Raw genomic sequence first — 56,499 nt, 5'->3', positions numbered from 1 at the left:
CGACGGGCGACCTGACGCTGGACCCCAAGGACGCCAAGACGGCATCCAGCACGGCCATCGATGCGCACGCCGGGGATTCCCGGATCCCGATCCTGCTGTGCGGGCCGCTGATCCACGCGATCGGTGAGGCGTTCATTCCGGACCTTGGCGGCTGCAAGATCGGCGACCGCCCCATCGATTACCACCTGAACGTGTTGCGCCAGTTCGGCGCAGTCGTGGAAAAGCGCCCTGGTGGCATCCACATCTCCGCCCCGCATGGCCTCCATGGCGCCAAGATCTCGCTGCCGTATCCTTCGGTTGGTGCCACGGAACAGGTGCTCCTCAGCGCCACCCGCGCGGAGGGCATCACCGAACTCTCCGGTGCGGCTACCGAACCGGAGGTCATCGACCTCATTGCCGTGCTGCAGAAGATGGGCGCCATCATCAGCGTCCAGACGGACCGCACCATCCGCATTGAGGGCGTCAAGGACCTTCGCGGCTACAACCACCGCGCCCTCGCGGACCGCAACGAATCGGCGTCGTGGGCTTCAGCCGCGCTGGTCACCCGTGGCGACATCTTCGTCGAAGGCGCCTCGCAGCGGGACATGATGACGTTCCTGAACACCTACCGCAAGGTGGGCGGCGGAATGGACATCGGCGACGACGGCATCCGCTTCTACCACCCCGGCGGAAAGCTCACGCCCTTGGTGCTGGAAACGGACGTCCACCCCGGCTTCATGACCGACTGGCAGCAGCCGCTCGTGGTGGCGCTGACGCAGGCCGAAGGCGTGTCCATCGTGCATGAGACCGTCTACGAGAACCGCTTTGGCTTCACCGACGCCCTGGCGCGCATGGGTGCCAACATCCAGGTGCACCGCGAGTGCTTGGGCAGCGTTCCGTGCCGTTTCGGCCAGCGCAACTTCCTCCATTCGGCCGTCATTTCCGGTCCCACGCCGCTGCGAGGAACCGAGATCGACATCCCTGACCTCCGCGGCGGCTTCAGCCACCTCATTGCTGCGTTGGCAGCCACGGGAACTTCCCGGGTCACGGGCATTGACATCATCAACCGCGGCTACGAGCGCTTCACCGAAAAGCTCGCCGGCCTGGGCGCCGATTTCGATATCACCACCACCAAGTAGCAGGGGACCCCTTTGAAGGAATCGGCCAAGAGCCGTGCCACGTTCGTGTTGCTGGCAAGCATCGCGCGTCCATTGATGAATATCCTGATGGCCAAGAAGTGGGAGGGCACGGAAAAACTTCCCGCGGGTGGCTTCATCGCAGCCCCGAACCACTGCACCGAGATCGACCCCATCGTGATCGGCCACATGCTCTACAACCAGAAACGTCCTCCGCACTTCCTGGCGAAGTCGGGGCTGTTCAAGGCGCCCGTGGTGGGTGCCCTCTTGAAGGCCACCCGGCAGATCCCCGTGGAGCGCTCGACGGCGGGTGCCAACCGCTCGCTGCAGGTGGCCAAAGAGGTGGTGGACGCCGGTGGCGCCATCATCATTTATCCGGAGGGCACGCTGACCAGGGATCCGGATCTGTGGCCCATGAAGGGCCACACCGGGGCGGCCCGCCTGGCCCTGCAAACAGGCGCTCCGGTGGTACCCATGGCCCACTGGGGTGCCCATGAAGTCTTTCCCCGGTACGCCAAGCGCTTCCACATCTTCCCTCGAAAAACGGTACGGGTCCTGATCGGGGAACCCGTTGACTTGAGTGCGTTCGCGGACCGGCCCATGGACCGGACCACCCTGACCGAGGCAACCGACGTCATCATGGATGCGGTGACGGAACTCCTGGCGACGCTGCGCGGTGAAGAGCCGCCGGCCCAGCGCTGGGATCCGGCTGTCCACCAACAGAGCAAGCACGGACGGTTTGTTGAACGCGGAACCGAGTCCGGCAAGGACAGGCCCGCTGAATCCGAGGGCGGCAAATGACCCTTCCTGAACCTGCCATCCCCGCTCCGGACAAGGTAGCTGTCCTGGGCGCAGGCTCATGGGGCACCACGTTTGCCAAGGTCCTCGCGGACGCGGCGGCCGCCGCAGGCGCCACCCGCACCGTCCAGGTGTGGGGCCGCCGCGCGGAAGTCGTCGCGGACATCAATGCATCGCACCGCAACGGACAGTACCTGAAGGACATCGGGCTACCGCACAGCGTTACGGCGTCCACCGACGTGGCAGAAGTCCTGCAGGGCGCGGGCCTGGTGGTCCTGGCAGTCCCGGCGCAGTCGCTCCGGCCCCAGTTGGGGGAGTGGAAGAAGCTGCTGGAACCCAACGCCGTTGTGGTGTCCCTCATGAAGGGACTGGAGCTTGGCAGCGATGCCCGCATGAGCGAGGTAATCGCCCAGGAGCTGGGGATCCCCGCTTCCCGCGTGGCCGTCGTGTCCGGACCCAACCTGGCCATGGAAATCGCCAGGGAACAGCCGACGGCTTCCGTGGTTGCCTGCAGCGACGCCGAAACGGCCGCAGCCATCGCGCTGTGCTGCACTGCTCCCTACTTCCGCCCGTACACCAGCACCGATGTTGTTGGTGTGGAGATCGGCGGCATCGTCAAGAACGTGATCGCCTTGGCGGTGGGCATTTGCGAGGGCAAGCAGATGGGGGACAACACCAAGGCCTCCGTTATCACGCGTGGCCTGGCGGAGACCTCCCGGCTGGCCCTGGCGCTCGGCGGCGAGGCACATACCATGGCCGGCCTTGCCGGGCTCGGCGACCTCGTGGCCACCTGCTCGTCAGCCTTGTCCAGGAACCACACCGCAGGGCGGCTCCTGGGCGAAGGATTGAGCCTCGAGCAGGTTTCGGAGCGCATGACCCAAACAGCCGAGGGCATCAAGTCGGGCCCCGCCGTGCACGAACTGGCCGGCAAATTGAATGTTGAGATGCCCATCACCGCAGCCGTTGTTGCGGTCCTTGAAGGCAAGATGTCCGTTGATGACCTGGGCCCGCGACTGCTGGCCCGGGCACTGAAGTCCGAAGGCGACTACTGATGGCCACTGAAGTAACCACTCCCGCAGCAGGCCGGCGACCCCGCGTTGCCATCCTTTTTGGCGGACGGTCCAGCGAGCACGCGGTCAGCTGCGTCACGGCTGCCGGCGTCATGGGGGCCATCGACACCACCAAGTACGAGGTTGTGCCGATCGGCATCGCCAAGTCCGGGCAATGGGTCCTCGCTTCCGGGGACACCAGCCAGTGGTCCCTGAGCTCGGCAGCACTGCCGGAGGTGGCAGCCTCGGACAAGACCGTCACCTTGGCCGAGATCGGCGGAGCGCACCAGCTTGTGGTGACCGAGCCCAACGCGGTCCCCCAGGAGCTTGGTTCCGTGGACGTTGTCTTTCCCCTGCTCCATGGACCGTGGGGCGAAGACGGGACCGTCCAGGGGCTCCTGGAACTTTCGGACACTCGTTACGTCGGCGCCGGAGTCCTGGCATCGGCCGTGGGCATGGACAAGCATTTCATGAAGGTGGTCTTCGAGGCCGCCGGCCTGACGGTTGGCCCCTACGTCGCCGTGACGGACCGTGAATGGCTCACCGATGCCGAGGCCGTACGCAAGCGCGTGGACAAACTAGGCTATCCGGTCTTCGTCAAGCCCGCCCGCGCGGGATCGTCCATGGGCATTTCCAAGGTCGATTCCCTGGAAGGGCTGGACGCAGCCATCGAAGAGGCCCGCCGCCATGACCTGAAGCTGGTCATCGAAGCGGGCATTGTGGGCCGCGAAATCGAATGTGCCGTGCTGCAGGGCCGCGGCACGGATGCTCCCAGGACCTCCATGCCCGGCGAGATCGCCGTGGCCGCGGGAGAACACCAGTTCTATGACTTCGCCGCGAAGTACGTCGATGATGGCGCAGCAGCCCTGAGCTGCCCGGCCGACATGCCTGAGGAAGCCATTGCACGGGTCCGGGAGCTGGCCGCCGTCGCCTTCGAAGCCGTAGGAGCCGAAGGACTCAGCCGGGTGGACTTCTTCTACACGCCTTCGGGCGGGTTGATCATCAACGAAATCAACACCATGCCCGGGTTTACGCCCAAGAGCATGTACCCGCAGATGTGGGCCGCCTCAGGCCTCGCCTACGGTGACCTGATCGACGAACTGATCCAGTTGGCGCTGACCCGCAAGACCGGACTCCGCTGATCCACACCAAGCTCTGCTGATACAAGGGAACCTGCCGGCCGCCCTACTTGGTGGACGGCAGGTCCTGCAGGTCTTCCTGGCCCACGCACTGTCGGGTGGCCTTGATTTTGCCTGCTGCGTTCGCAAGGTCTGCCAGGACCGTGGCCGAACTGATCTTGTCCGGATCCATGAGGATTTCGGTGGCTGGCTCCCGGCCGTACGTGGTCAGGGTGTAGTACGGATCGCCTTCCTTGATGACCCAATCAATGTCGTTGACACTGACGCAACGGTCGGTAGTGGGGCCCGGGACGTTCACCCCGCACCTCAGGATGACCTGCGAAGGATCCCCCCACGCCGCCGTTGCCTGGCTGTTGGTCTTGCGCAACGCCGCGTCGCCGATCTTGTCCGGAAGGGCCACCATCAGGGGCGCGCACGCGGGATTGGCGGCGTCGGCGGCCGGCGAGACATCCACGGCGGGGGAACAGGCAGACAAGGCAAGAGCGGCGATTCCGGACACGGCAAGTGCCGCCGATGTCCGGCGAAGGGTCTTTCGGTGCATCAGTCCAGCCTATCCCGCATTATTCTGTCGGTTGCCCGCGATAGCGTAGGAGCGTGCCCGCAGAACAGTTGCCAGCTGAACCATTGACAGTCGCCCACGTGAGCGAGTCCCAGCTCCTTTCCCGGATTTTTCCGCGCTTGAACACCAGCGCCAGCATCCTCCTGGGGCCGGGGGACGACGCCGCCATGGTGGCGGCTCCGGATGGCCGCACCCTCATCTCCATCGATACTCAGACCCAGGACCAGGATTTCCGCCTTGCCTGGAACAGCGGTTACCGGACAACAGGTTTCGACGTCGGCTGGAAGGCCGCCGCGCAGAACTTGAGCGACATCAACGCGATGGGCGGCCAAGCGACGTCCTTGGTGGTCAGCCTCACCATGCCACCAGCCACGCCGGTGACCTGGGTGGAGGATTTCGCCGACGGTCTCACCGCCGCCATCGTTGCCCTCGGAGCACCGGATTGTTCGGTATCCGGTGGCGACCTCGGCCGTGGCCGGGAGATCGCGGTGACAGTCGCCGTCGTGGGTTCACTGGGTGGCCTGGAGCCCGTGCTGCGTTCGGGCGCCCGCGCCGGGGATGTCGTGGCGGTGGCCGGGACGCTGGGGCGCGCGGCTGCCGGTCTGGCACTGCTGGAGAGCCACGTTCCCGTCACCGAGTGGACCGCGGAGCAGCGGTCCCTGGCGGACAGCCAGTGCAGGCCGACCCCGCCCCTGGCTGCCGGACCGCTGGCTGCCCGTGCCGGTGCCTCGGCCATGATGGACATTTCGGATGGGTTAATGCGCGACGCCGGCCGGCTCGCCGCTGCGAGTAACGCCGTCTTCGACTTTGATCCCGTGGCGTTGAAGGGCTATGCCGCTGCCTTGGAACCCGTCGCTGCGTTGCTTGACCAGGATCCCATGCCGTGGGTGGTGGGTGGAGGAGAAGACCATGGTTTGCTGGCCACCTTCCCAGCAGATATCCAGTTACCTGACGGCTTCACTGCGATAGGCTCAGTTCAGGCGGTTGCCGGGTCACAAGGCGACGGCGTCCGGATTGCCGGGCAGGCTGCTGACACCGTGGGATGGGATCACTTTGCAGACTAAGATCGCAGCGAATGCGCACGCCATGAAGCGTTGGCTCGGCAAGGCTGAGGTGGTCCTCGGCAACCACAGCGACCGCCTCAATGCGATCAACATCTTCCCTGTTGCGGACGGCGATACGGGAACCAACTTGTATCTCACGGTCCGCGCCGCGGCTGGCGCGCTGGGTAACGGCCCGGAGTCCCCTGACACCGGAAACGACGTTGGCGCCGTACTGGCCCGGGCCGGGCAGGCTGCCATGGAACAGGCAAGGGGCAATTCGGGGACACTCTTCGCCGTCTTCCTCTGCGCGGCGGCCGAGCCACTGGCGGGCAAGTCCAGGCTGAGCGCCCCGTTGCTTGCCACGGCCCTGAACCGGGCGCAGATCCGGGCCTGGTCCGCGTTGAGCGAACCGGTATCCGGCACCATGCTGTCCGTCCTGGAAGCGGCCGCGCATGCGGCACAGGCCGTGGACGCCACCCAGAACGGCGACGACAGCAACCACGCCCTCGGCCTGGCACTGGATGCCACCGTTGAGGCCGCCTACCAGGCTGTGGTGCGTACCGAGGACGAGCTCGCTCCGCTCCATGAAGCGCGGGTGGTGGATGCCGGGGGCGTAGGTATGCTCCTGGTGCTGGACTGCCTGCGTTCGGCCGTGCTCGGTGAAGAGTTGCAGGACGAACTCCTGGACGGCTTGCACGGCTACAAACTCCAGGATCCACATATCCACGAGCACATGCCTGCCGACGACGGCGTGGAGGTCATGTGCACCATTGAGCTTTCGCCTTTGAACGCTGCCATCCTGCGCCAGCGCCTGGACGAAATGGGCGACTCCGTCATCATGAGCCAGGTGGGCGGCGCCTCACGGAGCGATGATGACGACGACGATTCCCCGGTGGATGCCAGTTACCGGTGGCGGGTCCATGTCCACGTACCCGATCCTGAACCCGCCGTGGCCCTCATCCGTTCGTTGGGGGAGCCCACAGACATCGCGGTCAGCCAGTTGGCCCTGCCGCGTGACGCAATGGGCGGGCATGACGACTGAAGTGGAATTGCCGCTTGAACGCAGGATCGGAAAGCGCTCCGCGGCTGTCATTGAAAAGCACCTTGGACTGCGGACCACCGGCGCCCTGCTCAACTATTTTCCGCGGAGGTACCTCAACCGTGGGGAACTGACGCCCATCAGCAACCTTCCCCTCGATGAGGAAGTGACCCTGATTGCCCGGGTACTCTCCAACAGCACCCGGCAGATGCGTGCCCGCCGTGGTTCCATCACTGACATCGTGGTGACTGACGAGGCCGGCGGAAGCCATGTCCCCGGCACCTTGAAGGTCAGTTTCTTCAACGGGTTCCGCGCCAAGGCCGAGCTGTTGCAGGGCCGCCGTGCCATGTTCTCCGGAAAGGTCACACGGTACGCCGGCGCCTTGGGCCTGACCAACCCGGACTTCCTCCTGCTGGATGAAGATCCGGATGCCGAGGGCTCCATCGATCCCGGGAAGCTTGCAGCCATGCCCATCCCGGTCTACCCGGCCACTGCCAAGCTCACCAGCTGGTCCATCCATAAGGTCATCACTGCGCTGCTGGAAACCCTGGACCTCGATGCTTTGGCCGATCCGCTCCCCGGATCCGTCGTGGCGAGGGATGGCCTGCTGAGCGTGGCCGATGCCTACCGCTTGATCCACTCACCGGAGACTGCAAAGGACTGGCAGCGGGCCCAGGGCCGCTTCCGGTACCAGGAAGCGCTGGTCCTGCAAACGGCCCTGGCCCGGCGGCGGGCACAGTTGGCTGCCGAAGAAGCGACAGCCCGTCGTCCGGCTGCCGGGGGACTGCTGGCGGAGTTTGACCGGAACCTGCCCTTCACCCTGACTGCCGGCCAGTCCGCGGTGGGCAAGACGCTGTCGGAGGAGCTCGCGCGGGACACACCCATGAACCGCCTCCTGCAAGGAGAGGTGGGTTCCGGAAAGACGATCGTTGCCCTCCGGGCGATGCTCCAGGTGGTGGATGCCGGAGGCCAGGCGGCGCTGCTTGCTCCCACGGAAGTGCTGGCTGCCCAGCACTTCGATTCCATTCGAAGGACCCTGGGAGGGCTGGCACGCGATCAATTGTTCGGCGGTGCCGGAATGCTCGGAGGGGACTCCGGACAGCAGGGAGTCCAAGTCACACTCCTGACGGGCTCCATGTCCACCGCGGCACGGAAACAGGCCATGCTCGACGCCGCCTCCGGCAACGCCGGGATCGTCATCGGTACGCACGCCCTCTTGAGCGACAAGACGAGCTTCCAGGACCTCGGCCTGATCGTGGTGGACGAACAGCACCGTTTTGGCGTGGAACAGCGCGATGCGCTGCGGGCCAAGGCGCTGAGGCCACCCCATTTGTTGGTCATGACTGCCACGCCCATTCCCCGGACGGTCGCCATGACGGTCTTTGGCGATCTTGAGACATCCATCCTTGATGAATTGCCCGCGGGCCGCGCTCCCATTTCCACCCATGTGGTGGGCTTGGCGGAAAACCCCGGATGGGTGGACCGGATTTGGAAGCGGTCCCGGGAAGAAGTGGAAGCCGGCCACCAGGTCTACGTGGTCTGCCCCAAAATCGGTTCGGACGACGACGGTGACTTCAGCCCCGGAGAAAAGGAACCTACCGACGCCGAACTGTCGGAGGAAGGGCCGGGGCGCGAACTCGCCTCGGTGACAGCCGTCGTCGAAAGCCTCCTGGATGAGCCGTCGTTGGCAGGTGTGCCCCTGGCGCCACTGCATGGGCGGCAGGATCCGCAGCTGAAGTCGGAGACCATGGCTTCCTTCGCGGCCAATGAAACCAAAGTGCTGGTTTCCACCACCGTGATCGAGGTGGGCGTCGATGTCCACAATGCCACCCTCATGGTGATCCTCGACGCCGACCGCTTCGGCATCTCGCAGCTGCACCAGTTGCGTGGCCGGGTTGGCCGTGGCGGGCTGCCCGGGACGTGCCTCCTGGTCACCACCTTGGAACCCGGGCACCCCAGCCGTCGCCGGCTGGATGCCGTAGCGTCCACCACCGATGGCTTCGAGTTGTCCCAGGAGGACCTGAAGCTGCGGCGCGAGGGGGACATCCTCGGGGCTTCGCAGTCGGGCGGCCGTTCCACCCTGAAACTACTGCGCGTCCTGGAACACGAGGACCTGATTGCCCGCGCCCGTGCGGATGCACAGGCTGTGGTTTCCGGGGATCCGTCCCTGGATCGCCAGCCGGCACTGGCTGCAGCCATTGACGAGTACTTGAATCCCGAAAAGGAGGCGTTCCTTGAGCGCGGTTAGCAACAGCGGAACCCGGCCGGTGCCCGGAGGCCTGGCATGAGCCGGGTCATCGCCGGCGTCGCCGGAGGGAACCCGCTCACCAGCGTGCCCGGTACCGCAACCAGGCCCACGACGGACCGGGTCAAGGAAGCGCTCTTTTCGCGGCTGGAGTCGCTGGCCGTGATTGACGACGCCCGGGTGCTGGACCTCTACGCAGGCTCGGGCTCCTTGGGCATCGAAAGTGCCAGCCGCGGAGCGCGGAGCGTTGAACTGGTTGAATTCGATGGCCGTGCCAGCGACATCTGCCAGCGCAATGCGGATATGGTCAACCAGGTCCTGGGCGGCAAGAAGGTGTCCGTCCACCGTTCCAAGGTGGAGTCCTTCCTGGAACGCGCCGGCGAGGCTGCTTTGTGGGACTTGGTCTTCCTCGACCCGCCCTATCCCTTGGAGGAACCGGCGCTCAGTGCGGTCCTGGCCAAGCTGGCGCCCCACCTGGACGAAGGTGCCGTGGTGGTGGTGGAACGCTCATCGAGGAGTCCCGAACCGACGTGGCCTGAAACGCTGGAGTGTTTTGCCGACAAGAAGTACGGCGAAACCATGCTCTGGTTTGCCGAACCGGCCTGAGGATCCGGCAATGCCCCATCCGGAAGAACCCGCCTAGCCGGAGATCTTGTCCAGGTCCACGCCAGTCAGCACGGTGGCAGGGTGCGGGCCACGTGCCAGGAGCTCTGACGTCCAGGCCGGGGACCACCTTGTTTGCGTCCCCACCAGGATGATGTTTCCCGGATACCGGCCCTCGAACATCCCGGTTTCGGCGAAGGCCGCAACGTCAGCCATCGCTTCCCGCATGGCTTTCACCTGGCTGCGCACCAGGGTGAGCGCCGGTTCGTCGCCCACATTCACTATCAGCACTCCGTTCGGATTGAGCCGTCGGGCCGCCTCTTCATAGAAGCCGGTGCACGCAATGTGGGCCGGAGCGTCCGGGCCGGAGAAGATGTCAAGGATGACGACGTCGAAACGCAGTTCGGCAGGCAGCTCCGCCAGGGCGGCACGGGCATCCGCGATATGCGTCGTGAGCCGTGTCCCGTCAGGCATGGGCAACCGGTGGAGGACAAAGTCCAGCAGTTCCCGTTCAAGTTCCACGGCGTGCTGTCCGGAGCCCGGACGCGTTGCCTGGATGTAGCGGGCCAGCGTCAAAGCCCCCGCGCCGAGATGGAGGGCGGAAATGGGCGTTCCAGGGGCCGCTGCAAGATCCACCACATGGCCGATCCTCCGCAGGTACTCGTAGAAGATCTCCGCAGGGTTCGCGAGGTTGACGTGGGACTGTTCGGCGCCGCCCATGCTGAGGATGTAGCTGCCGGGTACCAGCGTGTCGGCCTCGATGCTGGCGTGGACGCCACTTGCACGGAGGAAGCGGGACGCCCCGTGGCTGCCGCCGGGGCGGTTCAGAGCCGGTCCTTCAACGTTGCGAGCCGTGACGCGGCTTCCTGCAGAACTTCGGTTTTCTTGCAGAAGGCGAAACGCAGGAGGCTCCGGGTACGTTCTGCTCCTTCCTCGTGGCAGAAAACCGGAACCGGAATGGCAGCGACGCCCACCAGGTCCGGGAGTCGTCGCGCCAGGTCTACTGAATCGCCGATTCCCAAGGGGGCCGTGTCCACGTTGATGAAATAGGTTCCGCTGGGGATGTAGACCCCAAAACCTGCGGCCCGGAGGCCGTCGGCAAGGATGTCGCGTTTGTGCTGCAACGTGTCCGCGATCTCCGCGTAGAAGCTGTCCGGCAGCGCAAGCCCCACCGCCACTGCGCTTTGGAAGGGTGTGCCGGAGCTGTAACTGAGGAACTGCTTGACCGTGCGGGCAGCCGCCACCAGCTCCGCGGGACCACTCAGCCAGCCAATTTTCCATCCCGTGAAAGAAAAGGTCTTTCCGGCGGAGGAGATGGTGATGGTCCGCATGGCGGCGCCGGGCAGCGAGGCAACCGGAAGATGGGCCACCCCGAAGGTCAAGTGCTCGTAGACTTCGTCGCTGACAATGATGGCGTCGTACTTCGTGGCGAGTTCCACCACCTTGGCCAGTGCCTCGCGGGTCAACACCGAACCCATGGGATTGTGGGGGTTGTTCAGGAGCACCACCTTGGTGCGGTGGCTGAAGGCGCGCTCCAGGGCGTCAAGGTCCGGTTGGAAGTCCGGGGCCAGCAGGGGAGCGGTGACGTGCTTGGCCCCTGTCAGGCCGATGATCGCGCCGTACGAGTCGTAGAACGGTTCGAAAGTCAGGACTTCATCGCCGGGCTGGACGAACGCCAGGAGCGAGGCGGCGATGGCCTCGGTGGCTCCGGTGGTAATGACCACCTCGGTGAGCGGGTCGGGGGCCAGCCCGTAGAAGCGCTCCTGGTGTTGGGCAACGGATTCGCGCAATTGCGGGATGCCCTTCCCTGGTGCATATTGGTTGGCGCCTGCGGTGATCGCGGCCTGCGCGGCGGCCTTCATTTCGGCGGGTCCGTCTTCGTCGGGGAAGCCTTGGCCCAGGTTGATGGCGCCCGTGGACATGGCCAAGGTGGTCATCTCCTCGAAGATCGTTACACCGAGCTTCCCATCCGGCGCCAGCAGGTTGGCGCCCGTCGCCGCCCGCTGCCATGGAGTACTTGTATGGACTGGTGCGCTGCTTCCTGCCGGTGACATGTCAGCCATGGTATCCCGGTGAAGCTTTGGGGTAGGTTCGACTCATGAGACGCGCGGTATGCCCAGGATCCTTTGACCCGATTCACAACGGCCATCTCGAAGTGATCGCCCGCGCCGCCGGGTTGTTCGATGAAGTCATCGTGGCCGTGTCCACCAACTACGCCAAGAAATACCGGTTCAGTCTTGAGGACCGGATGGAGATGGCCCGCGAAACCCTTGCGTCGTTGCGTGGAATCATCGTGGAGCCCATGGGCGAAGGGCTCCTGGCGGAGTATTGCCGCCGCCGTGGCGTCTCGGCCATCGTCAAGGGCCTCCGGTCGTCCTCGGACTTCGACTATGAATTGCCCATGGCCACCATGAACCGCCAACTTTCCGGCGTCGAAACCGTGTTCCTTCCGGCTGAAGCACATTACGTGCACCTGTCTTCCACCCTGATCAAGGAAATCAACGCCCTGGGTGGCGATATTTCCGATTTCGTTCCCAAATCCGTCCTGAGGCGGCTCCTTGCGGGCGAGCCTCCGGCAGAAGTGCCCCGCAACGGGTAGTCTGTAACCCGTGCCTTCACAGCGCCATGCTGGAGGATTCCCCACCGTAGCCGCGAGCCCTTGGCGTGCGCGGCGCCGGTTTGAGTCCTCAAGCGTGATCAGGCTAAGATGGTACGTCGGTCATATGTTCTACAGGAGTTCTCATTAAGCGAGATGCAAGTTCGCCCTTGGCATTGTTGGTCAAGGACCTGGGACGCAGTCCCGGGACCATGCGGACGCTCACGGAACATGTACCTGCACCGAGTGATCTTGGTGTGGCACTCATTGGCGTGGAGGAAGGCTCGGATGTCGAGCTGGATCTCAGGCTTGAGGCCGTGCACGAAGGAATCTTGGTATCTGGAACCGCAATCGTCGGCGTAACCGGTGAATGCGGTCGATGCCTGGATCCCCTTGCGTATGACCTTGAGGTCAATGTGCAAGAACTTTTCTTCTACGAAGGCGAAGAGCTTTCTGCCGAAGAAGACGATGAAGAGCAACGTCGAGTCGAGCACGATCTGATCGATCTTGAGCCGGTGTTGCGGGACGCAGTAGTCACCATGCTGCCGTTCCAGCCGGTGTGCCGGGAAGACTGCCAGGGCCTTTGCTCCGAATGCGGAGTGCGCCTGGAAGACGAGCCGGGGCACCACCACGAGGTCCTGGACCCTCGCTGGGCTGCCCTAGCTGATCTGGCTAAGACTGACCGGCAAACTGATTAGTAACTGTTGGACTAAGAGAGAAATGAGATAGCCGTGGCTGTTCCCAAGCGGAAAATGTCTCGCGCAAACACACGCGCACGTCGTGCCCAGTGGAAGGCAACTGCCCCCGCCCTGGTCAAGACCATCGAAAACGGTCAGGTCGTTTACAGCCTGCCGCACCAGGCAAAGGTCGTCACCGACTCCGCCGGCACCGCGCTGTTCCTTGAATACAAGGGCCGCAAGGTCGCAGACGCCTGATCTGCCGCACAGGCTGACAAAGGATGTCTTCAACTGAAGAGCTTCTGAAGCGTCTCGGTGTCTTCATTGACACCGAGACGCTTCGTCTTGCTCTGACACACCGCTCCTACGCGTACGAGAATGGGGGTATCCCCACCAATGAGCGCCTTGAGTTCCTCGGCGACTCCATCCTGGGATTCTCCGTTACCGATTCCTTGTACCGCGAGCACCCCGAACTCCCCGAAGGCGAACTCGCCAAGAGGCGTTCCGCCGTCGTCAGTACGCGCGCCCTGGCCGGCATTGGCCGGACACTTGGCGTTGGCGAGTTCATCTACCTCGGCCAAGGCGAAAAGCTGACCGACGGCAAGAACAAGGCGTCCATCCTCGCCGACACCATGGAAGCCCTGATCGGCGCCACCTATCTTTCCAATGACATGGAGACCGCCCGCCAGCTGGTCATGCGCCTGGTGGGTCCGCTGCTCCAGGACGCCGGTGCCCTCGGTGCCGGTACCGACTGGAAGACCAGCATCCAGGAACTGACGGCCAGCAGGCAGCTCGGCGCCATCCACTACGCTGTGGAAGGTTCCGGACCGGACCACGCCCGCACCTTCGAAGCCGTCCTGATCATCGGCGGTACCCCCTATGGCCGCGGGTCCGGCCACTCCAAGAAGGAAGCCGAGCAGGAGGCCGCCGCGGATGCGTGGCGTGCCCTGAACACGCCGGAACAGCCTCCAGCAGGCCAAGAAACTGCGGCCGGGCCGGCATCCGCCTGACCCATGCCTGAACTTCCCGAGGTAGAAGTGGTGCGTCGCGGGCTGGCCCGTTGGGTACGCGGCCGCCGCATCACCGGTGTGGACGTCATCGACGCCCGCTCCATCCGCCGGCATGCGTTGGGTGCCGAGGACTTCATTGGAAACCTGGAACACGCCACGGTGTTGGACGTGGTGCGCCGCGGCAAATTCCTGTGGATGCCGCTGGCCATGGACAGGGCAGACCTGACACTGCCCAGGGTGGCGCTCATGGCGCACTTGGGCATGAGCGGGCAACTGTTAATGCAGGATCCACACGTGCCGGACGAAAAACACCTCAAAGTCCGGCTTCGGCTCAGCGAAGCGGACGGAATGCCGGAGCAACTGCGGTTTGTGGATCAGCGGATCTTCGGGGGCCTGTTCGTTACCTCGCTTGTTCCCACCTCCGACGGCGGACCCGGCGGACTGGGGGAGACGCCCTTGCCGGAGATCGCGGAGGAAGCCGCACACATCGCCCGTGACCCGCTGGATCCGCATTTCTCGTTCGACACCTTCTACCGCAAGGTGAAATCGAAGAAAACCGGTCTCAAGCGAGCGCTCCTGGACCAGTCCCTGATCTCCGGTATTGGCAACATCTACGCCGATGAAGCCCTCTGGCTGGCGCAAATGCACTACGCCAGGCCAACGGACAAGTTGCGGCGCGGCGATGCGGAGCGCCTGGTGGACGCCGTCAGGGACGTCATGAATGCCGCACTCGATGCCGGCGGGACCAGCTTCGATTCGCTGTACGTCAACGTCAACGGTGACTCCGGCTACTTTGCGCGCTCCCTTAATGCGTACGGCCGGGAAGGCGAAACGTGCCGCCGCTGCGAGTCAGTTGGCCTGCACACCATGATCAAGCGCGAACAGTTCATGAACCGCTCTTCCTACACGTGTCCGGTGTGCCAGCCGCGCCCACGGAACGGGCGCTGGTAACCGGAGTTTCACAGGGGCAAAACTGTTCCGGATTCCGGGTGGCAATGGTTTACTGTCCCCATGAAAAGCTTGGCGGTAAAAATCGCCATCGCACTGGTTTTCAACGCCATCACGTTGTGGGTGGCGTCAGTTTTACCCGGGGTCCGTTTGGGAGCCGGGTTCCTCTGGGCCGTCATCGTGTTCACCGCGGCCACCATCCTGGTCAAGCCCCTGGTCCATGGGCTGTTCCGCCGGCGCACGCGAACTTCCAGCCGCCCCAGGACATGGCTGGTGACAAAAGGTGCCACCGTCCTTGCCGGGCTGGTGGCCACCGTGCTCATCCTCCTCTTGACCGGCATTTTTTCCCATGGATTCCTCATCAACGGCCCTGTTGGCTGGATATCTGCAACGGTGGTGATCTGGTTGGCATCGTTCATCTATGATTTCGTCGACGACGGCCTCGAAGCGAGGGCGCACCAGCTGCTGGGCGGCGCGGCAAGTACAGGAAAGCCATGAACGCGCGGCGGTTGGTGATTGCCGGACTGGGCCTCGCCCTGCTGATTGCCGTCATCGCTGTGGTCCTTGACCAGATGGCGGTGCGGCCTTCGGCCACCACAGCCCAGGGATCCTCATCCGCCAGCCCGGCGGCATCGTCGTCCGCCGCCCCGGTCCCGGGGAGCACCGCCGGCTCCGGTGCGGGTGAGCAGCCGTCCGGAAGTCCGACGTCGGGCAGTCCGGCGGGAGCGGAAGGTTCCGGGGAGCAGCCCAGCGCCAAACCGCTGGAGGTCCTTCCGCCCGTAACGTCCACTCCCACGGGGCTCCCTGCGCCGTCGGCGCCGGCTCCACTCCTCAAGGGAAGCCTGCCTCCTGCGGGCTCGGCGAGCGGCAAGGTAGTGGACGGCTGGCCCAGCGACATCCTGGCCCTCCCCGCAGGCACCACTGTGGGCTCAACCAGCATTTCGACGTCGGATGACGTCATGCAGCTTTCTGCGGACGGGATCGTTGGCAAGACCCAGCAGGCAGTCCTGGACTCCTTCCGTGCCTCCTTGGTTCCGCACGGATTTTGGTCGGAGGACGCTCCTGCCGGCGATGGCGCCGTCGCAGCGAGGTTCGTGCGGGGCACCGATACTGTGACGGTGTCTGTGTCGACGACGGGCACCGGCAACTCGAGGTTCCAACTTTTGGGCAGCTTGCACTCAACGGCGGACTAGGGGCACCATGTACATTTCTCTCTCCGATCGCAGCGGCGGCAAAAAGGAAAAGCCGGATGGCACGAAAACGGCACTTCCCCACGAGGTGCCGTTTCGTTTGTCGCCCATCATCATTTGGCTTGGCATCGTCAGCATGGTCACGGACGTCTCCTCGGAATCGGTCACGGCCATCCTCCCGCTGTATGTGACCGGGTTCCTGGGACTGTCCACCATTGCCTTTGGCTTCATTGACGGCATCAACCAAGGCGCCAGCGCGATCGTCCGGATTGCCGCGGGGTGGGCCGCAGACCGGAGCGGCCACCCGAAACGGATCGCGTTGGCCGGCTACGGCCTGTCCATGCTGGCCAGGATCGGGTTCCTGTTCGCAGGCGGGTTCTGGGCCATCGCCGCGATTGTGACGGGCGACCGCATCGGCAAGGGAATCCGCACGGCTCCACGCGATGCGCTCATCACGGTGTCCGCGCAACCCGAACACCTGGCACGCTCCTTCGGCATCCACCGGATGCTGGACAATATCGGTGCGGCGGCAGGCCCGCTGATCGCCTTCCTCGTGTTGCTGGTCATCCCCAACGGCTTCAGCACCGTCTTTGTGGTGTCTCTGGCGTTTGCCGTCATTGGCGTGACCGTCCTGGGGCTTGTGGTGCCGGACCTGCAAGCGGGCGGGCTGAAACAGGGACTCTCCAAGGAGCAACGCCGGATCTTCGCCTTCTCCTGGAAGCACTTGAAGGAACCGGGCCTCGGGCGGCTCCTGATTGCCGCCGGCTTGCTGGGATTGGTGACCATTGGTGACGGGTTCATCTACCTGGTCCTCCAGGACCGGGACTCGTTCGCGGTCCAGTGGTTCCCGCTCCTGTTCGTAGGGACCAACGTGGCCTTCCTGGCGCTGGCCGTTCCCTTGGGCCGGCTCGCTGACCGGTTCGGCAAAGTCCCGGTGTTCATCGCCGGACACCTCGCCCTGTTGGCGTGCTACCTGTTGGCGGCCGCACCCCTTGGCGGGCTCTGGGCCACCATCCTCTGCCTGGTCCTCCTCGGCGCCTTCTATGCCGCCACGGACGGCGTGCTGGCCGCGTTGGCTGCCCAATTGACGCCACAGGGAAAACTGGCCACCGGCATAGCCTCGGCCCAGACGGTGGTGGCCCTGACCAGGATGTCGGCGTCCGCAGGTTTCGGTGTGTTGTGGTACGCCGTGGGTGCCTCGACGGCTGTCCTGCTGGCGGGGATCCTGCTCGCCTGCGCCGTGGTGGCCGTCCTGTTCATCCTTCCCGGTGCCCGTCCCCGCGTGGGCCGTGCATGAGCGCGCTGCTGACCGGCGGGAGGCTGCGTTGGGGCATTCTCCTGGCGGTGACAGCCCTCGTGCTGGCAGGGGCCGGGGTCTACGCAGTGAACGCCTACCAGCGTTTCGAGGAAAGCCGGACGGCAGCTCCATCAGTCGGTGTCACTGCCGGCCAGGCGCTGCCTTCCGTGCCCTTCGTGCTGTTCAGGAATACGGCCGCCGGGCAAGGCTACGGCAACGCCGCGACCGTGCCGTTGTCAGCGCCGGGCGGCACCCGGGCCGTGAGTGAACAGGCGTGCGACCGCGTGTACGGTACATCCTCCGAGGTGGTGTGCCTCAAGGCCAACCGCGGCCTGGTGACGGCCTTTGAAGCAGACGTCCTGAACCGGGACTGGCAGCAACAGCGATCCTGGCCCCTGACGGGCATCCCCAGCCGTACGCGGATCAGTCCGGATGGCTCGCTGATTGCCACGACGGTCTTTGTTACCGGGCACTCCTATGCGACCGCGGGATTCTCCACGGCAACCGAAATCACGCAGAACTCCGGCAGCCTGGGCAACCTTGAGGACTTCGCCCTGATGGTCAACGGCGAGCGGCTGCTGGCTACCGACAGGAACATATGGGGAGTGACGTTCGTCCCGGGGCAGAGTGACACCTTCTACGCCACGGCAGCCTCGTCCGGGCGGATCTGGCTGGTCAAGGGCAGCCTCTCCGCGAGGACACTCACCGCCGTCCACGACAACGTGGAGTGTCCGTCCATCTCGCCGGACGGTACGCGCATCGCTTACAAGAAGAACGACGGCGGGCCGCTCACCGCCCATTGGCGGGTGGCCATCCTGGATCTTGCTTCGGGCAAGGAAACTGTCCTGTCGGAGAAGCGCAGCCTGGATGACCAGATTGAGTGGCTGGACAACAACACTGTCCTCTATGGATTGGCTGACGAGACCACCGAGGGGGACAGCAACATCTGGCAGCTGGGTACCGACCCCGCTGCGCAGCCGGGACTGTTCATCGCCCATGCGTGGTCACCCAGCGTGGTCAGGTAAAGGCCGCCGTCGGATAGCCGGATGGCAGCCTGCGCCCCCGGGGTGGTTGCACGTCCCGGCGGTGCCCGGCAAACTCCCGTGCACGGCATAATGCCGGTGCCCGGTCCTGGAGTTCAGGAAGGACCGGGCACCGGCAGCTTATGAGCCCTGCTGGCGGGGTGTCAGCAAATCCGCAACAGGCCGCAGAGCAGGCCACCGGACTGGGTTGGTGAGGGGGACGGGCTGGGTGAAGGCGTTGCCGTAGCCGTGGCAGTCGCCGTGGGGGTCGGCGTCGGGGTCGGTGTGGCCGTCTGCGTCTGGGCCGGAGCCTGCAACTGCGTCTGGCCGCCGGTGGAGTACACCACGTCCACAAAGTAGTTCGTGGCATTCCACGAGCTGTTCGGCATCACGCCGCCGGTTCCGTAACGGTACAGGCCGTTGTTGGGCCCCGAAGCGGTGAACGGACCGCTGGTCCAGGTGGTGTTAAAGAAGCCCTGCGTGTACGAGTAGCGGCCGGTGGGTGCCCTGTAGGACACCACATAGGTTTGGCCCGTGGACAACGCGACCGGAGTGGACAAGGTAGCGGTCTGCCAGCCCGTCGCTGACTCATTCGTGAACGTCACCTGCGCCAGGCGCGTTCCCGCCGAGTTCCACAGCGATCCCACGTGAGTCCCGGTGTTGCCAGTGCCCTTGTAGAAACGGATACCTGTCACGTTGCCGGCCGTGGAGACGGTGAAGGCGGTGCCCAGCTCCACCGACTTGGTGTCGGTGGACGCTGCCACCTGCGGGGCCAGTGTCCCGAAGATGGTGCTTTGCTGGACCGCCGCGCTCGCCGTCGTGAACTGCCAGGTGCTCGGTGGCAGGGTCTGTCCCTGTGGGCTGGCGATGTTGGAGACGTTGGCCGTGATGACGGTGCTCGCCGGCAGGGCTGCCGTTGGGGTGAACGTCACCGTCCGTGAATCAGCGGACAACGCCGCAGAGCCGGCCACCGAAGAACCATTCGCCGTCAAGGTGAACGTGACTCCCGGGTTGACCGCTGTGGAGAACGTGATGGAAGGCTTCACGTCCGTCGGGATGGCGGTTGCCCCCGGGGACGGCACCTGTGCGGTGACGGCCAAGGACTGCGCCGGCTGGTTGAACACCACGTCCACGAGGTAGCTGGCGGTGGAATTGGTGTTCGGGAAGTCGCCGCTGTACGAGTACTCCCCGGAATCCGTGACGACGCTCAGTGGGCCGCTGGCGAAACCGTCGCCAAAGGCGCCGGCCGAGTACGAATACTTGCCCGTGGTCGTCTTGTAGGCGGCGATGTACTCGGTGTCCGCAGTGATGTTCACGGGTTGGCTGAACGTCGCCGTTTGCCATCCGGTACTGGATTCGTTGGTGAAGGTCACGGTGGCCAGCTGCTGCCCGGCCAGCGTGTACAGCGAACCGGTATGCGTACCGGTGTTGCCGCTGGACTTGTAGAAGCGGATGCCCGTGATCTGGCCCGCAATGTCGCTGCTGAACCTGACGCCCAAGGCGAGAGGCACGCCGTCGTTCACTTCGGCGGTGGTGGGCGTTTCGGTGTCCTGGTACAGCGTGCAGGGGCACACACCGGGCATCCGTGGAACGGGCACCGTGGTGAACGTCCAGGTGTTGCCTGAAATCGGCGTGCCGGACGTCGCTGTCGCCGTGACCGTGGCCGTGTAGCTTGTTCCTGCCGCCAGCGGGTTGGTGGGCGTGAAGGTGACCTTGCGGGTTGCCGTGTCATAGGCCGAGGTGCCGGCAACGGCGGTGCCACTGGCTGTCTTCAGGCCCAAGGCCACATTGGAGGCTGCCTCCGAGAGGACACCGCTTACCGGTGTGTTCAACGGAACGCTCGACGCGCCTGCAAGGGGCGTTTGGCTGCCCACTGTGAAGGCCGGGGCGGAAACCATGACCACCACGTCAACCAGGTAACTCGCCGTGGACCGGGAACTCGGGAAATCCTGGCTGTACGAGTAGGCGCCGGCATCGGAGACCGTCCGCAGCGGACCGACGCTCATGCCTGAGCCGAAGCCGTTGCTTGTTGCCGAGTAGGTTCCCGTCAGCGACTTGTAGGCGGCGATGTACTCCGTGTTGGCCGCCATCTGGACAGGCTGGCTGAACATGGCCGTCTGCCATCCTGCGCTGCTTTCATTGGCGAACGTGACCGTGGCAAGCTGCGTTCCCGTGGCCGAGTACAGGGCGCCGGTGTGCGTTCCGGTGTTACCGGCCGACTTGTAGAACCGGATGCCCGTCACCTGGCCGGCCGAGACACTGGTGAACCGTACTCCGAGCGTCAACGGCACACCGTCCTGGATCTGCGCAATGCCGGGAGTGACGCTGTCGTTGTAGAGGCTGCACGGGCACGAACCCGGTGGCGGAACGGTTGCCGCCGTGGTGAACGACCACGTCCCTCCGGACGTAACGGTGCCGCCTGTGGTGGCCGTCGCTGCGAGTGTCACGTTGTACTGCGTGCTGAAGGCCAAAGCGGCCGACGGCGTGAACGTCGCCTTCCGGGCCACGGCGTCGTAGGCCGTGGTGCCCGCAACGGCCGTGCCTGCGGCAGTGCGTACGGTCAACTGGACCGTGCCGGCCGTGACGGGCTTCGAGAAGACGCCGCTCACCGTAGTGGAGACGGACACGCTCGACGACGACGGGATGGGTGTTTGGCTCGAAACGGTCAACGGCGAGGTGTCCGTTGTGCTGAACACCGCGTCAACAAAATAGTTGCCGCCATTGAAGCTTGCCGTTGGATACCCCTGGGAGGTGCTGTACACGCCTGCGGGCTCGGCGCCGAAGCCCCCGGCAACCTTCATCGGGGCATCGTTGAACCCGGAGTAGGCCCATTGGAAGTCCTTGGTGGCATAGTGGCCCCTCGGAGCCCAATACGAAGCCGTGTACTTCTGGCCGGCGGCTACAGGCACGGGCTGGCTGAACAGCACGGTCTGCCAACCCGAGGCAGTCTCGTTGGCAAACGTCGCAGTGGCCACCCGGTCACCGGCGGCATTCCACAGCGAACCGATGTGCGTGCCCGTGTTGGCTGTGCTCTTGTAGAACCGGACACCGGTCACGAAGCCGTCCACGGACGGCGTGAACCTCATGCCCATTTCGTACGCGCCGCCGTCACCGGAATCCACGGTGGCCGGAACAGTTTGGCCAAAGACCGTGTACGGGCCGCTCAACGTCAGGTTGCGCGTGGCGATTGCGCCAATGTTCGCGCTGTCGTCAACTGCCCGCACCTGTACCGTGGCCGTTGCGAGGCCCTTTTGGATGTAGGTGTAGCTCCACGAAGCCTTCCCGGTGGCAGGGTGCCAGGAGGCGCCGCCGTCGGTGGAGACTTCGACGCCGGCCACTACTCCGCCGCCGGCGTCCGTGGCCGTGCCCGTGACAGTGACGCTGGCGCCCTGGGCGATGGTGGCCCCGTTCGCCGGAGCGTTGATGGTTGCCGTGGGGCCGGTCTTGTCGGCGCTCGCCGTCGCGGCGACCAGCCCGGATGCCAGGGTTGCCGGTTGGGCTCCCATGTCAGCGAACAGGTTGACCTGGGCCTGGCGCATCCGTGCATCGGCGGGCGCGCCGTTGCCATCGTGTTCCTGGTCCAGGCCCCATGTCCACTGGACACTGCCTGCCGAGAATACCAGTGCACCGCTCGCGGCCTTGTACAGGGTCACGTTGTGGGTTGTGGTGCCGGCCTTGACGGTGTTGCCGAAGTCCTGCAGGTATTCGGTCACTGGGCCGGTGGTGGTGGACAGCCTGACGAGTCCCGCCGGCCGGAAGCCGTTGTCCAGGTCCTCGTCAGACTCATAACCCACGGTGTGCGCGGCCAGGGCCGTCTTGGTCCCGGCGGCCATGGAAGTCAGCGAAGTATTCCGCCACAGCCGCGTTTTGCCTTCCTCGGCCGAGACAGTCACGGGGAGGTCGGAGAAATTGGACATGTACAGGGTGCCCGTCAAGCCGTTCTCGGGCAGGCCGCCGCCATTGGCCTGGGACGCGAAGCGGGGGTCGCGCCATGTTCCTGTCCATTGGGTGCTGGGATCGATCTTGTCGTTGGACCAGGTTTCCTTGTAGCACGTCAAGGTACGCCCGGCGGTGCCGTCAACGCTGGAAGGCTCGAACCGGGTACGCCAGTACATTTCGTTGCCGGAAAGGAATTGGAGGTTGACTCCGGCATCGCGGGCAGCGGTGATGTTGGTCCGTTGGTTGCCGGAGACATACTCATCGTGGCCCACCGAAAGGAAGACCTTGTGGTTCAGCAGTTCGGCGCCCCGGGTGTCGGTATCGAGTCCACTGATGTAGCTGACGTCGTAGCCGTTTTGCTCCAGGAAGCGCACCATGGGGTATTCGTTGGCGAAGTAGAAGTCGCGGCCGTCGGGACCCTCCCGGGTAGCGATCGGCCGGTTGTAGCTGATCTTGTAGGCGCGTCCGTTGACAGCACCCTGGTAGAAGTCGGCGCCGCCGTAGGTGTTGTAGGCCTGCCAGGTGGTGTCCGATGTTTGGAACACCACGGCCGAGCGGTTGCCGTCGTTGCGCACTATGAAAATGATGTGGCTTTGCCCGCCGGTATCCGGTCGGGTCAGCAAAGCGATGTAGACGCCGGAAACCGCCGTGGCGGGCACCTGCCAAGTGGCCGAAACGGCCCACGTTCCGCAGTCGTAAAGTTCGGTGGTGATGTCGCTTCGGCAGGCCGGCTGGTTTTGCCTGAAAGCCGACGGCGTGACGTCCGCAACCTTGCGGGCACCGTTGCCGCCGTACCAGCCCGTGCGGTAGATGGCGATGGTGTAGTTGGACGCGGAGGTGTCCACCTTGAACTGGATGGGCTGGCCAGCGTTGACGCTGATGGCCGTGGCGAAGCCCTGCAGGGTGTCGTCGCCCGCCCCCGTGATGTCCCATTCCGACGGCGGACTGCCGGGTTTCGAATTCTCGCACGGTATGGCATTCACCACGGGGTTGCAAGGATCTGCCGCCACCGCCGCAGGGACGGTGAACGGCAGTAGTGACGCGAACATGGCGATCAACAAGGGCACGAAGAAGCCCTTGAAGAACCGCAGTGGCCGGGAAGCTGAAGGACCGGGCATCTGAACTCCTGGGGTACGCCTATTGCAACGACGGGACCGCGCATACAGCGCGTTCCCCGCTTGCCGCTCCCCAGCCAGGGTCAAACCATGATCTTCAGTTGAAAATACCTTTGGGTGGTACCTGTGCCCGTGTTCCGAACCACAGACCGGAACCCGGTTGGACCGATTGGACCCTCAGACCAAACCGGATTACCGGAACGCGAACGCCAAGTAACCCTTGGCAGGAGTGTAGGGTTGCGGCGGTCCGGCCGCAAGGCTTTCCGGCCTCGAATCCGCGGATTTCGAGTAAACCGCAGTAGATTTGGGGGATACCGTCACCGGGGCAATTCCAGGAGAACCGAAACACCTTGCATCTGAAAAGTCTGACTGTCCGCGGATTCAAGTCGTTTGCGTCGGCTACGACGTTCGACTTTGAGCCAGGCGTCACTGCGGTGGTGGGACCCAACGGATCCGGCAAGTCCAATGTGGTGGACGCGCTGGCCTGGGTCATGGGGGAGCAGGGAGCCAAGACACTCCGCGGCGGAAAGATGGAGGACGTCATTTTCGCCGGCACCTCCGGCAGGCCGCCGCTGGGACGTGCCCACGTATCGCTGACCATCGACAATGCAGACAACGCGTTGCCCATCGAATACAGCGAAGTCACCATCTCCCGAACGCTGTTCCGCGCAGGCGGGTCAGAGTATGCGATCAACGGCGCCCCCTGCCGGCTCCTGGACATCCAGGAACTTCTCTCCGATTCCGGCCTGGGCCGTGAAATGCACGTCATCGTCGGGCAGGGCCAACTGGACCGCGTCCTGCATGCCACCCCCGAAGACCGCCGGGGATTCATCGAGGAAGCGGCCGGGATCCTGAAGCACCGGCGGCGCAAGGAAAAGACCGTCCGGAAGCTCGAAGCCATGCAGGCCAACCTGGCCCGGCTGGGCGACCTGACTGCCGAAATCCGGCGTCAATTGACGCCCTTGGGCAAGCAGGCAGAGATTGCCCGGCGCGCACAAACCGTCCAGTTCGATGTCCGCGATGCCCGCGCCCGCCTGCTTGCCGATGACCTCGTGCAGTTGACCTCAAGCCTTGAGCAGGACGTCGCCGACGAGGCAGCGCTCAAGGAACGCCGCCTCATTGTCGAAACGGAACTGGAGCACGGCCGCCGAAGCCAAGCCGCGCTGGAACAACAAGCTGCCCAGGCGACCCCACGCCTCAATGCCGCACGCGACCACTGGTACCAGTTATCGGCATCCCGTGAACGCCTGCGCTCTCTGGGTTCCCTCGCCGCGGAACGCCGCCGGCTCCTCGGTTCCTCCGAGGCCACCCCTGATACGGGACGCGATCCCGAGCAACTCGACCGCCAGGCGGCCAGGGTCCGGGAAGAGCAAGCCGCGTTGGAGCATGACCTCCTGGCCAAGCAGGCTGCGTTGATGGAGGCCACGGTTGCCAAGGATGCCGCCGAGTCGCTCGCGGCCGCCGAGGACAAACGGCTCACCGCCATGCTCAGGGCTGCGGCGGACCGACGTGAGGGCCTCGCGAGGCTTGCCGGCCAGGTGGCGGCAGCGCGTTCGCGGGCCGAGGCTGCCGAGGCTGAACGGGGCAGGATCAGGGAGTCGCTGGGGGCCGGCGACGAGCGGCGCCGCCTGGCCCAGAGCGAGTTCACGGCCCTCGAATCCCAGGTTGCGGGCGTGGAAGACGGCGAAGAAAGCCTCGACGCCGAATATGAGGACGCCAGCGATGCCCTTGAATCGGTCCTTGCCGAGATAGAGGACCTCAAAACGGCAGAGCGCCAGGGACTCCGTGAACGGGACGCCTTGACGGCCCGACGCGATGCCCTGCAACTGGGACTTAACCGCAAGGACGGCTCGGAACGGCTCCTTGCCGGGGATGTGCCCGGAATTGTTGGTCCCCTTGCTGGCATGCTCGCCATCGAAAGCGGCTACGAGGCCGCGGTCTCGGCCGCCCTGGGGCATGCGGCGGACGCCGTGGTGGCCGGCGATGCCACGAGTGCCCTCGCCGCTCTTGAACTCCTCAAGGAAGACGACGCCGGGAAGGCCGTCCTTCTCCTGGCGGACTCCGTGTCCCAGGACGGAGCTGATGCCGACGCCAGGATTCACCTTCCTTCCGGCACCCGCTGGGCCGTGGACGTCGTTAAGGTCCCGGACCCTGCTGCGCAGGGTGCGGTGTCACTCCTGGCGGGGGCGGTCGTGGTCGAGGATCTCACAGCGGCGGCCGCGGTTGTCGCGGAACATCCCCGGCTCAAGGCCGTCACCAGGAGCGGCGACGTCTTTACCGCCGCCACCGTCCAGGGCGGGTCGGCCGCGGCGCCTTCACTGCTTGAGATCCAGGCGGCAGTGGACGACGCCGACACCCGGCTCCGCGAGGTCGTCTCGGCTTTGGAACGGGGCCGGTTCGCCCTGGCCGGCGCCGAGTCGAGGCGTGCCGAAATCCAGGACCGCGCGGATGCCGCAATGGAACGGTTGCACGAATCGGACGCCCGGCTCGCCGCAGTGGCGGAACGGCTGGGGCACCTTAACTCGGTGCTGCGCAGTGCTGTCGGCGAGAGTGACAGGCTGGCTGCTTCCCTGGCAAAGGCCGAAGCGAACATTGCCGAGGCCCAGCTCGATCTGGAGGTGGCGGCCGAGCGGCTCGCAGCGGCACAGGAAGCACCGGACGATGAGCCGTCCACGGACCAGCGCGACGAACTCGCCTTGCAGGCCAGGAATGCGCGCGCCCTTGAAATGGAGGCGCGGCTTGCCCTGCGCACGGCCGAGGAACAACTGGGTGCAGTCAGCAACCGCGCGGCTTCGCTGGAGCGCGCGGCGGCGACGGAACGCCGTGCCCGTGAAGAAGCGGCCCGTCGGGCGCAGCGTCGGCGCGCGCAGGCACAAAGGGCCGCAGCGGTGGTGTTGGCCGTTGAGCACGCCCAGCGGTTCCTCGATGTGTCCGTAGAGCTCGCGGGCAGGGAACGTGACCTTGCGGAGCAGGTCCGGGAGCAGTTGGAGTCCGAACTCGTCCAGGTCAGGTCGGGAAACGAGGCCCTCGCCAAGGAACTGGCCGAGCTGACCGATTCCGTCCACAAGGACGAGCTTGCCCGGGCACAGCAGCGCCTGCGGATCGAAGCCTTGGAGGCCCGGTCCATCGAAGAACTCGGCATGTCCGCAGAGCAACTTGTGACCGACTACGGACCCGACCAGCCAGTTCCCGTTCCGGCAGCGGCCAGTACGGACAAATGGGCTGCTCTCAGGGCACCGGTGGACGAGGACGGCGAACCCATCGTCGAAGGGATCCCGTTTGTCCGCACTGAGCAGGAGAAGCGCCTTAAGAAGGCCGAGCGGGAACTCGCCGCCTTGGGCAAGGTCAACCCCTTGGCGCTTGAGGAATTCGCGGCCCTTGAGGAGCGTCACCAGTTCCTGAACACCCAGCTGGAGGACCTCAAGTCCAGCCGGAAGGACCTCCTGGACATCATCAAGGAAGTCGACGCACGCGTCCAGCAGGTGTTCACCGAAGCGTTCGCTGACACGTCGGCGCAGTTCGACCACGTCTTCGCCCGCCTCTTCCCGGGCGGAGAGGGCAGGCTGGTGCTGACGGATCCGGACGACATGCTGACGACGGGCATCGAGGTGGAAGCCCGGCCTGCCGGCAAGAAGATCAAGCGACTGTCCCTCCTCTCCGGAGGCGAACGCTCCTTGACGGCTGTTGCGCTGCTGGTGGCGATCTTCAAGGCCCGGCCTTCGCCTTTTTACGTCATGGACGAAGTGGAGGCTGCCCTGGACGACACCAACCTGGGCCGGTTGATCACCATTTTCGAGGAGCTCAGGGAGTCCAGCCAACTGATCGTCATCACGCACCAGAAACGCACCATGGAAGTTGCCGATGCCCTCTACGGCGTCACCATGCGGGGGGATGGGGTGTCAACCGTCATCAGCCAGCGGCTCGGTGCCGGGGCATAGCTTTATGAGAAGGTAGGGGAGTGAACGATTTCCTACCCATTATTCTGTCCATTGTCGCTGCCCTCGTGGTGGTCGGCGGACTGGTGCCGGTGCTGCTGAAGGCCCGGAAGTCCGGGGCGAAATATCCCGGAACGCGGGACGCCAACGACCCCCTCCAGTCGCCGGCAGCAGGCGGCGGAACCCTGGTGGAGGACCGTCCCGACGCCGTCAAGGCGCCGGCCCCCGAATTTGACGGCTCCATCGATGAGGCCGTGGCCCCGGATGACGCCGCCGGGCTGGAAACCATTGCCGTGGAGACCCCGGCTCCCGTCGAAGGCCGCCTGGCCCGCCTCCGCGCCCGCCTGGTGAAGTCCAACAACGTCCTGGGCAAGGGCCTCCTGGCCCTGCTCTCCGGAGACAAGATCGACGAGAACGTGTGGGACGAGGTGGAGGAGACCCTGCTCCTGGCCGACCTCGGTACCGAACCCACCATGGAACTGGTGGAGGCGCTCCGTGAACGCGTGAAGGTGCTGGGCACCCGCGACCCCGAGCACGTCAAGGCGATGCTGCGGGAGGAACTCATCAAGCTCGTGGATCCCGGCATGGACCGCTCGCTGAACGTTGCCCGCCAAGGCGACCGGCCCGCCGTCGTGCTTGTTGTTGGCGTGAACGGCGTCGGAAAGACCACCACGGTAGGCAAGCTGGCCCGTGTCCTGGTGGCCGAAGACAAGGACGTCCTGCTGGGCGCTGCCGATACCTTCCGGGCCGCAGCGGCCGAGCAGTTGGCAACGTGGGGACAACGTGTGGGTGTCCCCACGGTGAAGTCGGACATCGACGGCGCTGACCCGGCCTCGGTTGCGTACGAGGCCGTCAAGGCAGGCATCGACCAGGAAGTGGACGTGGTCATGGTGGACACCGCCGGCCGCCTGCAGAACAAGACCGGCCTCATGGACGAGCTCGGCAAGGTCAAGCGCGTCATCGAGAAGCTCGCCGAAGTGGATGAGGTCCTGTTGGTCCTCGATGCAACCACCGGACAGAACGGCCTGAACCAGGCACGTGTCTTTGCCGAAGTGGTGAACATCTCCGGCATCGTGCTCACCAAACTGGATGGCACGGCCAAGGGCGGAATCGTGGTCGCGATCCAGAAAACGCTGGGCGTGCCGGTCAAGCTCATCGGCCTCGGCGAAGGCCCGGACGATCTCGCTCCGTTCGAAGCCGAGGGTTTCGTCGACGCCCTGCTGAACTAGTCTTCAGCAACCACGGAGGAGTGCTTCGAGGGTTCACGCGCAGGCAGCCAGGCTGCAGCGGTGACCAGGAGCACTCCTCCTGTTATTCCAAAGGCCCAGCCGTAGCCGAGTTGGTCGGCCAGGAGGCCTGCGACCACCGGGCCGATGATCGCGCCAGTGTCCGCGGCCATCTGGAACACGGCGAGCACCTTGCCGCCGGAGCGTCCACGGCCAATGACGTCGGCGACGGCGGCTTGCTGGGCAGGGCCCAGCAGGCCCGAACCGAAGCCGGCCACTGCCGAGGCTGCGAAGAACGCCGGGAGATCAGCCGTCAAGCCGATGACCCCGGATGCCACGGCAGTGATCGCCAGCCCGGGGATGAGCAGTGGCTTGCGGCCCCAAGCGTCGGAAAGGCGCCCGGAAAAGGTCAGGGCCAAGGCGTTGCCCACGGCAAAAACAGCCAGGGCCCAGGCCGCAGTTTCCGGCCGTGACTGCAGCACGGCCGTGGCGAAGAGCGGGATGGTGGCCATGCGCACGCCGAAGGTCACCCAGCCATTGCCGAAACTCGAAAAGACCGCCGCCCGGTAGGCCGAGTCACGCAGGGCTTCCCGCAAGGGCATGGCCGGAGCGTGACCGGCCTCCGGACCATCCGTTCCCGCACCGCTGAGCATGGTCCTGACCACGAGGGCTGCCACCAGCAGCGCCCCCGCATAGGCCAGGAACGGCACCCGCAGCCCGAACCCGGCCAGGAGTCCGCCCACCACGGGGCCCAACACGCTGCCGATCAGGAACGCCGAGGCGTAGGCTCCCGAAACCCGGCCCCTGCGTTCGGGAGGCGCCAGCCTGATGAGCAGCCCCATGGCGGCAACGGTGAACATGACCGAACCGGCGCCGCCCAGTCCGCGGAAGACCAGCAGTTGCCAGTAGTTCTGGGCGAACGCACAGGCCGCGGTTGACGCGGCAACAATCAGCAAACCCGTGACGTAGACATTGCGCTCCCCGAAGCGGCCGATCAGCGCACCTCCGGCCGGCGCGAAGACCAGCCGCATGAACGCGAAGATGCTGACGATCACAGCGGCGGCTGTCGCGCCGACGTCGAACGTGGTGGCGAATTGCGGCAGCACCGGGGCCACCAGGCCGAAGCCCAATGCAATGAGGAACGCTGCGGCGAGCATCACCTTGATGTCGCGGGGGAGCGGTTCCCTGTCAGGCCTGATCCTTGGCTTCTCTGCGGATCGGGGCGACTGAGGCATGGGGTGCTGGTCCTTCGTTTTCGGGGTGTGTGACGCATGAAACATATCCGTAACAACGCGGTGATGCACCATTTACGTTGGGGAGGTTGTTGTAACCGGCCCGCAATCTAATTCCTGCGCAGGTGAAACACTGCGGCACAAAACTCTATTGCAGGACGCAAAAGGCGTCAGGACAGCGGTTGGAACCGCAGTATTAGCAAGAGAGGAACGTGCACCATGGAACTTACCGCAGGTCACGTATGGGTCATGGTGGCGGCGGCGCTCGTGCTGTTCATGACACCTGGATTGGCATTCTTCTACGGTGGCATGACGCGTGCCAAGGCAGCCCTGAACATGATGATGATGAGCTTCATTTCCATCGGCATCGTCGGCGTCGTATGGGTGCTGTGGGGGGCATCCATGAGCTCCGGCGAAGGCTTCCTGCAGATCGTCGGCAACCCGTTCGCCACCTTCGGACTTGAGGGCGCCGGTTCCACGCCGGACGCGCTGATCAAGATCGGCTACGCAGCAACCTTCGCGATCATCACGGTGGCCCTCATCAGTGGCGCCATCGCAGACCGCGCCAAGTTCGGCGCCTGGACCCTCTTTGTCCCCGTGTGGGTCACCTTGGTTTACTGCCCGCTGGCCTACATGGTCTGGGGCGGCGGCCTCTTCGGCCCTGACGGCGCAATCGGCCAGGCCCTGGGCCACGCGATCGACTTCGCCGGTGGCACCGTGGTCCACATCAACGCCGGTGTTGCGGCCCTCATCCTTGTCCTGATCATCGGCAACCGCCGCGGCTTCGGCAAGGATCCCAACCACCGGCCGCACAACATCCCCTTCGTCATGCTGGGCGCTGCCATCCTGTGGTTCGGCTGGTTCGGCTTCAACGGCGGTGCAGCTGCCACGGCCGAGCAGGGTGGCCTGATCTGGATCAACACTCTCGCAGCTCCCGCCGCAGCCATGATCGGCTGGCTCATCACTGAGCGTATCCGCGACGGCCACCCCACCTCCCTCGGCGCAGCCTCCGGTGTTGTGGCCGGCCTCGTGGCCATCACCCCGGCCTGTGCAGACGTCAGCCCCGTTGGCGCCCTTGGCCTCGGCGTGGTTGCCGGTGTGGCTTCGGCCCTGGCAGTCGGCCTCAAGTTCCGCTGGGGCTTCGATGACTCCCTCGATGTTGTTGGCGTCCACTTGGTTTCCGGCATCATCGGTACCGTGGCCCTCGGCTTCATCGCAGTCCCCAGCGAAGGTGTCACCCCGGGCGGCCTCTTCTACGGCGGCGGTTTCGCCCAGCTGTGGGCGCAGCTCGCAGTGGCAGGCATCGCCATTGTCTTCTCGGCCGTCATGACCCTCATCATCGCCCTGGCCATCCACAAGACCATGGGCTTCCGGGTCTCCACGGAGCAGGAGAACGTGGGCGTGGACCTCAGCCTGCACGCTGAAACCGCCTACGAGTTCGGCGTCAGTGGCCACGGTGGCAGCTTCCAGCCACTGCATGACCTGGTCACCGGCAAGTCCGAGGCAGCTGCAGAAACCAAGACCCCCGCCGCCGGCAAGGAGAGTGTCCAGGCATGAAACTCATCACCGCGATCGTCCGTCCGGAAAAGCTCGAAGCAGTCCGGGAAGGCCTGGAAGCCTACGGTGTCCAGGGACTGACGGTCAGTGCAGCAAGCGGCTACGGCCGGCAGCGCGGCTACACCGAGGTGTACCGCGGAGCCGAGTACAACGTGGACCTGCTGCCCAAGATCCGGATCGAGGTCCTTGCCACGGACGAGCAGGCAGACGACATCCTGGATGTCCTGATCGCCAGTTCCAACACCGGCCGTGCCGGTGACGGCAAGGTCTGGACCGTGGATGTCTACGAAGCAGTACGGGTCAGGACCGGTGAGCGCGGCGCCGCCGCCATCTAGGCACTGCGCCGCCGCCATCTAGGACCCGCCAATGGAAAGGGGCCGGATACCTTCAGGTATCCGGCCCCTTTTGCGTGCGGTGCCACCGGCGGAGGACGACGACGGCGGGACGCCGCGACTGCCTAGGCGTCGCCGTTGGCGGGCCAGCCCGCCGGCCCTGCGCTGCCGGCGTCGTACGATTCCAGCGGGACGGTGCCACGCGACCAGGAGCGCAGGACTGGTTCGACGATGCGCCAGCAGTCCTCGGCAGTGTCCCCGCGGACGGACAACAGCGGATCCCCGGTGAGGATGCCTTCCAGGACTTCGCCATAGGGCAGCAGGTCCGGGGCGTTCAACTCCGCCACGAGGCTGGCCCGGTCCAGGCTGAAGATGTCGCCCGGGCCGTTCACGTCCACATCCAGTTCCAGGACATCGGGTCCAAAGCCGATCCGGAGCTGGTTGGGGGAATCGACGCCGGAGAAGCCCGTGGGAAGGTGCGGAACGGGCCGGAAGGTGATCACGGCTTCCTTGCGCTTGCGGCCGATGGCTTTGCCGGAACGGAGGATGAACGGGACGCCTTGCCACCGCCAGTTGTCCACGCTGACCTCCACCTCGGCCAGCGTTTCCGTATTCCGTGCGGCGTCCACGCCTTCTTCGGCCGTGTAGTCCGGCACGGCCCGTCCGCCCAGGGTTCCCGCACTGTACCGGGCGCGACGCGTGCTCTTCGCATACGGTGCCTTCACGGTACTGGCACGCAGCACGGTGGCGATGGCATCGCGAAGGTCCCGCTCATGGAGGGTGGCGGGGGCATCGAGGGCCAACAGCGCCAGGACCTGGAGCAAGTGGCTCTGGATCATGTCCCGCAGGGCGCCGGCACCGTCGTAGTAGCGTGCCCTGCCCTCGAGGGCAAGGTCTTCATCGAAGACGATCTCCACTTTCTCGATGTGGTTGCGGTTCCACACCGGCTCCAGGAAACGGTTGGCGAAGCGCAGGCCAAGGATGTTGAGCACGGTCGCCTTGCCCAGGAAGTGGTCCACGCGGTGGACGTGGTCTTCGGGCACCAGGGTGGCCAGGGTCTTGTTGAGTTCCCGGGCGGATTCTTCACCGGAACCGAACGGCTTCTCCATCACCAGGCGGGTTCCCGTGGGTAACTGTTCGCGGCGGAGGACCTCGCAGGCTTTCTGGCTGATGTGCGGCGGCAGGGCGAAATAGATGGCAACCGGTCCCTCCAACTGTCCCAGGAGGTCTGCCAGCGGACCATCCGCCGTGACGTCCACCTGGTGGTAGCTGGTGGATCCGGCCACGGCGGTGAGGGATTTTTTGCCCGTGGCGTCGGCTTTGGAGGCCGCCGCCGCGAAGGCCCCGTCCACCCGCTTCCGCCATTGGTCCGGAGTCCAGGGGTCCGATCCGGCGCCAACCAGCCGAAGACCGGCCGCACGGCCCGTGGCGAGGAGCCCGGCGAGGCCCGGCAGGAGCAGGCGGCCGGTCAAGTCGCCGGAGGCTCCGAGGATGAGCAACGTTTTCACAGTTGTTTTGTCGGTCACCGTGCCAGCATGCCATCTTGGAAGCGTGACTTGATACCCTAGATAGTCGAGTCCCCTCCGGTGTGCCGCATTGGCCGCCATCCGAAGACCATCGAAAGAAGTGCGCGGCGCGTGTTCAATTCACTCTCTGACCGGTTGACAGCAACCTTCAAGAACCTCCGTGGCAAGGGGCGTCTCTCCGAAGCGGATGTCGACGCCACCGTCCGTGAGATCCGCCGCGCCCTGTTGGACGCGGATGTTGCCGTGCCCGTGGTCCGCGAGTTCACCTCACGGATCCGTGAGCGGGCGCTCGGTGCCGAAGTTTCGGCAGCGCTGAACCCGAGCCAGCAGATCGTGAAGATCGTCAACGAGGAGCTCGTGGAGATCCTCGGTGGCGAAACACGCCGCATCCGCCTGGCCAAGAACGGCCCCACCATCATCATGCTGGCCGGCCTCCAGGGTGCCGGCAAGACCACCCTTGCGGGCAAGCTGTCCAAGTGGCTCAAGGCCCAGGGCCACAGCCCCCTGCTGGTGGCCTGCGACCTGCAGCGCCCCAACGCCGTCACCCAGCTCCAGGTGGTGGGCCAGCGCGCAGGTGTTCCGGTCTTCGCGCCGCATCCCGGTGCCACCTCGGAACTTGAGCACCCCGCGGGGGATCCCGTGGCCGTTGCCCAAGCCGGCGTGGCGGAAGCCCGCCAGAAGCTGCACGACGTCGTGATCGTGGACACCGCCGGACGGCTCGGCGTCGACGCCGAGATGATGGACCAGGCGAAGCGGATCCGCCAGGCGATCATCCCCAACGAGGTCCTCTTCGTCATCGACGCCATGATCGGCCAGGATGCCGTCAACACGGCCATGGCCTTCGACGAGGGCGTCAACTTCACCGGCATCGTGCTGTCCAAGCTCGACGGCGACGCCCGCGGCGGTGCCGCGCTCTCCGTTGCGTCCGTGACGGGCAAGCCGGTCATGTTTGCCTCCACGGGTGAAGGCCTCGACGACTTCGAGCTCTTCCACCCGGACCGCATGGCCTCGCGCATCCTGGACATGGGCGATGTCCTGACCTTGATCGAGCAGGCGGAGAAGGCCTGGGACAAGGACGAAGCGGCCCGGATGGCGAAGAAGTTCGCCGACCAGGAAGACTTCACGCTGGACGACTTCCTGGCCCAGATGCAGCAGATCCGCAACATGGGCTCCATGAAGAAGATGCTCATGATGATGCCTGGCGCCCAGAACATCCGCCAGCAGTTGGAGAACTTCGACGAGCGTGAGATCGACCGCGTCGAGGCGATTGTCCGTTCCATGACTCCGCACGAGCGCGTTGCGCCCAAGATCATCAACGGTTCGCGGCGGGCCCGTATTGCCCGGGGTTCCGGTGTCCACGTGTCCGAGGTCAACGGCCTGTTGGAGCGGTTCGGCCAGGCCCAGAAAATGATGAAGAAGCTTGCCCAGGGTGGAGGCATGCCGGGTATGCCCGGGATGCCAGGTCTGGGTGGCCCCGGCGGCGGCCGCAAGGGCGGCAAGAACGCGCCCAAGAAGAAGGCACGTTCCGGCAACCCGGCCAAGGCCGCGCAGGAATTGCGCGATGCCGAGGCAAAGCGGGCCGCAGCGGCTTCTGCACCGAAGGGCGCCGCTTTCGGCCAGGGTGCTGCGGACTTCGATCCGTCCTCGCTGAACCTGCCCAAGGGCTTCGACAAGTTCCTGGGCAAGTAGCCAGGTCCAGCCCAACTGCCGGCCGGTTGGATGTCGGTGCCGGGGAATAGGCTGATCCAATGCACAAGCAGCGCGTAGTTTTTGTCCATGGATTGGGCAGTTTCGGCGCGGCGGCGTGGCCGAAGCAACATGGCATGGCCTTGGACTACGACGCCCTGTTCCTGCGCCGCCACGGGTTCCACCCCGTGGCGGAACCCGAGGAATCGGATGTGGCTGCCGACGTCGCAATCCTGCTTGATTCGCTGGCCAGCTCCGGCGGTGGGCACGTGGTGGCACACGAGCAAGGCGCCATCTCCGCCATGCTTGCGGCGGTGGAGCGCCCGGACCTGGTGCATTCCCTGGTCCTTGTTGAGCCTGCGTGCCTGTCCCTGACAGCGGAGTTGCCCGCCACGGCTTCACACCGTGCCCTCATGGAACCGCTTTTCGAGGTCCGGAACCAACTGAACGACGCCGACTACGAACGCGAATACTTCCGGCGTGCTTTTTCCGCCGAGGCCGGCGGGCAGGAAACACCCGAGGCCAGGCGTTCCGCCAGGAGGCTGCGACTGCAGGCACCCCCGTGGGAAGCGCAACTGCACATCGTTCCGGGAGTACCTACCTTGGTCCTCACAGGCGGTTGGGAACCGCTCTACGAGGAGATCGCAGCCTATCTGCAGGAAACCGGTGCCCTCCGCTGCGCGGCGGCTGGAGGGCACCGGCCCCAGGACTCGGCGGATGGAGACCGGATCATCCGGAAGTTCATCGCCGAGGTTGGGCGGGCCAGCTCAGTTCGCGCGTCCTGACCCTGCAGGCACCTGCAGCTCGGGCAGGTAGACCTTGCCTCCTGCCGCGAGGAACTCCTGGCTCTTTTCCCGCATGCCGCTGTACATGTCCGCAATCGCTGCCTGGGCTTCGGCAGAACCGTATTCATCCCGGATGTCCTGGCTGATGCGCATCGAGCAGAACTTGGGTCCGCACATGGAGCAGAAGTGTGCCGTCTTGGCCGGTTCGGCCGGAAGCGTCTCGTCGTGGAAGGATTCCGCGGTTACCGGGTCCAGGGACAAGGCGAACTGGTCCCGCCAACGGAATTCGAAGCGCGCCTTGGAGAGGGCGTCGTCGCGTTCGTTCGCACCGGGATGTCCCTTGGCGAGGTCCGCGGCATGGGCTGCGATCTTATACGTGATCACACCCGTCTTGACGTCGTCCTTGTTGGGCAGGCCCAGGTGTTCCTTGGGAGTCACGTAGCACAGCATGGCCGTGCCGTAGCGGGCAATCTCCGTGGCTCCAATGGCCGAGGTGATGTGGTCGTAGCCGGGCGCGACGTCCGTCACGAGGGGTCCCAGGGTGTAGAACGGGGCGCCCTTGCACAATTCCTGCTGCCGTTCCACGTTCTCCCGGACCAGGTGGAACGGGATGTGCCCCGGCCCTTCCACCATGACCTGGACGTCGTACTCCCATGCACGCTGGGTCAGTTCGGCCAAGGTGTCCAACTCGGCGAACTGCGCGGCATCGTTGGCGTCGGCGGTGGCACCGGGACGCAGTCCGTCACCGAGCGAGAACGCGACATCGTACTTGGCGAAGATTTCGCACAGCTCATCGAAGTGGGTGTAGAGGAAGTTCTCCTCGTGGTGGGCCAGGCACCAGCCCGCCATGATGGAGCCGCCACGCGAAACGATTCCCGTCACCCGGTTGGCCGTCAGCGGAACGTAGCGAAGGAGGACCCCCGCGTGGATCGTCATGTAGTCCACGCCCTGTTCGCACTGCTCAATCACCGTGTCACGGAAGATCTCCCAGGTGAGTTTGTTGGCTTCGCCGTTGACCTTCTCCAGCGCCTGGTAGATGGGAACGGTGCCGATGGGAACGGGGGAGTTCCGGATGATCCACTCGCGGGTGGTGTGGATGTCATCACCGGTGGACAAGTCCATGACGGTGTCTGCGCCCCATTGGGTGGCCCACTGCAGCTTGTCGACTTCCTCGGCGATGGAGCTGGTCACGGCTGAATTGCCGATGTTGGCGTTGATCTTCACCAGGAACGCCTTGCCGATGATCATCGGCTCGGACTCAGGGTGGTTGATGTTATTCGGGATGATGGCGCGGCCGGCCGCTACTTCGCTGCGAACCAGTTCGACGTCGCAGTTTTCCCGCAGCGCCACAAAGCGCATTTCCGGGGTCACGATGCCTTGCCTGGCATAGTGCATTTGCGTGACGGTCCTGCCTTCGATGGCGCGGAGGGGAACGGGCTGGGCACCCTTCCATTCCGCCGAGGCCGCCCCACGGCGGACAGCCGACTTGCCGTCGTCGAGCAGGTTGCGTTCGCGGCCGCTGTAGCTTTCCGTGTCCCTGCGTTCTTCAATCCAGGGCTGCCGGAAAGGACGCAGGCCCACTACCGGGTCGCTGCCTGGCCCGGCGGTGCGGTACACCTGCAAGGGAGCGTTGGCCTGGCCGTTCGGCGATGGTTCCAACGCGATTTCGGTGACCGGTACGCGGATGCCGTGGCGGGGATCTTCCAGCCAGGCCAGCGAATGGGACTTCAGCGACTGCGTGACCGTCTCTTCTGCCGTCGCAGACTGGTTTTGGGCAGGGCTGTGCTGTGTTTCTGTGGTGCTCAAGGATTACTCACTTCCTTCGCCGGCATTACCCGGACAGGTTCAACGGTCGCAGACTGCCTCAGCCCGATCTCAGCCCCTGCAAGGGCCCCCGTGTGGTCGTAGACGAAGCTACCACAGCTCCCCGGGTGGTCCCAGTCACAAGCCATCCGGCAGGGCGTGGCTCGAGGGGGAGCACTAGGCTTTTGCCATGGCGAACATCATCGAATTCACCGGTCCCGTGCTGCTCGGAGCCGAGGACGAGCGCCGGGGGCTATGGTCCGTGGATGGCCTGCTGACGTTCATCCGGCCCGCGGCCCGGCCGGACGCCGTGCTGGATGGCTGGGTCCTCCCTGGTTTCGTGGACGCCCACTGCCATATCGGCCTCGGCCCGGGCGGATCGGTGGACGAGGCGACCACCTTGGCCCAGGCGCAAACCGACCTCGCCGCCGGCACGCTGCTGATCAGGGACGCCGGTTCACCCAGCGATACCCGTTGGGCCCAGCAGCGCAATGATCTCCCGCGGCTCATCCGGGCAGGGCGGCACATCGCGCGGAGCCGCCGCTATCTTCGAGGCCTGGGCCACGAGGTGGAGCCCGATGAGCTGGTGGAGACAGTGCGCAAGGAAGCCCGCGCCGGCGATGGCTGGGTCAAACTGGTGGGCGACTGGATAGACCGTGGCGTTGGAGACCTAGCCCCGTCATTTCCTGCTGCCGTGGTCAAGGATGCCATTGCTGCCGCGCACGACGAAGGGGCCCGCGTGACCGCGCACTGCTTCGCCGAAGACACCGTGGACCAGATGCTCGACGCCGGCATTGACTGCATCGAGCACGCTACCGGTCTCTTGCCGCGGCATGTGCCCCGTTTGGTGGAGCAGCTGGTGCCGATCGTCCCCACGCTGGTGAACATCGCTACTTTTCCGGACATCGCCGCACAAGCAAGGCCCAAGTTCCCCGACTATGCGCAGCACATGACTGCCCTGTGGGAGCGGCGCCGCGAACGCGTCCTGGAGGCCTTCGAAGCAGGAGTCTCCATCTACGCGGGTACGGACGCCGGGAGCGTCATCAACCACGGCCGTATCGCGGACGAAATGCAGGAACTGCACGACGCCGGCCTGCCGCCTGCCGCTGTGCTCAACGCTGCCACTTGGGGCGCCCGTGAGTGGCTGGGAGCCGACGCCATCAGCGAAGGCGCGAGTGCCGACGTCGTGGTTTGCGCTGCTGATCCGCGGCAGGAGCTGGCCACAGTCCACAAGCTGAAGAGTGTGGTGTTGCGTGGAACGGTGATCCGCTAGGAATAAATTGAAGCTTCAAGTAATTTAGATAAGTAGAACGCGCCGAACAGCGGCCACCTTCATTACCGGGAGTTTCATATGACCACCTCATCCACCCAGGACCTGCTGCCTGCCGAACTCACCATGGGCACGGTGATGCTCAAGGTCGGCGACATGAAAGTCATGAGCGACTACTACCAGCGCGCCCTGGGTCTCCAGGTGGTGGCGGAGCAGGACGGCGGAGTGTATTTGGGCCGCTTGGGCAAGCCTGTGGTCCACCTTGCCCCCGCTGCCGGCCTTCAGGTCCCCGGTCGGGGCGAGGCGGGCCTCTTCCACACGGCAATCCTCTTCGAAGACCAGCCGTCTTTGGCCGCCACGATCGCGACCGCCGCGCAGTACGAGCCGCGGGCCTTCGTTGGCAGCGCGGACCATTTGGTGAGCGAAGCTTTCTATTTCACCGATCCCGAAGGCAATGGCATCGAGCTGTACTACGACAAGCCCCGCGAGGTCTGGCGGTGGGACGGGAAGAACGTGGTGATGGATAACGTGGCGCTTCCGCCGCAGGCCTACCTCCAGCAGTACCTGAGTGAAGAGGCTGTGACCGGACAGGCCCGGGCCGGCGCGGGGATCGGGCATGTCCACCTGCAGGTGGGTGACGTGGCCACGGCGCAGAAGTTCTACGTGGACACCCTCGGCTTCGAGCGGACGGCCGGGTGGCATGGCCAGGCGCTGTTCGTTTCGGCCGGCGGATACCACCACCACATGGCGATGAATGCGTGGAACAGCCGCGGCGCAGGACCGCGCCGCGACACCCTGGGCCTCGGTGAAGTGTTGATCGAAGTCCCTGGAGACGACGACGTGCAGGCCCTGGCTGACCGCCTCAAGGTCGCCGGGCTGCAGAGCCACCACACCGGGAAGGAACTGCGTTTCGAAGACCCTTGGCGGAACCACTTGCGGGTTGCCGTCCGCTAAGGGCGTGTCGCGCCGGTCGGGTGCCTGCTGCACTAGGCTGGGCAGTGGCGGGAAGGGGGCCTGCGGGTCCGTTTCCGCGACTTGTCAGCATGACGGAATGAGAGTAGTTCCCATGGGCTTTGCCGAAATTTTTGCAGCCACCCACGACGAAGCACTTAAGCGGGCCGCGGCCCTCGAAGGCGGCGCCGACGTCGCCGGGTCCGCCGTCCGGATCGATGGCATCACTGATTTCGAAGTTGAACAACTGGGCGATCTTGCCGGGCAGGCTGTGCATGCAGCCGGCGCCGATTACGAGCTGGCGTTGGTGGACGTCACCAGCGACGCGCTTCTGGGCGTCCCCGAGGCCATGGTGCGCGCGCTGGCCGAACTCCTCACTTATGAAAGCGAGGGCGACGGCAATGTCCTGGATGACGTCGCAGCCGCCTGGGCGGAGCAGGATGACATGCCGTTCGACGCAACCGCATCCCGTGGCTACGTCCAGCAGCTCGCCGCGCTGGCCACGGATGTGGAGAACGCGGACCGGGCCGGACTCTACGTCTGGTCGGTTGCCTGATCCTTTCACCACCTTGTGCCGTTGCCGGTGGGTGGGCAACGGCACACCGGGCTGGACCGGCCAAGTCGTAATTGCGCGTCCCATCTGGCACAATGGACAGGTACTCGATCGGTGCGGCCCCTCTCTCCGTGCACGTATCTTGTCCTTCGAACCCCTTAGTATGGCCCGCCCCACGGGTGCAGAACCTCGGGTTCACCCTCGTTTCAGAAACAGGAGTGACCACAAAAGTGGCCGTAAAGATTCGCCTTAAGCGCTTCGGTAAGATGCGCGCACCGTACTACCGCATTGTCGTCATGGATGCCCGCGCCAAGCGCGATGGCCGTGCCATTGAAGAAATCGGCAAGTACCACCCCACCGAAGAGCCGTCGTACATCGAGGTCGCCTCCGAGCGTGCACAGTACTGGCTTTCCGTTGGCGCCCAGCCCACTGAGCAGGTTGCTGCGATCCTCAAGATCACCGGTGACTGGCAGAAGTTCAAGGGCCTGCCTGGCCAGGAAGGCACCCTGAAGACCAAGGCTCCGAAGGAAGCTTTCGTGGCTCCGGAGAAGGGTTCCGTCATCATTCCGGAAGCCATCACCAAGAAGGCCAAGAAGGACGAAGCCGAGGCTCCGGCCGAGGCTGAAGCAGAGACCACCGAGGCTGAGTAACTTGCTGGCAGAAGCGCTCGAGCACCTGGTCCGTGGGATCGTTGACAGTCCTGAGGACGTCAAGGTCAGTGCCAAGAACAACCGCCGCGGGGAATCCCTCGAGGTGCGCGTTCACCAGGACGACCTCGGCCGGGTAATCGGCCGCCAGGGACGCACCGCCCGTGCCTTGCGCACGGTGGTTGCAGCTTTGGCTGGTGGCGATCAGGTCAGGGTCGACGTCGTCGACACCGACCGTCGCCGGTAACGCGCTCAGCATCATTTGCCTTAGGTCCGGCCCCTTCACCGAATATGGTGGAGGGGCCGGATTGCTTTATCGAACAATCCAGCTGCCGCAGCCATCCGGCCTGCGGTCAAACCAGAATTCAGAGGAACCCATGCAGCTCCAGGTGGCACGGATCGGCAAACCCCATGGCATCCGCGGCGAAGTCACAGTCCAGGTGCTGACCGATGCTCCGTCCGAACGCTTTGTGGCCGGCACGGAATTCCTGGTGGAGCCCGCTTCCTCAGGACCGCTCACCGTCCGCAGCGCGCGTTGGAACAAGGAGATCCTGCTCCTCGGCTTCGAAGAGATTGCGGACCGCAACGCGGCCGAACTCATCCGCGGCGCCAAGCTCTTCATCGAGACCGAAGACCTCGACGAGGACGCCGAAGAGGGCTGGTACGAGCACGAACTCGTTGGCCTGCAGGCCCGGGTGGGAAACCACGCCGTAGGCAAGGTAGCGGCGCTGAATACCATGCCCGCGCAGGACCTCCTGGTAGTGGAGGGCCAGGATGGCAAGGAAATCCTGATCCCCTTCGTGGACGAGATCGTTCCCGAAGTGAACATTGAGGAAGGCTACATCCTCATCACCCCTCCGGCCGGCCTGTTTGAGATCAACGACGATTCAGCAGGAGAAGCCAACGGGGAGTCTCCTGAATGAGGATCGACGTCGTCAGTATTTTCCCGGAGTACCTTGCTCCGTTGGAACTCTCCCTCATTGGGAAGGCCCGCCAGGACGGCATCCTGGAGCTGAACGTGCACGATCTCCGCTCGTTCACCACAGACCGCCACCGCACCGTGGACGACACCCCGTATGGTGGTGGCGCGGGCATGGTCATGAAGCCCGAACCATGGGCGCAAGCCTTGGAATCCGTAGCGCAGGGTGGCGCTGCGAAGCCTGTCCTCATTGTGCCGTCGCCCGCAGGGGAACGGTTCACGCAGGCGTTGGCCTATGAGCTTGCCGAGGAAGAGCAGCTTGTCTTCGCGTGCGGGCGGTACGAAGGAATCGACGAGCGGGTCATCGATTGGTCCCGCGACCATTTCACCGTCAGGCCCGTCAGCCTGGGCGACTACGTCCTCAACGGTGGCGAGGTGGCCGTGCTGGCCATGGTTGAAGCGATCGGACGGCTGCTGCCGGGGGTAGTGGGCAACCCGGAGTCGCTCGTGGAAGAGTCGCACTCGGACGGCCTTCTCGAATATCCGGTGTACACCAAGCCTTCCGCGTGGCGGGACCTCGATGTCCCGGAGATTCTCCTGAGCGGAAACCACGGCAAGATCGCCCAGTGGAGGCGGCACGAGCAATACCGCCGTACCGCTGAACGCCGGCCGGACCTCCTGGCGGAGTTCGACGCGTCCGGCCTGCCCCGCGCCGACCGCGCTGCCTTCGCGGAACTGGGGTACGACGTCGTGGATGGCCGCCTCCGTGCCCGCGGTGCTGACGAGGACGAAAGCCGCTGACCGCCGTCGTGCATTCCACCCGGTGATTGGCCGGATTCTGCCGCATGTGGCAGAATTAACCCTTGTGTCTACTGGGCTGGCGCCTGCCACAGGGGGAGCTTGGCCAACAGTTGGACAACCGGCGACGCCAATCAGTGGCGAAGCCGGCCACGATGAATCTTCGGCGGAAATTTCCACGGGCCACCGTGCCCCGGGCTTGTCCGCCGTGACCCAAAGTGAATGACCTGTGGCGTTCACCAGGAGTGGATTAATGCATATCCTCGATAGCGTAGATGCAGCTTCGCTGCGCAGCGATGTTCCGGAGTTCCGCGCGGGCGACACCCTCAAGGTTCACGTCAACATCATTGAAGGCAAGAACTCCCGTGTCCAGGTATTCCAGGGCTTCGTCCTGGGCCGCCAGGGTGACGGCGTTCGCGAAACCTTCACCGTACGCAAGGTTTCCTTCGGTGTCGGCGTAGAGCGTACCTTCCCGGTACACTCCCCGATCATCGACAAGATCGAGGTCGTCACCAAGGGTGACGTCCGCCGCGCCAAGCTCTACTACATGCGTGCACTGCGTGGTAAGGCTGCGAAGATCAAGGAAAAGCGCGACTTCGCCAAGTAAGTCCACCAACTTACGCAACGGGTCCAGGATTCGTGCCCGGGGTTCCGGAGCAATCCGCAACGCACCAGGGATACGAATCATGGACACAGCAGAACGCCAGCCCCGGAGACAGGGCTGGCGTTTTGTCGTTCTGGCCCTGGTTCTCGCCATCGCCATCAGTGGACTGGTCCGCTCGCTCTGGATCGATGTCTACTACATCCCCTCCGAGTCCATGGAGCCTTTGCTGGAGACCGGGGACAGGATCCTGGTCTCGCGCACGGCGTTCAACTCCGAGCCGATCGCCCGCGGAGACGTGGTGGTTTTCGACGGGCGGGGCTCGTTTGCTCCCCTCAGCAGCGGCAAAGGGCCATTGGTTGATGCCGTGGATGCCGCCGGCCAATGGTTCGGGCTCACGGGCAGCGATACCACCTACGTCAAAAGGGTCATTGGGGTGCCCGGGGACCACGTCCAGTGCTGCGACGCTTCGGGGGCGCTCACAGTGAACGGTCAGGTACTTGCGGAACCCTATGTTTACCCGGGGGACGAACCCAGCAAGCAAAAATTCGATGTGGTTGTTCCGGCGGGGCGCCTCTGGCTCATGGGCGACCACCGGTCACGCTCTGCGGATTCCCGCGGATTGCTTGGGGCTCCCGGCGGGGGAATGGTCCCCATGGACCGGGTGATCGGGCGTCCGGTCCAGATCATCTGGCCTCTTGATAGATTTGCAGAGATGCCTCGCCCCGCGCAGGCCGACCCATCGAAGAACGGACAGTAAATGCCGGACAGAGTTCCAGAGAATCCCGAGAGGCACGACGACGACGCGCGGCTCTTGGACGGAACGGCCAGTGCCGGTGGGGCTGGGCATGCGGTGCCTCATGACGGGGCAGTGCCAGAGGATGACGCTGCGACCACCACGGAAGAGGAGACCGGGCCGCGTCCCAACGTCTTCCTCGTCTGGCTCAAGGAAATCGTCACGGTAGTGGCCATCGCCCTGGTGCTGTCGTTCCTGTTGAAGACCTTCCTTTTCCGGGCCTTCTACATCCCCTCCGAGTCCATGGAAAGCACCTTGGATGTGAATGACCGCATCTTCATCAACTTGTTGGTGCCCGGCCCCTTCGACCTCCAGCACGGCGATGTGGTGGTCTTCAAGGACACCCAGGGTTGGCTGGCGCCTACTGAAAAGAAACCCGCCGGGCCCATGGACTGGGTGGGGGACAGCCTGGAATTCGTGGGTCTGATGGCCGACGACAACGAGCAGCACCTGGTGAAGCGCGTGATTGGCCTTCCCGGAGACCACGTGACGTGCTGCGATGCCGGGGGCAGGCTCAGCATCAACGGTGTGCCGTTGGACGAGACCTACATCAACCCTGCCGAGACGCCCAGGCCCGAACAGTTCGACATCGTGGTGCCCGAGGGCAAGGTGTGGGTGATGGGTGATAACCGCAACCACTCAGCCGACTCCCGGAGCCATCAGGAGATGAACGGCGGGTTCGTCAACATCGAGGACGTAGAAGGCAAGGCGACAGTGATCGCGTGGCCCGTCAACCGATGGACCGTCCTGGACAACTATCCGGACGTCTTCAAGAATGTGCCGGCCGGGGCGTCAGGAAAGTAGATGGCAACCGCTCCAAGCCGAACCAAGGCCAAGGCAGGCAAAGCAAAGGCCAAGCCCGTCAAGAAGGCCGGCCCGGTTTACCCTACGCTCGACGTGGAGCGGTCGTTCCTGGCGTCGGGGGCCCGGCTGCTGGCCGGAGTTGATGAGGTCGGCAGGGGTGCGCTGGCAGGCCCTGTCAGTGTTGGGATCGCCGTGGTGAACCTGGAAGAGCATGGCCTGCTCGCTGACGTGCGGGACAGTAAACTCCTCAAGCCCGAGGACAGGGACCGTTTGGAGCCGCTGGTCCGGGAATGGGCCGTTGCAAGCGCCGTGGGGCATGCTTCGTCAGAGGAAATCGACCAGATCGGCATCATCGCAGCTCTTCGACTGGCGGGCACGCGTGCCTGGTTCGAGATACTCGCCGGAGGCGTCACCCCGGATGTGGTTTTGCTCGACGGCAGCCACAACTGGCTGTCGCCGGCGGTCCAGGCATCGTTGTTCGATGCCGCTCCGGAAGGGCCGGCCTGTGACGCCCCGGTCCATACGCGCGTCAAGGCGGACATGGGTTGCCTGAGCGTGGCCGCCGCCAGCGTGCTGGCCAAGGTGGCACGGGACCGCATCATGGTTGAGCTCCACGCTGAACTACCGGCGTACGGCTGGAACGAAAACAAGGGCTATGCCACGTCTGCCCACCGCGAGATCATCCGTTTGCAGGGACCCAGTCCGTACCACCGGACCAGCTGGCATCTGACAGGACCCGGCGAGCTCTGACGTTGTGGTCCGGCACGGCTTTGCCCGCGTCACAGCTTCGCAGGCTGGCACGTTGCGTCCGGCCAATGGTGCAAGATGGAACCATGAGCGCCGAAGACCTTGAGAACTACGAAACCGACATGGAGCTCCAGCTCTACCGCGAGTACCGGGACGTTGTTGGCTTGTTCAGCTACGTTGTCGAAACCGAGCGGCGCTTCTACCTGGCCAACCATGTGGATCTTCAGGCCCGGAGCGCGGACGGGGAAGTGTACTTCGACCTCACGCTGCAGGATGCCTGGGTGTGGGATGTCTACCGCTCGGCACGCTTCGTGAAGAACGTCCGGGTGATCACGTTCAAGGACGTCAACGTCGAGGAACTCCCGCGCAATGAGGATCTTGCCCTGCCCAAGGATGGCGATCTGGGAGATCTCGGCAACTAGGCCTTTGCCGTTGCACTATTCCTCCACACCACCCGCCTTGCCAGCGTTTCCCACATAGCGTGGACTGAGCCTGCCTCCGCCGGAAACCAGCCGCGATGCTGGAAGCGGAGGTGGTGCTCATGCGAGCAAAAGACATTCTTGGCCGGGAAGGCGAGGCCCTGGCCGCCGCGTTCCTTGAAGACCAGGGCATGCAGGTCCTGGAGCGCAATTGGCGGTGCTCCGAGGGTGAGGTGGACATTGTTGCCCAGGACGGGAAAACCCTCGTAGTCGCGGAGGTGAAAACGCGGCGCAGCCTGGCCTATGGCCATCCTTTCGAAGCGGTGGGTCCGGAGAAACTCGCGCGGCTGCACCGGCTCGCAACACGGTGGGTGCGCGAGCATGGGCTCCCCTCTCTGGGACGCCGGATCGATGTTGTGGGCGTGATCCATGATGGCGCCGGCGAACCGCAGCTTGAGCATCTCCAGGGTGTTGGCTGATGGCCGTTGGACGCAGCTACGGCATAGCCTTGGTGGGCCTTAACGGGTACATCGTCGAAGTGGAGGCGGACATCGGCCAGACACTCCCGGCTTTTGTGATCCTCGGCCTGCCGGACGCCTCCCTCAATGAAGCCAAGGAACGGATACGTTCTGCCGCGCAGAACTCCGGAATTCCCCTCAGCAGGCGGAAGATCACGGCGAACCTGATCCCGGCCTCCTTGCCGAAGCGTGGATCGGGATTCGACCTCGCCATCACCATGGCCGTCCTCCGTGCAGCCGAGGACATCCGTTCCATCAGTGGCACGGTTTTCATTGCGGAGCTGGGGCTGGACGGACGGCTGCGCCCTGTCCGTGGAATCCTCCCTGCCGTCATGGCTGCCGTTGACGCAGGCTTTCCGGAGATCGTGGTTGCGGAAGCCAACGTCGCGGAGGCCAGGCTGGTGCCGGGTGCCAGCGTCAGGGGGTACAAGACCTTGGCACGGCTGGCCTACGACTTCGGAGCGGACCCCAAGAACCTGGCCCTGGACTACGATCCCGCCGGTGACGACACCGCGGAATTCGAGGGGTTCCTGGAAGAGCCGGTACCGGACCTCCGGGACGTGGCGGGGCAGGCTGGAGCCCGCCGGGCACTGGAGGTTGCTGCGGCAGGCGGACACCACATGCTGCTGACGGGTCCACCGGGTGCGGGAAAGACCATGCTGGCGGAGCGGCTGCCCGGGCTGCTTCCGGACTTGTCTGACACGGCATCCATGGAGGTCACCGCCATCCATTCACTCGCTGCCATCCGATCATCCGCGGTCCGGCTGATCCGCCGGCCTCCTTTTGTGAACCCGCACCACAGTGCCACACCGGCAGCCGTCATTGGCGGAGGCTCCGGGCTTCCCCGGCCAGGAGCGGCCTCCCGTGCCCACCGTGGCGTCCTGTTCCTTGACGAGGCGCCGGAGTTTGAACGACGTGTCCTGGACGCCTTGCGGCAGCCGCTGGAGAGTGGGGAACTGGTCATCCACCGATCGGCCGGCACGGCTGCTTATCCTGCCCGTTTCCAGCTCGTCCTGGCCGCCAACCCGTGTCCGTGCGGCAAGGCCTCAGGCAAGGGAATGGAGTGCAGTTGTACGGCGATGATGCGGCGACGCTACTTTGGCCGGCTCTCCGGACCGTTGTTGGACCGGGTGGACATCCAGCTGCAAGTGGAACGCGTGTCGTTGGCCGATTTCGGAAAGACGGGGTGCGAGGAATCCACCGGCGTGGTGGCCCGACGCGTGACCGCGGCCAGGAACCGCCAATCGTGCCGTCTCGGCCCCCTCGGTTTCGAAACCAACTCCCAGGTCCCCGGCCGCATCCTCCGGGGTGACCTGCGGCTGGGTCCAGGAACAACCAGGGTCCTCGATACTGCCCTGGAACGTGGCCTTCTCACAGCACGGGGCTATGACCGGGTGCTCCGCCTGGCCTGGACCCTCGCGGACCTGGACCAAAGCGACTCGCCGCACCCTGACCACATCGGACAGGCCCTGGGCCTCCGGCAAACGAATGCAACAACCTGATCACGCGGAAACTCCTGGAAGGAAGCAAGCCTTGGGCGTAGTGGGAAACATGGACAGGGAACGGATTGCCAGGGCGGCGCTGTCGCGCCTGATGGAGCCTCAGGATTCGGTGGGACTGGCACTGGTTCATGCCGTAGGCGCCTTGGACGCGCTGGGTATCGCAACCGGTGAGCTGACTGCGGGCGCTGCAGTCGAGCGTGAGGTCACGGTATTGCTGTCACAGGACGGGAACCTGGCCTCGTGGCCGGGACTGGGTGCGAGCCTGCGCCGATGGGCGCCCAGGGTCGCGGATCTTGCACCGGAACGTGACCTGGAAACCATGAAACGGCTCGGCGGGCGTGTGGTTGTTCCCGGAGATGAGCTATGGCCCGGTCAATTGGCGGACCTCGGTTTGCAGGAACCGCTGTGCCTTTGGTGGCGGGGACAGGAAGAGCCTGTCGCTCCAGCACGGCAGAGCATCGCGTTGGTGGGATCGCGGGACAGCACCAGCTATGGTGCAGCGGTGACGGGAGACCTCGCCTATGGCTTGGCCCAGCGGGGCTTCACGGTGGTCTCGGGCGGTGCGTATGGGATCGACGCCCATGCGCACCGGGGGGCCCTTAATGGCGGGGCGGCGGCCATCCCCACCATCGCCGTCATGGCCGGGGGAGTGGACCGCTTCTACCCGGCAGGCAACGAGGACCTCCTGAGGGCAGTCGCCAACCAGGGGGCCGTGATGGCCGAAGTGCCCCCGGGCTCGGCCCCCACCCGCTACAGGTTCCTGCAACGCAACCGCATCATTGCCGCCTTGGCTTCGGTCACGGTGGTGGTGGAAGCCCGGTGGAGATCGGGAGCGCTGAACACCGCCCACCATGCCGAAACCCTTGGACGAGTGGTGGCCGCAGTCCCGGGCTCCATCCACAGCGCCAATTCGGCAGGCTGCCATCGCCTGCTGCGCGACGGCGGCGCCGTTTGCGTGACGGACGTAGGCGAGATCGCCGAACTGTCCGGCCGGAGCGGCGAACAGTTGGCCGGGGACAAAGAAGGGCCGAACCAGCCACACGACGGCTTGTCGCTCGAGGATCTCATCCTCCTGGACGCCCTGCCGTTGCGTTCAGGCAGCTCGGTGGAGAAGCTCGCCGTCGTTGCCGGGCTCAGTCCCGATGCAGTCAGGGCCGGGTTGGGGCGTTTGGAACTCCTGGGCTTGGCCGGCTGCGAGAGAGGCGCCTGGAAACGGACGCGGGGCGCGTGACCTGCCTCGGCGAAGGGCATTGTCCTGCGCTTCAAACACGGCGCTGTCTGGCACAGTTGGAGGGTGGACCGAGAAACTTTGCCAGAAGCCTTGATGCAGGCCGCCGGAGGATTCGAACGGTACTTGCGGGCGGAGCGGGCGCGCTCCGGGCACACCGTCCGCGCGTACCTGTCCGACGTCGACAGCCTGCTGGGGTTCGCGGCCTCGGAAGGGGTGGCGGAACTGCCACAGCTGGAGCTGGGGACGCTCAGGCGGTGGCTTGGTGCCCAAAGCGAGTCCGGGCTGGCCCGGACCACCTTGGCGCGCCGCGCCGCCACCGCACGTTCCTTCACCAAGTGGGCCCTGCGGGAGGAACTCATTGCCAAGGACCCTGCCCTGCGGCTCCAGGCCCCCAAACGCGCCAAGACACTGCCCGGAGTCCTGCAGGAACAGCAAGTCACCAGGATGGTCAGTGACCTCGGAGAGGCAGCCGTCCAGGGAGGCCCCATGGCGGTCCGCAACCGCGCCATGGTGGAACTCCTCTACGCAACAGGCGTACGCGTCGGCGAGCTGGTGGGATTGGACATCGATGATGTCGATCCCGACCGGCGCACACTCAGGGTCCTGGGCAAGGGAAACAAGGAGCGGACGGTTCCCTTCGGCGTCCCGGCTGCCGTGGCACTCGATGACTGGCTGCGCAAGGGCAGGCCTGAGGTGGTGACGTCAGGCAGTGGTCCTGCGCTGTTCCTCGGCGTCAGGGGGAACCGGGTGGATCCCCGCCAAGTCAGGAGCGTGGTGGGCGCACTCCTGAAGGCACTGGGAGATACCTCCGCCACCGGACCCCACGCTCTGCGCCACAGTGCTGCCACACATCTGCTCGATGGTGGGGCGGACCTCCGTGCAGTCCAGGAAATCCTGGGTCACAGCAGCCTGGCCACCACCCAGATCTACACCCACGTCTCTGTGGACAGGCTGCGGAAGAGTTATCAACAGGCGCATCCGCGGGCTTGAATGACGCCAAAATGCCGGCACAGACGCGGGCGCATTACCTGCACTGGCGGAAAAGGAAGGTGTACGGCAAAATGAAAGCACCACGGGCGAACCTTCAATTTATGGTTGAGGGTTGAATCTGTGCCAGAATCGAGCAAAAGCATTCATCAGTTTGGGGAATGGCTGCGGATAAATAAATAGCTTGCACAAAGGTCTTGACGGGTCATCGCAAGGTCAACAGCACTATCCAGCAGAGGTCGTTGGGGAAGACGTACCTACAGCTATGGAGGATGGAATGTCTGTTGCAACAACCCGCGGTGTCCTGTTCGTGCACTCGGCGCCAACGGCGCTGTGCCCGCACGTCGAGTGGGCCATTGGATCGGTCGTTGACAAGCGAACCGATCTTGAGTGGACCCCGCAACCGGCTGCGCCCGGAATGTTCCGCGCTGAGTTGTCCTGGACCGGCAAGCCCGGCACCGGGGCCCAGTTGGCGTCCGCTCTTCGAGGCTGGGCACACCTGCGTTATGAAGTGACCGAAGAACCGAGCCAGGGTGTGGACGGCGCCCGTTGGTCCCACACCCCTGAACTTGGGATCTTCCACGCAGTCACGGATGTCCACGGAAACGTCATGGTCACCGAGGACCGTATCCGCTACGCCTACGAGTCCGGCGCAGGTGACCCCTCAGCGGTTTACCATGAGCTCTCCCTTGCCCTCGGCGAAGCCTGGGATGAAGAGCTGGAACCGTTCCGCCATGCGGCCGAGGGTGCTCCCGTGCGCTGGTTGCACCAAGTGGGCTAGGCAGCCCTCCACCCAACCCCATAGCAAAAAGCAGGGCCCCACCGAAAATGGTGGGGCCCTGCTTCGCGTCGGGGGCTGCTAGGCGTTCCGCACGGCGATAACCGCGTTGTGGCCGCCGAAGCCGAACGAGTTGCTGAGGGCAACGATGTCGCCGGCGGGCAGGTCACGCACTGACGTCACGACGTCGAGCGGGATTTCCGGATCCTGGTTCTCCAGGTTGATGGTTACCGGTGCCTTGCGCTCGTAGACAGCCAAGACCGTCAGGACCGCTTCCACGGCACCAGAGGCGCCCAGGAGGTGGCCCATTTGGGACTTCGTAGCCGAGACGGCCACATTATCAACGTGGGTGCCAAGGGCCGCCCGCAGCGCCGTGTACTCGGGCTTGTCGCCGACAGGAGTGGACGTTGCGTGCGCGTTGACGTGGACCACGTCTTCGGCCTGGATACGGCCATCAAACATGGCGGCTTTCAGGGCGCGGGTGGCCCCCAGGCCTTCGGGGTCGGGAGCGGTGATGTGGTAGGCGTCAGCCGTGACAGAGGTTCCGGCAAGCTCTGCGTAGATGCGTGCGCCGCGGGCGATCGCGTGCTCTTCGGCTTCCAGTACCAAAGCACCGGCACCTTCGCCCATGACAAAGCCATCGCGGTCGATGTCGTAGGGGCGGGAAGCCCGCTCGGGATCGTCGTTCCGGCGGGAAAGCGCCTGCATGGAGGAGAAGGCGGCCAGCGGCATCGGGTGAATGGCCGCTTCCGCGCCACCGCACATGACCACATCTGCCTTGCCTGAACGGATCAGGTCCAGGCCGAGGTGGAGGGCTTCGGTTCCGGAAGCACACGCCGAAACCGGGGTGTGGGCGCCAGCGCGCGCACCAAGGTCAAGGCTCACAGCAGCGGCTACGCCGTTAGGCATCAACATCGGGACAGTCATGGGCAGCACCCTGCGGGGACCTTTTTCCTTCAGGGTGTCCCAGGCATCCAGGAGGGTCCACACGCCACCGATTCCGGTGGCGAAAGCGACAGCGAGGCGGTCGTGGTCGATGTCGTCGATCCCTGCGTCAGCCCAGGCTTCGCGGGCGGCAATGACGCCGAATTGCGTGGAGGGGTCCATGCGCTTGGCTTCGACGCGGCTGAGGACTTCCAGGGCCGGCGTCGAGCACCTGGCAGCAAAGTGGACCGGGAGGTCGTACTTGGAAACCCACTCGTCCCCGAGCGTGTGGGCACCGGAGACCCCTTTCAGCGCGTTCTGCCACATTGTGGGAACGTCGCCGCCGATGGGAGTGGTGGCCCCCAGACCGGTTATGACTACTTTGCGTGCCATGCGATCACTCTCTGTCGGATGAGCCGACCCGGCTGCAGCTTGGTGCGGGGGCGGCTGAAAATCTTTGGGCGGTAGTGCGGCTGTGCCGGGCGCAAGATGACGTACCCTGGCCCGGCACAGCTGGTATCAGGACTAGGCCTGTGCGTTGGCGATGAAGCTCACGGCGTCGCCGACGGTCTTGAGGTTCTTGACCTCTTCGTCGGGGATGCGGACGCCGAACTTTTCTTCGGCGTTGACCACGATGGTCATCATGGAGATGGAGTCGATGTCCAGGTCCTCGGTGAAGGACTTGTCCAGTTCGACGGCTTCGGTGGCGAGGCCGGTCTCTTCGTTGACGATTTCAGCCAGGCCGGCCAGGATTTCTTCGTTGCTAGCCATGATCGGCTCCTTTTCTTGTTGTGCCGGCTGCTGCCGGAAAGGGGGTCAAACCGCGGTTACGGTTTGGGTTTGTAAGTCATATTCAATTGGCTGGAGGGCATTGGGCCGGTCCAGGATTACGGCAGAACGACCACCTGGGCGCCAAAGACCAGGCCGGCGCCGAATCCGATCTGCAAAGCCAGGCCGCCGCTGAGTCCAGGGTTTTCCTGGAGCAGGCGGTGGGTGGCCAAGGGGATCGACGCGGCGGACGTGTTGCCTGCTTGGGCAATATCGCGTCCGATCATGACGGTCTCCGGAAGCTTGAGCTTCTTGACCATCTCGTCGATGATGCGCATGTTGGCCTGGTGCGGAATGAAGGCGGCGAGATCGTCCGCCTCGATGCCCGCAGCATCCAGTGCCTGCTGCGCAACTTTGGCCATCTCCCACACAGCCCAGCGGAAGACCGTTTGGCCGTCCTGGCGAAGTGTCGGCCAAACATCCTGGGTGGCCGAAAGGATGGCCGGGTCATCGATCTCGTCGGAGTGACGGGCGGATTCGCCCAGCTTCTTGACATCCTCCAGGGAGTGGGTCATACCAATGGCGTCCCACTTGCTTCCATCGGAGCCCCACACGGAGGGTCCAATGCCGGGGGTGTCGGAGGGGCCGACCACGACGGCGCCGGCGCCGTCACCCAGGAGGAAGGAGATGGTGCGTTCATGGTTGTCGATCACATCGGAGAGCTTCTCCGCGCCAACCACCAGGACGTAGGTGGCTGCACCCGAGCGGACCAGTGCGTCTGCCTGGGCAACGCCATAGCAGTAACCCGCGCAGGCGGCTGAGATGTCGAAGGCGGGTGCCGGCGTCGCGCCCAATCGGTCGGTGAGCGCAGCGGCAGCTGAAGGCGTGGCGTAGGGGTGGGTGACGGTGGAGACAATGACCGCACCCAGCTGGGACGGTTCGATGCCGGCCTGGGCGAGTGCTTCGCGGGCGGCGCCTTCAGCCATGTCGATGACGCTGACGCCTTCGGCCGCCCGGTGGCGCGTAATGATGCCGGTGCGCTGGCGGATCCATTCGTCGGAGGAATCGATCCACTGGCAGACGTCCTCGTTGGTGACAATGACATCCGGCCGGTAGGCGCCGATGCCCAGGATCCGGGTGTTCTCCTGGACGGGAGCCTGCTTCAGTACGGGCGTGCTCATGCCTCTCCCTCCAATTCAGCGAACAGTGCCAATGCCGCGGACAGGTCTTCGGGGGTCTTGACGGCCACGGTCTTGACGCCGGGCATGCCGCGTTTGGCGAGGCCTGCAAGGGTACCGGCCGGAGCCAGTTCGATGACGCCCGTGACGCCCCGTTCAACCAGGTTCTCCATGCAGAGGTCCCACCGGACCGGCCGGGAAACCTGGGCGATAAGGCTTTCGACGGCCGCCGAACCTGCGGTTACTTCCTTGCCGTCGTAGTTGGACAGCAGGGGAACCGAGGGGTCCTGCGGGGACAGCGATGGTTTAAGGGCTTCCAGCGCACTGACCGCGGGAGCCATATGCGAGGTGTGGAAGGCGCCAGCGACCTTCAGGGGAATGACGCGGGCCTTCGCGGGCGGATTATCCGCGAGGGCTTTGAGCTGTTCAAAGGTACCCGCGGCGACGGTCTGGCCTGCGCCGTTGACGTTGGCAGGCGTTGCGCCGGAGGCTTCGATTGCGGCGAGGACGTCTGCAGGGTCGCCGCCCACTACGGCGCTCATGCCGGTGGGGGTGACTGCCGCGGCGGCCGCCATGCTGTTGGCACGTTCGCGGACGAAAGTCATGGCTTCCTCTTCGGTGAGGACACCGGCCAGGGCGGAGGCAGTGATTTCGCCAACGGAGTGCCCGGCGAGGATGACCGGAAGGGTGCTGAGTTCGACGTCGAACAACGACTTCGCGGCGACCAAACCTGCAGCGACGATCAGTGGCTGCGCCACTGCGGTGTCCTTGATGGTCTCTTCATCGGAGGTGGTTCCGTGGGCCTTGAGGTCGATGCCTGCGATCTCGCTCAGGGCGGCCAACTGGCCTTCAACGGAGGGGAGTTCCAGCCAAGGGGCCAGAAATCCTGGGGTCTGGGAGCCCTGTCCAGGGCAGACGATTGCAAGCACGTATCCAGCTTTCCAAATTGCCACGTGATCCACTGGTGTTTCGGTACACCAAGCTCACTGGGTCAGTTTGTAGGAAGTCTACAACGGTTCAGTTCTGTGAACGCGATGCGTGACGCTCGGGTGCAGCCTTCGGTTGGGCCGAAAGCCGGCCAACCACCAGGGCTGTTTGTAGCACGAATGCCTCCCTGGGAAGCAGCGGATCCCAGCCCGTCACGTCGCAGACACGCTTCAAACGGTAGCGCACGGTGTTGGCATGGACGAACAATTCGCGGGCGGTGGCTTCCAGTGAATGGCCCAGCTCAAGGTATGTGCCGAGGGTTTCCACCAGCCCGTTGGAAGCGGCGAGGAGGGGGCGGTAGATGTTTTTGATCAGTGAGCGCCTGGCGGCATCGTCACCGGAAACAACCCGCTCCGGGAGGAGATCATCCGCCGCTACCGGCCTCGGCGCCGAGGGCCACGCCCGGGCAGCGGTGAGGCCCGCGAAAGCCGCCTGGGCAGAGCTGCTGGCCTCCAGCAACGATCCCGCTTCCGGGCCATAGACCACTGCACCGGGGGCGAAAAGTTCACTGAGTTTGACGTAGGCGGTGTCACGGTCCTGGACCCCGCCAAGGATCAGGATCAGTCGGTCGCCTTGGATGCCCACCAACGCGTCTTCCGCGAAGCGCCCGGCCGTGCGGCGGAGCTCGCTGACGTAGCTGGCGCTGGGTTCCGACGGCGAGTTCCCCACCATCACGGTGAAGCGCTCCTGCGCTTTCCAGCCGAGGGCGGCGATCCGGGAACGCAGGGCGTCGGTGTTTTCGCCGCGAAGGATGGCGTCCACAATCAGGGCTTCCAAGCGGGTGTCCCAGGACCCGCGGGATTCCGCGGCGCGGGCGTAGACGTCCGCGGCGGCGAACGCGACTTCGCGCGAGTAGCGCAGCACTGCTTCGCGAAGGGAGGGCTGGTCCGGTTCCGGTGCGATGACCGGTACCTGGTCCTCCACGACTTCCACCACGATGCGGATCAACTGCAGGGCTTTTTGAAGGCTGATGGACCGCGTCAGTTCGGTGGGTGCGTTGCCAAAAACGTCAGTGAGGATCCAGGACGGCGAACTGGGCCGCTCGTACCAGGTCACGAACGCGGCGATGCCGTTCTGGGCCACGAGGCCAAGAGCTGAACGCTCATCCGAGCTCAAGCGGCTGTACCACGGGAGCGATTTCTCGAGCTGCCGCATGGTAGTGGTGGACAATTGCCCCACGTTGGCGCGGAGTTGCCGCAGCGTTTCGGCCTTTTCCGGCGACACTGCCGCTGCTGCTGCCTTGCGCTTGGTTGTGGTCTTGGTGGGCTCTGCCATGGAATGAGCATACGGCGCATCCCGGGCAAGCTCCATTTGTGCGAAGGCTACAACTTGCGCCGGTCACCGCGGCGGTGTGGCACTGCTGTGTTAAAGCCCGACGGCGGCCCCCACCTTTCGGTGAAAGCCGCCGTGCGGTTGGTGCTGGGTGGGCTGTGGCCCATCCTGGGCTAGGCGTCGCCGCCTGCCCCGCCGGTGGTGCCGGCGTTGACATCCAGGAGCCGGTACTTTCCGATGGCCGTTTCCACTGCGTCAGCTGCGACTTCGCCGTTGGCGGCGAGGAGTTGCAGGGTTTTGGTGACGATGGAGTGGGTGTCGTTTTTGAAGTAGCGGCGTGCGGCTTGGCGGGTGTCGGAGAAGCCGAAGCCGTCTGCTCCGAG

At 64.9% G+C, this 56,499-nt stretch carries 53 protein-coding genes and 1 riboswitch (1 of these 54 only partly in view); of the genes, 40 read left to right on the top strand and 13 right to left on the bottom strand.

All coding sequences use genetic code 11. The features are described 5' to 3' along the window. The 4 genes in view from murA to ACIQT2_RS02340 are tightly spaced (at most 12 nt apart) and all read left to right on the top strand, a layout consistent with a single transcriptional unit that may run on beyond the window. On the top strand, positions 1–1,118 hold the 3' portion of the coding sequence (gene murA, locus ACIQT2_RS02355; RefSeq protein ID WP_387436059.1) for a UDP-N-acetylglucosamine 1-carboxyvinyltransferase. 208 nt of this gene lie to the left of the window's left edge; the window shows 1,118 of its 1,326 coding nt (coding positions 209–1,326); the start codon falls outside the window, past its left edge; it ends in the stop codon at positions 1,116–1,118. Positions 1,119–1,130: 12 nt separating this feature from the next. Continuing rightward, a complete protein-coding gene (locus ACIQT2_RS02350; RefSeq protein WP_402943226.1) occupies positions 1,131–1,916 on the top strand; it encodes a lysophospholipid acyltransferase family protein in 786 nt (261 codons plus the stop codon). After that, positions 1,913–2,965 (top strand): NAD(P)H-dependent glycerol-3-phosphate dehydrogenase, encoded by a 1,053-nt coding sequence (locus ACIQT2_RS02345; RefSeq protein WP_402943223.1) that lies wholly within the window; start codon positions 1,913–1,915, stop codon positions 2,963–2,965. The genes ACIQT2_RS02350 and ACIQT2_RS02345 overlap by 4 nt, the downstream gene beginning before the upstream one ends. Continuing rightward, a complete protein-coding gene (locus tag ACIQT2_RS02340) occupies positions 2,965–4,104 on the top strand; it encodes a D-alanine--D-alanine ligase family protein (RefSeq protein ID WP_402943220.1) in 1,140 nt (379 codons plus the stop codon). The genes ACIQT2_RS02345 and ACIQT2_RS02340 overlap by 1 nt, the downstream gene beginning before the upstream one ends. A gap of 43 nt (positions 4,105–4,147) precedes the next feature. Here ACIQT2_RS02340 and ACIQT2_RS02335 read toward each other — a convergent pair whose 3' ends face one another. Continuing rightward, positions 4,148–4,642 (bottom strand): DUF3515 family protein, encoded by a 495-nt coding sequence (locus tag ACIQT2_RS02335; RefSeq protein ID WP_400330447.1) that lies wholly within the window; start codon positions 4,640–4,642, stop codon positions 4,148–4,150. Between the two features lie 68 nt (positions 4,643–4,710). Here ACIQT2_RS02335 and thiL point away from each other — a divergent pair, with 68 nt between their 5' ends. The 4 genes from thiL to rsmD are packed head-to-tail and all read left to right on the top strand — an operon-like array spanning position 4,711 to position 9,593. Continuing rightward, positions 4,711–5,724: a thiamine-phosphate kinase gene (gene thiL, locus ACIQT2_RS02330; RefSeq protein ID WP_402943758.1), complete on the top strand. Its 1,014-nt coding sequence runs from the start codon at positions 4,711–4,713 to the stop codon at positions 5,722–5,724. A 22-nt stretch (positions 5,725–5,746) separates the two neighbouring features. Beyond that, the gene (locus ACIQT2_RS02325) at positions 5,747–6,745 is read left to right on the top strand and encodes a DAK2 domain-containing protein (protein WP_402943756.1); all 999 of its coding nucleotides are present in this window, start codon (positions 5,747–5,749) and stop codon (positions 6,743–6,745) included. After that, a complete protein-coding gene (locus ACIQT2_RS02320) occupies positions 6,735–8,990 on the top strand; it encodes an ATP-dependent DNA helicase RecG (RefSeq protein WP_402943217.1) in 2,256 nt (751 codons plus the stop codon). The genes ACIQT2_RS02325 and ACIQT2_RS02320 overlap by 11 nt, the downstream gene beginning before the upstream one ends. A 36-nt stretch (positions 8,991–9,026) precedes the next feature. Further along, on the top strand, positions 9,027–9,593 hold the full coding sequence (gene rsmD, locus ACIQT2_RS02315) for a 16S rRNA (guanine(966)-N(2))-methyltransferase RsmD (RefSeq protein WP_400330452.1): 567 nt from the start codon (positions 9,027–9,029) through the stop codon (positions 9,591–9,593). 33 nt (positions 9,594–9,626) lie between these two features. Here rsmD and ACIQT2_RS02310 read toward each other — a convergent pair whose 3' ends face one another. After that, entirely contained in the window at positions 9,627–10,310 is a 684-nt protein-coding gene (locus tag ACIQT2_RS02310; RefSeq protein WP_400330455.1) for a spermidine synthase, read from the bottom strand. A 104-nt stretch (positions 10,311–10,414) separates the two neighbouring features. Next, positions 10,415–11,653: an aminotransferase class I/II-fold pyridoxal phosphate-dependent enzyme gene (locus ACIQT2_RS02305; RefSeq protein WP_400330459.1), complete on the bottom strand. Its 1,239-nt coding sequence runs from the start codon at positions 11,651–11,653 to the stop codon at positions 10,415–10,417. Between the two features lie 35 nt (positions 11,654–11,688). Here ACIQT2_RS02305 and coaD point away from each other — a divergent pair, with 35 nt between their 5' ends. The 9 genes from coaD to ACIQT2_RS02260 all read left to right on the top strand — a co-directional run bounded on the left by coaD (position 11,689) and on the right by ACIQT2_RS02260 (position 18,333). After that, complete coding sequence (coaD, locus tag ACIQT2_RS02300) at positions 11,689–12,189, top strand: pantetheine-phosphate adenylyltransferase (RefSeq protein WP_400269087.1); 501 nt, start codon at positions 11,689–11,691, stop codon at positions 12,187–12,189. 167 nt (positions 12,190–12,356) lie between these two features. Continuing rightward, complete coding sequence (locus tag ACIQT2_RS02295) at positions 12,357–12,884, top strand: YceD family protein (protein WP_400269088.1); 528 nt, start codon at positions 12,357–12,359, stop codon at positions 12,882–12,884. 33 nt (positions 12,885–12,917) lie between these two features. Continuing rightward, entirely contained in the window at positions 12,918–13,121 is a 204-nt protein-coding gene (gene rpmF / locus ACIQT2_RS02290) for a 50S ribosomal protein L32 (RefSeq protein ID WP_207614841.1), read from the top strand. A gap of 23 nt (positions 13,122–13,144) precedes the next feature. Further along, positions 13,145–13,873, top strand: coding sequence for a ribonuclease III (rnc, locus tag ACIQT2_RS02285; RefSeq protein ID WP_402943212.1), 729 nt, complete (start codon positions 13,145–13,147; stop codon positions 13,871–13,873). Positions 13,874–13,876: 3 nt separating this feature from the next. Next, positions 13,877–14,824 (top strand): bifunctional DNA-formamidopyrimidine glycosylase/DNA-(apurinic or apyrimidinic site) lyase, encoded by a 948-nt coding sequence (gene mutM, locus ACIQT2_RS02280; protein WP_402943209.1) that lies wholly within the window; start codon positions 13,877–13,879, stop codon positions 14,822–14,824. Positions 14,825–14,884: 60 nt separating this feature from the next. Then, entirely contained in the window at positions 14,885–15,319 is a 435-nt protein-coding gene (locus tag ACIQT2_RS02275; RefSeq protein ID WP_402943206.1) for a hypothetical protein, read from the top strand. Then, positions 15,316–16,014 (top strand): hypothetical protein, encoded by a 699-nt coding sequence (locus ACIQT2_RS02270; RefSeq protein ID WP_402943203.1) that lies wholly within the window; start codon positions 15,316–15,318, stop codon positions 16,012–16,014. Before ACIQT2_RS02275 ends, ACIQT2_RS02270 begins: the two co-directional genes overlap by 4 nt. A 7-nt stretch (positions 16,015–16,021) precedes the next feature. Continuing rightward, the gene (locus tag ACIQT2_RS02265) at positions 16,022–17,308 is read left to right on the top strand and encodes an MFS transporter (protein WP_402943199.1); all 1,287 of its coding nucleotides are present in this window, start codon (positions 16,022–16,024) and stop codon (positions 17,306–17,308) included. Continuing rightward, positions 17,305–18,333 carry a TolB family protein gene (locus tag ACIQT2_RS02260; protein ID WP_402943196.1) on the top strand — a complete coding sequence of 343 codons (1,029 nt, stop codon included), beginning with the start codon at positions 17,305–17,307 and terminating at the stop codon, positions 18,331–18,333. The genes ACIQT2_RS02265 and ACIQT2_RS02260 overlap by 4 nt, the downstream gene beginning before the upstream one ends. A gap of 161 nt (positions 18,334–18,494) precedes the next feature. Here ACIQT2_RS02260 and ACIQT2_RS02255 read toward each other — a convergent pair whose 3' ends face one another. Then, positions 18,495–23,387, bottom strand: a complete 4,893-nt coding sequence (locus ACIQT2_RS02255; RefSeq protein ID WP_402943193.1) for a DUF4082 domain-containing protein — start codon at positions 23,385–23,387, stop codon at positions 18,495–18,497. 347 nt (positions 23,388–23,734) lie between these two features. Between ACIQT2_RS02255 and smc the strand changes: the two genes are divergently transcribed. Together smc and ftsY are read left to right on the top strand one after the other, a co-directional pair. Next, on the top strand, positions 23,735–27,322 hold the full coding sequence (gene smc / locus ACIQT2_RS02250) for a chromosome segregation protein SMC (protein WP_402943190.1): 3,588 nt from the start codon (positions 23,735–23,737) through the stop codon (positions 27,320–27,322). A 20-nt stretch (positions 27,323–27,342) separates the two neighbouring features. Continuing rightward, positions 27,343–28,548: a signal recognition particle-docking protein FtsY gene (gene ftsY / locus ACIQT2_RS02245; RefSeq protein WP_402943187.1), complete on the top strand. Its 1,206-nt coding sequence runs from the start codon at positions 27,343–27,345 to the stop codon at positions 28,546–28,548. On the opposite strand, the gene ACIQT2_RS02240 is transcribed toward ftsY, so the two are convergent. Further along, positions 28,545–29,780, bottom strand: a complete 1,236-nt coding sequence (locus tag ACIQT2_RS02240; protein WP_400330485.1) for an MFS transporter — start codon at positions 29,778–29,780, stop codon at positions 28,545–28,547. The two genes, ftsY and ACIQT2_RS02240, sit on opposite strands and share 4 nt — an antisense overlap. 216 nt (positions 29,781–29,996) lie before the next feature. Here ACIQT2_RS02240 and ACIQT2_RS02235 point away from each other — a divergent pair, with 216 nt between their 5' ends. After that, on the top strand, positions 29,997–31,334 hold the full coding sequence (locus ACIQT2_RS02235) for an ammonium transporter (RefSeq protein ID WP_400330487.1): 1,338 nt from the start codon (positions 29,997–29,999) through the stop codon (positions 31,332–31,334). Then, positions 31,331–31,669 carry a P-II family nitrogen regulator gene (locus ACIQT2_RS02230; RefSeq protein ID WP_017199639.1) on the top strand — a complete coding sequence of 113 codons (339 nt, stop codon included), beginning with the start codon at positions 31,331–31,333 and terminating at the stop codon, positions 31,667–31,669. The genes ACIQT2_RS02235 and ACIQT2_RS02230 overlap by 4 nt, the downstream gene beginning before the upstream one ends. A gap of 122 nt (positions 31,670–31,791) precedes the next feature. On the opposite strand, the gene ACIQT2_RS02225 is transcribed toward ACIQT2_RS02230, so the two are convergent. After that, the gene (locus tag ACIQT2_RS02225; protein WP_402943182.1) at positions 31,792–33,192 is read right to left on the bottom strand and encodes a glucose-6-phosphate dehydrogenase; all 1,401 of its coding nucleotides are present in this window, start codon (positions 33,190–33,192) and stop codon (positions 31,792–31,794) included. A 111-nt stretch (positions 33,193–33,303) separates the two neighbouring features. Between ACIQT2_RS02225 and ffh the strand changes: the two genes are divergently transcribed. Further along, positions 33,304–34,881, top strand: a complete 1,578-nt coding sequence (gene ffh / locus ACIQT2_RS02220; RefSeq protein WP_400269101.1) for a signal recognition particle protein — start codon at positions 33,304–33,306, stop codon at positions 34,879–34,881. Between the two features lie 59 nt (positions 34,882–34,940). After that, positions 34,941–35,663 carry an alpha/beta fold hydrolase gene (locus ACIQT2_RS02215; RefSeq protein WP_402943178.1) on the top strand — a complete coding sequence of 241 codons (723 nt, stop codon included), beginning with the start codon at positions 34,941–34,943 and terminating at the stop codon, positions 35,661–35,663. Here the strand turns inward: ACIQT2_RS02215 and thiC are convergent. Continuing rightward, positions 35,646–37,469 (bottom strand): phosphomethylpyrimidine synthase ThiC, encoded by a 1,824-nt coding sequence (thiC, locus tag ACIQT2_RS02210; RefSeq protein ID WP_402943175.1) that lies wholly within the window; start codon positions 37,467–37,469, stop codon positions 35,646–35,648. The genes ACIQT2_RS02215 and thiC overlap by 18 nt on opposite strands. Further along, positions 37,464–37,571: riboswitch (TPP riboswitch) on the bottom strand. Its footprint overlaps the gene before it by 6 nt. Positions 37,572–37,656: 85 nt before the next feature. Between thiC and ACIQT2_RS02205 the strand changes: the two genes are divergently transcribed. From ACIQT2_RS02205 to ACIQT2_RS02125, 17 genes are all read left to right on the top strand, one after another. After that, the gene (locus ACIQT2_RS02205; protein ID WP_402943172.1) at positions 37,657–38,739 is read left to right on the top strand and encodes an amidohydrolase family protein; all 1,083 of its coding nucleotides are present in this window, start codon (positions 37,657–37,659) and stop codon (positions 38,737–38,739) included. Positions 38,740–38,817: 78 nt separating this feature from the next. Then, positions 38,818–39,690, top strand: coding sequence for a VOC family protein (locus tag ACIQT2_RS02200; protein WP_402943170.1), 873 nt, complete (start codon positions 38,818–38,820; stop codon positions 39,688–39,690). A gap of 97 nt (positions 39,691–39,787) precedes the next feature. After that, positions 39,788–40,243, top strand: a complete 456-nt coding sequence (locus ACIQT2_RS02195) for a hypothetical protein (RefSeq protein ID WP_402943167.1) — start codon at positions 39,788–39,790, stop codon at positions 40,241–40,243. Positions 40,244–40,470: 227 nt separating this feature from the next. Then, positions 40,471–40,890 carry a 30S ribosomal protein S16 gene (gene rpsP, locus ACIQT2_RS02190; protein WP_017199647.1) on the top strand — a complete coding sequence of 140 codons (420 nt, stop codon included), beginning with the start codon at positions 40,471–40,473 and terminating at the stop codon, positions 40,888–40,890. 1 nt (position 40,891) lies between these two features. Beyond that, positions 40,892–41,134 (top strand): RNA-binding protein, encoded by a 243-nt coding sequence (locus ACIQT2_RS02185; protein ID WP_347107714.1) that lies wholly within the window; start codon positions 40,892–40,894, stop codon positions 41,132–41,134. A gap of 130 nt (positions 41,135–41,264) precedes the next feature. Next, a complete protein-coding gene (gene rimM / locus ACIQT2_RS02180) occupies positions 41,265–41,810 on the top strand; it encodes a ribosome maturation factor RimM (protein ID WP_400330505.1) in 546 nt (181 codons plus the stop codon). Beyond that, positions 41,807–42,607: a tRNA (guanosine(37)-N1)-methyltransferase TrmD gene (gene trmD / locus ACIQT2_RS02175; protein WP_402943162.1), complete on the top strand. Its 801-nt coding sequence runs from the start codon at positions 41,807–41,809 to the stop codon at positions 42,605–42,607. The genes rimM and trmD overlap by 4 nt, the downstream gene beginning before the upstream one ends. A 250-nt stretch (positions 42,608–42,857) precedes the next feature. Next, the gene (rplS, locus tag ACIQT2_RS02170; protein WP_090818948.1) at positions 42,858–43,211 is read left to right on the top strand and encodes a 50S ribosomal protein L19; all 354 of its coding nucleotides are present in this window, start codon (positions 42,858–42,860) and stop codon (positions 43,209–43,211) included. Positions 43,212–43,290: 79 nt separating this feature from the next. Continuing rightward, positions 43,291–43,965, top strand: coding sequence for a signal peptidase I (lepB, locus tag ACIQT2_RS02165; protein ID WP_402943159.1), 675 nt, complete (start codon positions 43,291–43,293; stop codon positions 43,963–43,965). Next, complete coding sequence (lepB, locus tag ACIQT2_RS02160; protein WP_402943156.1) at positions 43,966–44,805, top strand: signal peptidase I; 840 nt, start codon at positions 43,966–43,968, stop codon at positions 44,803–44,805. Continuing rightward, the gene (locus ACIQT2_RS02155; RefSeq protein WP_400330515.1) at positions 44,806–45,555 is read left to right on the top strand and encodes a ribonuclease HII; all 750 of its coding nucleotides are present in this window, start codon (positions 44,806–44,808) and stop codon (positions 45,553–45,555) included. It begins immediately after the preceding gene. Positions 45,556–45,638: 83 nt separating this feature from the next. Beyond that, positions 45,639–45,974: a DUF2469 domain-containing protein gene (locus ACIQT2_RS02150; protein ID WP_021470793.1), complete on the top strand. Its 336-nt coding sequence runs from the start codon at positions 45,639–45,641 to the stop codon at positions 45,972–45,974. Between the two features lie 110 nt (positions 45,975–46,084). Further along, positions 46,085–46,450, top strand: a complete 366-nt coding sequence (locus tag ACIQT2_RS02145; protein ID WP_402943754.1) for a YraN family protein — start codon at positions 46,085–46,087, stop codon at positions 46,448–46,450. Then, positions 46,450–47,991, top strand: a complete 1,542-nt coding sequence (locus ACIQT2_RS02140; protein WP_402943152.1) for a YifB family Mg chelatase-like AAA ATPase — start codon at positions 46,450–46,452, stop codon at positions 47,989–47,991. The genes ACIQT2_RS02145 and ACIQT2_RS02140 overlap by 1 nt, the downstream gene beginning before the upstream one ends. A 49-nt stretch (positions 47,992–48,040) precedes the next feature. Next, positions 48,041–49,222, top strand: a complete 1,182-nt coding sequence (dprA, locus tag ACIQT2_RS02135) for a DNA-processing protein DprA (RefSeq protein WP_402943752.1) — start codon at positions 48,041–48,043, stop codon at positions 49,220–49,222. Between the two features lie 93 nt (positions 49,223–49,315). After that, positions 49,316–50,212, top strand: a complete 897-nt coding sequence (locus tag ACIQT2_RS02130) for a tyrosine recombinase XerC (RefSeq protein WP_402943750.1) — start codon at positions 49,316–49,318, stop codon at positions 50,210–50,212. 274 nt (positions 50,213–50,486) lie between these two features. After that, complete coding sequence (locus ACIQT2_RS02125) at positions 50,487–50,990, top strand: DUF3145 domain-containing protein (RefSeq protein ID WP_397325874.1); 504 nt, start codon at positions 50,487–50,489, stop codon at positions 50,988–50,990. A gap of 78 nt (positions 50,991–51,068) precedes the next feature. On the opposite strand, the gene ACIQT2_RS02120 is transcribed toward ACIQT2_RS02125, so the two are convergent. The 6 genes from ACIQT2_RS02120 to ACIQT2_RS02095 form a co-directional block, all read right to left on the bottom strand. Further along, positions 51,069–52,304: a beta-ketoacyl-[acyl-carrier-protein] synthase family protein gene (locus ACIQT2_RS02120; protein WP_400330550.1), complete on the bottom strand. Its 1,236-nt coding sequence runs from the start codon at positions 52,302–52,304 to the stop codon at positions 51,069–51,071. Between the two features lie 132 nt (positions 52,305–52,436). Beyond that, positions 52,437–52,682, bottom strand: coding sequence for an acyl carrier protein (locus tag ACIQT2_RS02115; RefSeq protein ID WP_011692310.1), 246 nt, complete (start codon positions 52,680–52,682; stop codon positions 52,437–52,439). A 116-nt stretch (positions 52,683–52,798) separates the two neighbouring features. Then, complete coding sequence (locus ACIQT2_RS02110) at positions 52,799–53,860, bottom strand: beta-ketoacyl-ACP synthase III (RefSeq protein ID WP_402943149.1); 1,062 nt, start codon at positions 53,858–53,860, stop codon at positions 52,799–52,801. Continuing rightward, entirely contained in the window at positions 53,857–54,786 is a 930-nt protein-coding gene (locus tag ACIQT2_RS02105; protein ID WP_402943146.1) for an ACP S-malonyltransferase, read from the bottom strand. The genes ACIQT2_RS02110 and ACIQT2_RS02105 overlap by 4 nt, the downstream gene beginning before the upstream one ends. Before the next feature lie 88 nt (positions 54,787–54,874). Continuing rightward, entirely contained in the window at positions 54,875–56,119 is a 1,245-nt protein-coding gene (locus ACIQT2_RS02100; protein WP_400330559.1) for a PucR family transcriptional regulator, read from the bottom strand. Positions 56,120–56,289: 170 nt separating this feature from the next. Further along, a partial coding sequence (locus ACIQT2_RS02095) for a hypothetical protein (RefSeq protein ID WP_402943143.1) occupies positions 56,290–56,499 on the bottom strand: 210 nt, incomplete at its 5' end.

It is taken from the genome of Paenarthrobacter sp. NPDC090522 (genome assembly GCF_044769225.1).
Taxonomy (GTDB): domain Bacteria; phylum Actinomycetota; class Actinomycetes; order Actinomycetales; family Micrococcaceae; genus Arthrobacter.
Note: the sequence above shows the minus strand (reverse complement) of the source record. Positions and strands in the feature narration are given on the sequence as shown.

Excerpts from the sequence above, each read along its gene's own strand:
- ACIQT2_RS02345 (WP_402943223.1), top strand. The coding sequence starts at position 1,913 with ATGACCCTTCCTGAACCTGCCATCCCCGCTCCGGACAAGGTAGCTGTC.
- ACIQT2_RS02340 (WP_402943220.1), top strand. The coding sequence starts at position 2,965 with ATGGCCACTGAAGTAACCACTCCCGCAGCAGGCCGGCGACCCCGCGTT.
- ACIQT2_RS02335 (WP_400330447.1), bottom strand. The coding sequence starts at position 4,642 with ATGCACCGAAAGACCCTTCGCCGGACATCGGCGGCACTTGCCGTGTCC.
- ACIQT2_RS02325 (WP_402943756.1), top strand. The coding sequence starts at position 5,747 with ATGAAGCGTTGGCTCGGCAAGGCTGAGGTGGTCCTCGGCAACCACAGC.
- ACIQT2_RS02320 (WP_402943217.1), top strand. The coding sequence starts at position 6,735 with ATGACGACTGAAGTGGAATTGCCGCTTGAACGCAGGATCGGAAAGCGC.
- rsmD (WP_400330452.1), top strand. The coding sequence starts at position 9,027 with ATGAGCCGGGTCATCGCCGGCGTCGCCGGAGGGAACCCGCTCACCAGC.
- ACIQT2_RS02310 (WP_400330455.1), bottom strand. The coding sequence starts at position 10,310 with ATGGGCGGCGCCGAACAGTCCCACGTCAACCTCGCGAACCCTGCGGAG.
- ACIQT2_RS02305 (WP_400330459.1), bottom strand. The coding sequence starts at position 11,653 with ATGGCTGACATGTCACCGGCAGGAAGCAGCGCACCAGTCCATACAAGT.
- coaD (WP_400269087.1), top strand. The coding sequence starts at position 11,689 with ATGAGACGCGCGGTATGCCCAGGATCCTTTGACCCGATTCACAACGGC.
- rnc (WP_402943212.1), top strand. The coding sequence starts at position 13,145 with ATGTCTTCAACTGAAGAGCTTCTGAAGCGTCTCGGTGTCTTCATTGAC.
- mutM (WP_402943209.1), top strand. The coding sequence starts at position 13,877 with ATGCCTGAACTTCCCGAGGTAGAAGTGGTGCGTCGCGGGCTGGCCCGT.
- ACIQT2_RS02275 (WP_402943206.1), top strand. The coding sequence starts at position 14,885 with ATGAAAAGCTTGGCGGTAAAAATCGCCATCGCACTGGTTTTCAACGCC.
- ACIQT2_RS02270 (WP_402943203.1), top strand. The coding sequence starts at position 15,316 with ATGAACGCGCGGCGGTTGGTGATTGCCGGACTGGGCCTCGCCCTGCTG.
- ACIQT2_RS02265 (WP_402943199.1), top strand. The coding sequence starts at position 16,022 with ATGTACATTTCTCTCTCCGATCGCAGCGGCGGCAAAAAGGAAAAGCCG.
- ACIQT2_RS02260 (WP_402943196.1), top strand. The coding sequence starts at position 17,305 with ATGAGCGCGCTGCTGACCGGCGGGAGGCTGCGTTGGGGCATTCTCCTG.
- ACIQT2_RS02255 (WP_402943193.1), bottom strand. The coding sequence starts at position 23,387 with ATGCCCGGTCCTTCAGCTTCCCGGCCACTGCGGTTCTTCAAGGGCTTC.
- ACIQT2_RS02240 (WP_400330485.1), bottom strand. The coding sequence starts at position 29,780 with ATGCCTCAGTCGCCCCGATCCGCAGAGAAGCCAAGGATCAGGCCTGAC.
- ACIQT2_RS02235 (WP_400330487.1), top strand. The coding sequence starts at position 29,997 with ATGGAACTTACCGCAGGTCACGTATGGGTCATGGTGGCGGCGGCGCTC.
- ACIQT2_RS02230 (WP_017199639.1), top strand. The coding sequence starts at position 31,331 with ATGAAACTCATCACCGCGATCGTCCGTCCGGAAAAGCTCGAAGCAGTC.
- ACIQT2_RS02215 (WP_402943178.1), top strand. The coding sequence starts at position 34,941 with ATGCACAAGCAGCGCGTAGTTTTTGTCCATGGATTGGGCAGTTTCGGC.
- ACIQT2_RS02205 (WP_402943172.1), top strand. The coding sequence starts at position 37,657 with ATGGCGAACATCATCGAATTCACCGGTCCCGTGCTGCTCGGAGCCGAG.
- ACIQT2_RS02200 (WP_402943170.1), top strand. The coding sequence starts at position 38,818 with ATGACCACCTCATCCACCCAGGACCTGCTGCCTGCCGAACTCACCATG.
- ACIQT2_RS02195 (WP_402943167.1), top strand. The coding sequence starts at position 39,788 with ATGAGAGTAGTTCCCATGGGCTTTGCCGAAATTTTTGCAGCCACCCAC.
- rimM (WP_400330505.1), top strand. The coding sequence starts at position 41,265 with ATGCAGCTCCAGGTGGCACGGATCGGCAAACCCCATGGCATCCGCGGC.
- trmD (WP_402943162.1), top strand. The coding sequence starts at position 41,807 with ATGAGGATCGACGTCGTCAGTATTTTCCCGGAGTACCTTGCTCCGTTG.
- rplS (WP_090818948.1), top strand. The coding sequence starts at position 42,858 with ATGCATATCCTCGATAGCGTAGATGCAGCTTCGCTGCGCAGCGATGTT.
- lepB (WP_402943159.1), top strand. The coding sequence starts at position 43,291 with ATGGACACAGCAGAACGCCAGCCCCGGAGACAGGGCTGGCGTTTTGTC.
- lepB (WP_402943156.1), top strand. The coding sequence starts at position 43,966 with ATGCCGGACAGAGTTCCAGAGAATCCCGAGAGGCACGACGACGACGCG.
- ACIQT2_RS02155 (WP_400330515.1), top strand. The coding sequence starts at position 44,806 with ATGGCAACCGCTCCAAGCCGAACCAAGGCCAAGGCAGGCAAAGCAAAG.
- ACIQT2_RS02150 (WP_021470793.1), top strand. The coding sequence starts at position 45,639 with ATGAGCGCCGAAGACCTTGAGAACTACGAAACCGACATGGAGCTCCAG.
- ACIQT2_RS02140 (WP_402943152.1), top strand. The coding sequence starts at position 46,450 with ATGGCCGTTGGACGCAGCTACGGCATAGCCTTGGTGGGCCTTAACGGG.
- dprA (WP_402943752.1), top strand. The coding sequence starts at position 48,041 with ATGGACAGGGAACGGATTGCCAGGGCGGCGCTGTCGCGCCTGATGGAG.
- ACIQT2_RS02130 (WP_402943750.1), top strand. The coding sequence starts at position 49,316 with ATGCAGGCCGCCGGAGGATTCGAACGGTACTTGCGGGCGGAGCGGGCG.
- ACIQT2_RS02125 (WP_397325874.1), top strand. The coding sequence starts at position 50,487 with ATGTCTGTTGCAACAACCCGCGGTGTCCTGTTCGTGCACTCGGCGCCA.
- ACIQT2_RS02120 (WP_400330550.1), bottom strand. The coding sequence starts at position 52,304 with ATGGCACGCAAAGTAGTCATAACCGGTCTGGGGGCCACCACTCCCATC.
- ACIQT2_RS02115 (WP_011692310.1), bottom strand. The coding sequence starts at position 52,682 with ATGGCTAGCAACGAAGAAATCCTGGCCGGCCTGGCTGAAATCGTCAAC.
- ACIQT2_RS02110 (WP_402943149.1), bottom strand. The coding sequence starts at position 53,860 with ATGAGCACGCCCGTACTGAAGCAGGCTCCCGTCCAGGAGAACACCCGG.
- ACIQT2_RS02100 (WP_400330559.1), bottom strand. The coding sequence starts at position 56,119 with ATGGCAGAGCCCACCAAGACCACAACCAAGCGCAAGGCAGCAGCAGCG.